Annotated in this window: 48 protein-coding genes (2 of these 48 cut by a window edge); 29 read left to right on the top strand and 19 right to left on the bottom strand. The window is 47.0% G+C overall.

Annotated elements, in window-relative coordinates; translation table 11 throughout:
- Both Q4Q57_RS00510 and Q4Q57_RS00505 read left to right on the top strand, forming a co-directional pair.
- Nucleotides 1-382, top strand: the 3' portion of a protein-coding gene (locus Q4Q57_RS00510; protein WP_311889479.1) for an ElyC/SanA/YdcF family protein. 320 nt of this gene lie to the left of the window's left edge; only the last 382 of its 702 coding nucleotides appear in the window; the start codon falls outside the window, past its left edge; it ends in the stop codon at nucleotides 380-382.
- A 70-nt stretch (nucleotides 383-452) separates the two neighbouring features.
- The gene (locus Q4Q57_RS00505) at nucleotides 453-1,136 is read left to right on the top strand and encodes a DUF2982 domain-containing protein (protein ID WP_311889242.1); all 684 of its coding nucleotides are present in this window, start codon (nucleotides 453-455) and stop codon (nucleotides 1,134-1,136) included.
- 149 nt (nucleotides 1,137-1,285) lie between these two features.
- Here Q4Q57_RS00505 and Q4Q57_RS00500 read toward each other — a convergent pair whose 3' ends face one another.
- The 6 genes from Q4Q57_RS00500 to galU all read right to left on the bottom strand — a co-directional run bounded on the left by Q4Q57_RS00500 (nucleotide 1,286) and on the right by galU (nucleotide 8,441).
- Nucleotides 1,286-3,580 (bottom strand): OmcA/MtrC family decaheme c-type cytochrome, encoded by a 2,295-nt coding sequence (locus Q4Q57_RS00500; protein ID WP_311889241.1) that lies wholly within the window; start codon nucleotides 3,578-3,580, stop codon nucleotides 1,286-1,288.
- 512 nt (nucleotides 3,581-4,092) lie between these two features.
- Nucleotides 4,093-5,067 (bottom strand): LysR family transcriptional regulator, encoded by a 975-nt coding sequence (locus Q4Q57_RS00495; RefSeq protein WP_311889240.1) that lies wholly within the window; start codon nucleotides 5,065-5,067, stop codon nucleotides 4,093-4,095.
- A gap of 313 nt (nucleotides 5,068-5,380) precedes the next feature.
- Nucleotides 5,381-5,830, bottom strand: a complete 450-nt coding sequence (locus Q4Q57_RS00490) for a polymer-forming cytoskeletal protein (protein ID WP_311889238.1) — start codon at nucleotides 5,828-5,830, stop codon at nucleotides 5,381-5,383.
- A gap of 111 nt (nucleotides 5,831-5,941) precedes the next feature.
- Entirely contained in the window at nucleotides 5,942-6,424 is a 483-nt protein-coding gene (gene napF / locus Q4Q57_RS00485) for a ferredoxin-type protein NapF (RefSeq protein ID WP_107946976.1), read from the bottom strand.
- Between the two features lie 95 nt (nucleotides 6,425-6,519).
- Nucleotides 6,520-7,533 carry a UDP-glucose 4-epimerase GalE gene (galE, locus tag Q4Q57_RS00480; protein WP_259526832.1) on the bottom strand — a complete coding sequence of 338 codons (1,014 nt, stop codon included), beginning with the start codon at nucleotides 7,531-7,533 and terminating at the stop codon, nucleotides 6,520-6,522.
- The gene (gene galU / locus Q4Q57_RS00475) at nucleotides 7,533-8,441 is read right to left on the bottom strand and encodes a UTP--glucose-1-phosphate uridylyltransferase GalU (RefSeq protein ID WP_006081012.1); all 909 of its coding nucleotides are present in this window, start codon (nucleotides 8,439-8,441) and stop codon (nucleotides 7,533-7,535) included. Before galU ends, galE begins: the two co-directional genes overlap by 1 nt.
- Nucleotides 8,442-8,764: 323 nt before the next feature.
- Between galU and phhA the strand changes: the two genes are divergently transcribed.
- From phhA to maiA, 5 genes are all read left to right on the top strand, one after another.
- Nucleotides 8,765-9,565: a phenylalanine 4-monooxygenase gene (phhA, locus tag Q4Q57_RS00470; RefSeq protein ID WP_220592490.1), complete on the top strand. Its 801-nt coding sequence runs from the start codon at nucleotides 8,765-8,767 to the stop codon at nucleotides 9,563-9,565.
- A gap of 146 nt (nucleotides 9,566-9,711) precedes the next feature.
- Nucleotides 9,712-10,050, top strand: coding sequence for a 4a-hydroxytetrahydrobiopterin dehydratase (locus Q4Q57_RS00465; RefSeq protein WP_006081014.1), 339 nt, complete (start codon nucleotides 9,712-9,714; stop codon nucleotides 10,048-10,050).
- A 267-nt stretch (nucleotides 10,051-10,317) separates the two neighbouring features.
- Complete coding sequence (gene tyrR, locus Q4Q57_RS00460; protein WP_006085271.1) at nucleotides 10,318-11,856, top strand: transcriptional regulator TyrR; 1,539 nt, start codon at nucleotides 10,318-10,320, stop codon at nucleotides 11,854-11,856.
- Nucleotides 11,857-12,242: 386 nt separating this feature from the next.
- Nucleotides 12,243-13,229, top strand: coding sequence for a fumarylacetoacetate hydrolase family protein (locus tag Q4Q57_RS00455; RefSeq protein WP_006085272.1), 987 nt, complete (start codon nucleotides 12,243-12,245; stop codon nucleotides 13,227-13,229).
- Nucleotides 13,230-13,316: 87 nt separating this feature from the next.
- Complete coding sequence (gene maiA, locus Q4Q57_RS00450; protein WP_012196845.1) at nucleotides 13,317-13,967, top strand: maleylacetoacetate isomerase; 651 nt, start codon at nucleotides 13,317-13,319, stop codon at nucleotides 13,965-13,967.
- 92 nt (nucleotides 13,968-14,059) lie between these two features.
- On the opposite strand, the gene Q4Q57_RS00445 is transcribed toward maiA, so the two are convergent.
- Complete coding sequence (locus Q4Q57_RS00445) at nucleotides 14,060-14,203, bottom strand: hypothetical protein (protein WP_259563244.1); 144 nt, start codon at nucleotides 14,201-14,203, stop codon at nucleotides 14,060-14,062.
- A gap of 214 nt (nucleotides 14,204-14,417) precedes the next feature.
- Between Q4Q57_RS00445 and Q4Q57_RS00440 the strand changes: the two genes are divergently transcribed.
- Both Q4Q57_RS00440 and ompW read left to right on the top strand, forming a co-directional pair.
- Nucleotides 14,418-15,089 carry a nucleotidyltransferase family protein gene (locus Q4Q57_RS00440; protein WP_311889231.1) on the top strand — a complete coding sequence of 224 codons (672 nt, stop codon included), beginning with the start codon at nucleotides 14,418-14,420 and terminating at the stop codon, nucleotides 15,087-15,089.
- A 518-nt stretch (nucleotides 15,090-15,607) separates the two neighbouring features.
- Complete coding sequence (gene ompW / locus Q4Q57_RS00435) at nucleotides 15,608-16,255, top strand: outer membrane protein OmpW (RefSeq protein ID WP_306682539.1); 648 nt, start codon at nucleotides 15,608-15,610, stop codon at nucleotides 16,253-16,255.
- Between the two features lie 99 nt (nucleotides 16,256-16,354).
- On the opposite strand, the gene Q4Q57_RS00430 is transcribed toward ompW, so the two are convergent.
- On the bottom strand, nucleotides 16,355-17,098 hold the full coding sequence (locus Q4Q57_RS00430) for an SDR family NAD(P)-dependent oxidoreductase (RefSeq protein WP_311889230.1): 744 nt from the start codon (nucleotides 17,096-17,098) through the stop codon (nucleotides 16,355-16,357).
- A 117-nt stretch (nucleotides 17,099-17,215) separates the two neighbouring features.
- Here Q4Q57_RS00430 and Q4Q57_RS00425 point away from each other — a divergent pair, with 117 nt between their 5' ends.
- Both Q4Q57_RS00425 and metA read left to right on the top strand, forming a co-directional pair.
- Nucleotides 17,216-17,635, top strand: a complete 420-nt coding sequence (locus Q4Q57_RS00425) for a YbaY family lipoprotein (protein WP_173245790.1) — start codon at nucleotides 17,216-17,218, stop codon at nucleotides 17,633-17,635.
- Nucleotides 17,636-17,705: 70 nt separating this feature from the next.
- On the top strand, nucleotides 17,706-18,647 hold the full coding sequence (metA, locus tag Q4Q57_RS00420) for a homoserine O-succinyltransferase (RefSeq protein WP_226058694.1): 942 nt from the start codon (nucleotides 17,706-17,708) through the stop codon (nucleotides 18,645-18,647).
- Nucleotides 18,648-18,847: 200 nt separating this feature from the next.
- Here metA and Q4Q57_RS00415 read toward each other — a convergent pair whose 3' ends face one another.
- The gene (locus tag Q4Q57_RS00415; RefSeq protein ID WP_311889227.1) at nucleotides 18,848-20,494 is read right to left on the bottom strand and encodes a methyl-accepting chemotaxis protein; all 1,647 of its coding nucleotides are present in this window, start codon (nucleotides 20,492-20,494) and stop codon (nucleotides 18,848-18,850) included.
- Nucleotides 20,495-21,208: 714 nt separating this feature from the next.
- On the opposite strand from Q4Q57_RS00415, the gene Q4Q57_RS00410 reads away from it, so the two are divergent.
- The 9 genes from Q4Q57_RS00410 to Q4Q57_RS00370 all read left to right on the top strand — a co-directional run bounded on the left by Q4Q57_RS00410 (nucleotide 21,209) and on the right by Q4Q57_RS00370 (nucleotide 31,702).
- A complete protein-coding gene (locus Q4Q57_RS00410; protein WP_311889225.1) occupies nucleotides 21,209-22,399 on the top strand; it encodes an acetyl-CoA C-acyltransferase in 1,191 nt (396 codons plus the stop codon).
- 115 nt (nucleotides 22,400-22,514) lie between these two features.
- Nucleotides 22,515-24,014, top strand: coding sequence for a CoA-acylating methylmalonate-semialdehyde dehydrogenase (locus Q4Q57_RS00405; protein WP_012088747.1), 1,500 nt, complete (start codon nucleotides 22,515-22,517; stop codon nucleotides 24,012-24,014).
- Nucleotides 24,015-24,128: 114 nt separating this feature from the next.
- Complete coding sequence (locus Q4Q57_RS00400) at nucleotides 24,129-25,286, top strand: acyl-CoA dehydrogenase family protein (RefSeq protein WP_011846382.1); 1,158 nt, start codon at nucleotides 24,129-24,131, stop codon at nucleotides 25,284-25,286.
- Between the two features lie 59 nt (nucleotides 25,287-25,345).
- Nucleotides 25,346-26,119: an enoyl-CoA hydratase gene (locus Q4Q57_RS00395; RefSeq protein WP_006081029.1), complete on the top strand. Its 774-nt coding sequence runs from the start codon at nucleotides 25,346-25,348 to the stop codon at nucleotides 26,117-26,119.
- On the top strand, nucleotides 26,119-27,270 hold the full coding sequence (locus Q4Q57_RS00390; protein ID WP_012588100.1) for an enoyl-CoA hydratase/isomerase family protein: 1,152 nt from the start codon (nucleotides 26,119-26,121) through the stop codon (nucleotides 27,268-27,270). The genes Q4Q57_RS00395 and Q4Q57_RS00390 overlap by 1 nt, the downstream gene beginning before the upstream one ends.
- Before the next feature lie 176 nt (nucleotides 27,271-27,446).
- Nucleotides 27,447-28,349 (top strand): 3-hydroxyisobutyrate dehydrogenase, encoded by a 903-nt coding sequence (gene mmsB, locus Q4Q57_RS00385; protein ID WP_006085281.1) that lies wholly within the window; start codon nucleotides 27,447-27,449, stop codon nucleotides 28,347-28,349.
- Between the two features lie 24 nt (nucleotides 28,350-28,373).
- A complete protein-coding gene (locus tag Q4Q57_RS00380; protein ID WP_006081032.1) occupies nucleotides 28,374-29,132 on the top strand; it encodes an SDR family oxidoreductase in 759 nt (252 codons plus the stop codon).
- Nucleotides 29,133-29,347: 215 nt separating this feature from the next.
- Complete coding sequence (locus Q4Q57_RS00375; RefSeq protein WP_006081033.1) at nucleotides 29,348-29,590, top strand: hypothetical protein; 243 nt, start codon at nucleotides 29,348-29,350, stop codon at nucleotides 29,588-29,590.
- 63 nt (nucleotides 29,591-29,653) lie between these two features.
- Complete coding sequence (locus Q4Q57_RS00370; protein ID WP_311889222.1) at nucleotides 29,654-31,702, top strand: prolyl oligopeptidase family serine peptidase; 2,049 nt, start codon at nucleotides 29,654-29,656, stop codon at nucleotides 31,700-31,702.
- A 14-nt stretch (nucleotides 31,703-31,716) separates the two neighbouring features.
- Here the strand turns inward: Q4Q57_RS00370 and Q4Q57_RS00365 are convergent, their stop codons facing one another.
- The gene (locus tag Q4Q57_RS00365; protein WP_311889221.1) at nucleotides 31,717-32,226 is read right to left on the bottom strand and encodes a MerR family DNA-binding protein; all 510 of its coding nucleotides are present in this window, start codon (nucleotides 32,224-32,226) and stop codon (nucleotides 31,717-31,719) included.
- A gap of 148 nt (nucleotides 32,227-32,374) precedes the next feature.
- Between Q4Q57_RS00365 and Q4Q57_RS00360 the strand changes: the two genes are divergently transcribed.
- Nucleotides 32,375-34,609: a heavy metal translocating P-type ATPase gene (locus tag Q4Q57_RS00360; protein ID WP_311889220.1), complete on the top strand. Its 2,235-nt coding sequence runs from the start codon at nucleotides 32,375-32,377 to the stop codon at nucleotides 34,607-34,609.
- Nucleotides 34,610-34,976: 367 nt separating this feature from the next.
- Nucleotides 34,977-36,569, top strand: a complete 1,593-nt coding sequence (locus tag Q4Q57_RS00355; protein ID WP_311889219.1) for an ABC-F family ATPase — start codon at nucleotides 34,977-34,979, stop codon at nucleotides 36,567-36,569.
- Between the two features lie 158 nt (nucleotides 36,570-36,727).
- On the opposite strand, the gene Q4Q57_RS00350 is transcribed toward Q4Q57_RS00355, so the two are convergent.
- The 9 genes from Q4Q57_RS00350 to Q4Q57_RS00305 all read right to left on the bottom strand — a co-directional run bounded on the left by Q4Q57_RS00350 (nucleotide 36,728) and on the right by Q4Q57_RS00305 (nucleotide 50,655).
- Entirely contained in the window at nucleotides 36,728-37,252 is a 525-nt protein-coding gene (locus Q4Q57_RS00350) for a lipocalin family protein (RefSeq protein ID WP_311889218.1), read from the bottom strand.
- Between the two features lie 344 nt (nucleotides 37,253-37,596).
- Nucleotides 37,597-40,191 (bottom strand): FAD-binding protein, encoded by a 2,595-nt coding sequence (locus Q4Q57_RS00345; protein WP_311889217.1) that lies wholly within the window; start codon nucleotides 40,189-40,191, stop codon nucleotides 37,597-37,599.
- A 147-nt stretch (nucleotides 40,192-40,338) separates the two neighbouring features.
- Nucleotides 40,339-41,367, bottom strand: coding sequence for a diguanylate cyclase (locus tag Q4Q57_RS00340; RefSeq protein WP_006081041.1), 1,029 nt, complete (start codon nucleotides 41,365-41,367; stop codon nucleotides 40,339-40,341).
- A gap of 301 nt (nucleotides 41,368-41,668) precedes the next feature.
- On the bottom strand, nucleotides 41,669-42,715 hold the full coding sequence (locus Q4Q57_RS00335) for a transposase (RefSeq protein ID WP_311889216.1): 1,047 nt from the start codon (nucleotides 42,713-42,715) through the stop codon (nucleotides 41,669-41,671).
- A gap of 681 nt (nucleotides 42,716-43,396) precedes the next feature.
- Nucleotides 43,397-43,954, bottom strand: a complete 558-nt coding sequence (locus Q4Q57_RS00325) for a hypothetical protein (RefSeq protein WP_311889215.1) — start codon at nucleotides 43,952-43,954, stop codon at nucleotides 43,397-43,399.
- 260 nt (nucleotides 43,955-44,214) lie between these two features.
- On the bottom strand, nucleotides 44,215-44,586 hold the full coding sequence (locus tag Q4Q57_RS00320) for a DP-EP family protein (RefSeq protein WP_107402229.1): 372 nt from the start codon (nucleotides 44,584-44,586) through the stop codon (nucleotides 44,215-44,217).
- 89 nt (nucleotides 44,587-44,675) lie between these two features.
- The gene (locus tag Q4Q57_RS00315) at nucleotides 44,676-47,942 is read right to left on the bottom strand and encodes a winged helix-turn-helix domain-containing protein (RefSeq protein ID WP_311889214.1); all 3,267 of its coding nucleotides are present in this window, start codon (nucleotides 47,940-47,942) and stop codon (nucleotides 44,676-44,678) included.
- A 515-nt stretch (nucleotides 47,943-48,457) separates the two neighbouring features.
- A complete protein-coding gene (locus tag Q4Q57_RS00310) occupies nucleotides 48,458-49,786 on the bottom strand; it encodes a DUF4785 domain-containing protein (protein ID WP_311889212.1) in 1,329 nt (442 codons plus the stop codon).
- A gap of 11 nt (nucleotides 49,787-49,797) precedes the next feature.
- Nucleotides 49,798-50,655 carry a hypothetical protein gene (locus tag Q4Q57_RS00305; RefSeq protein WP_006085294.1) on the bottom strand — a complete coding sequence of 286 codons (858 nt, stop codon included), beginning with the start codon at nucleotides 50,653-50,655 and terminating at the stop codon, nucleotides 49,798-49,800.
- Between the two features lie 837 nt (nucleotides 50,656-51,492).
- Between Q4Q57_RS00305 and Q4Q57_RS00300 the strand changes: the two genes are divergently transcribed.
- The 7 genes from Q4Q57_RS00300 to Q4Q57_RS00270 form a co-directional block, all read left to right on the top strand.
- Complete coding sequence (locus Q4Q57_RS00300) at nucleotides 51,493-51,840, top strand: hypothetical protein (RefSeq protein ID WP_011846399.1); 348 nt, start codon at nucleotides 51,493-51,495, stop codon at nucleotides 51,838-51,840.
- A 124-nt stretch (nucleotides 51,841-51,964) separates the two neighbouring features.
- Nucleotides 51,965-52,666, top strand: coding sequence for a TetR/AcrR family transcriptional regulator (locus tag Q4Q57_RS00295; RefSeq protein WP_006085296.1), 702 nt, complete (start codon nucleotides 51,965-51,967; stop codon nucleotides 52,664-52,666).
- Nucleotides 52,663-53,766 (top strand): HlyD family efflux transporter periplasmic adaptor subunit, encoded by a 1,104-nt coding sequence (locus Q4Q57_RS00290; protein WP_311889211.1) that lies wholly within the window; start codon nucleotides 52,663-52,665, stop codon nucleotides 53,764-53,766. Before Q4Q57_RS00295 ends, Q4Q57_RS00290 begins: the two co-directional genes overlap by 4 nt.
- Complete coding sequence (locus tag Q4Q57_RS00285) at nucleotides 53,763-54,719, top strand: ABC transporter ATP-binding protein (protein ID WP_311889210.1); 957 nt, start codon at nucleotides 53,763-53,765, stop codon at nucleotides 54,717-54,719. Before Q4Q57_RS00290 ends, Q4Q57_RS00285 begins: the two co-directional genes overlap by 4 nt.
- On the top strand, nucleotides 54,709-55,845 hold the full coding sequence (locus Q4Q57_RS00280) for an ABC transporter permease (RefSeq protein WP_311889208.1): 1,137 nt from the start codon (nucleotides 54,709-54,711) through the stop codon (nucleotides 55,843-55,845). Before Q4Q57_RS00285 ends, Q4Q57_RS00280 begins: the two co-directional genes overlap by 11 nt.
- 304 nt (nucleotides 55,846-56,149) lie before the next feature.
- On the top strand, nucleotides 56,150-56,926 hold the full coding sequence (gene lepB / locus Q4Q57_RS00275) for a signal peptidase I (RefSeq protein ID WP_311889206.1): 777 nt from the start codon (nucleotides 56,150-56,152) through the stop codon (nucleotides 56,924-56,926).
- Between the two features lie 279 nt (nucleotides 56,927-57,205).
- A protein-coding gene (locus tag Q4Q57_RS00270; RefSeq protein WP_311889205.1) for an acetyl-CoA hydrolase/transferase C-terminal domain-containing protein crosses the window boundary here: on the top strand, nucleotides 57,206-57,671 show its start. The gene runs 821 nt beyond the window's last position; only the first 466 of its 1,287 coding nucleotides appear in the window; it begins with the start codon at nucleotides 57,206-57,208; its stop codon lies beyond the right edge, outside the window.

Below are 57,671 nucleotides of genomic sequence, written 5' to 3'. Positions count from 1 at the left end.
TAAATTGATTGTCAGCGGTTGGGGCGGCGAACTCACGCAGGTTTCCCATGCTGAAATGATGGCGAATGCCGCAGTTGAACTGGGCGTCGATAAACGTCGGATCATCCAATTCCCCTTGGCGCGCGATACGATAGAAGAAGCGCAATACTTAAAGTGGGAATTAGGGGAGGAGCCCTTTCGCTTAGTCACATCGGCTACTCATATGCCACGGGCTATGGCTATCTTCACCGCTAAAGTTTTACATCCTGAAGCCGCACCAACGGATTTTATTGGGAGAGATGATTTTTGGTGGCGTTTGACGGCGGATAATCTAGTGGCTTCTCAGCGGGCGATTCATGAATACATTGGCCGTTTGTGGTTATGGTTAAAGACCGTAAGTTAAAAATGGCAAGTTAAGGGGGTGGTTTCCGACTTCAATCTAAAGATAGTGAGTGTTAACAGGAAGATGAACAATGACAATTGAGTCAGAAATAGTATCAGTGCGTCCTTTATCGAAACGAAATGGGTTAACCTTAACTTGGCTGGGAGGCTTAAGTCTGGTGCTGGGTTTGGGACTTTTTCTAACGTGGCCAGCCTTGTTTGCCGTGGGGTTGATGTTTTTTAGTTTGGGCGCGATTTCATTAATTCTCGGTTTAGCCAAGGTGTATGAGCCGGAAACGACTCTAGCACTAGATGACAAGGGGCTGACCTATTTTCATCGCCGCGGCAAAGTGTCTATCGCTTGGGATAATATTCAAAGGGTCGATATCCCGCGAGTGACCAATGGATTAGATACCATAGAGTTATCTTATTTAGGCATTAAACTAAAACACTTAAATCCTATTTTGGACAATATCTCCCTGCGCTTAGCCACCGGCTTATTAACAGAGCAGCGGCCTTTATTGGTGACTGCAGCCTCGCAAGATGAAGACTTAGCGACTTTAGAAACTTATCTCGGCGCAGAGTTTGGTCCTTTGGTGATAGAAGGGGATCGCTATCGCGGTGTATTGGCAATGTTTGGGCATCGCTGCGTGATGTTAGATACGCGTTTAGGTTATCACTTGTATATTCCCCACGACAGTTTGGACAGAGAAGCTAAGGACTTTATCAAGCTGCTTAGACAACGTATTGCACAAGCCAGTCGCTTAGCGGATTAAGCTTTACCGCAGTTATTAATACGATTGATATTTCATTTTTACGTGAAGATAATCGGTAATAAAAAAGGGGACCCTAAGGGTCCCCAATGAGTTGCAGAGATGAAGTTTGGGTTGTGCAGGGGCAACCCAAAGGTACTAGTACTGCTGTGCTACTCTGCGTGTACCTTATCTACGCCGTAGGTTTTTCCTTCAGCATGACAGGTCGCGCAAGATTCTACTGGTAGGTTAGGATCTGTCATTGCATCCGCTTCTACTACCGCACCGTTACTTCTAAAGTGAGCGACAGCTGCCGCATCAGAGTGAGCGTGACAAGTACGGCATGATTCAGCGACTGGGCTAATGTAGTAAGCACCTACTTTGATTGAGCGTTTGCCTGAAGTTAAACCACCGTCAGTTGCAAACAGTTTGGCATTGTCTTTATGACAAGCCGCACAATCTGTTTCAACAGCTGGATAACCGAACAAACCACCTTTCGCATCGCGGAAGATACCTTCTACTACACCGAAGTTACCGCTGTGGAAACGGTGAGCAACTGTGAATAGGTCTTTGTTATTGAAAGTCACTTCAGGATTAACAACTAACTTACCATCATCGCCTTTATAGCCAGTTGCACCGTGGCCAGAAGCGCCAGTGGTGTCGTTATGGCAGTGCATACATTGGTCGAAGGTGTAAGCGCCGTGTCTTGAACCTTTTGCATAATCTAAAGTGCCATGACAAGCATTACACTTAGTTTCTGCGACTGTGATACGAGTAGGATCAGTCATACGGGCTTTAGTGACTACGCTACCATCTGGGCTATAGAATTTCACTGCAGCTTCGTTACCGATAGGGCTAGTTGGACCAAACTCTAAGTTTGTAGTATTACAGCTAACCACTTTACCCGCTTTAGCACAGAAGTTGGCTTCTGAACCTACGTAGAGAGTGCCCACAGCTTGCGCATCTGGGATATCTTTAACGATAGTTAACACGCCACCAGCAAGTGTTCCACTGTCTAGCTTAATACTGATTGCAGCAGGTTTAACATCTCTCCAAGAGTACACAGTACCGTCAGTGGCCACATTACCGATCAATAGACCATTAGCGACAAACATCGCTGTTGGGTTACTGGTCGCGTTGTAGGCTTTTAACGATGTACCATCAGCAATTGGCGCACCATTTAAGGTGACATTGGCTGTTAAGGTTAAGGTTTTCATGCCTAGAGTCGCTGATGGAACTGTTGTAGCACTGGTGAAGTCAACTTTGAACAGAGATGCATACTCTGCACGTTTACCAACACTATGTACCATCGCAGGTGACAAGTTACCTGTGCCGTGGCAAGAGCTACATTGAGTATCATCTGCTTGAGCTAGGGCAAATTCAGAGTGGTTTTCACCGGTCGCAAAGTTGACTGTCATATGGCAGCCTACACAAGCTTGGGCGTAAATAGTGTTATAGCTAGGTTGGTCTGTAGTATGACAGGTCGTACATTCTTTCAGATCAGATGGGAAGCCAATTTCACTCCATTCTTTAGCGGTATTATTGCTAGTATCGAAGTTTGCTGCGTTTTCTGCGCCAGAGTGGATCCTGTGGATCATAGGTGCAAAGTCAAATATCAAACCTGCGGCTAGATCTGCATCACTTGGGATTTGATCTGGGTTATGGCAGGTCACACAATTTTTAACGCCTTGGTAGTTATGGTGGGCTGAAATATTGGCGATATGGCCATCTGCTTCACCGTGACATTTTTCACAGGCTGCGCTACTGACGGTATCTTTACCTGATGATGCAAGTTCATCAGTGGCAGGGATAAAGTCAACGGGTACAGATAAAATCTTGTCAGATAAGGCTACGCCTGCACTGTCAGTGACGTTGTAAGCACGTAGAAATATTCTGTGTACTGCATTTGGATTATCATTGGGATTAATGATTGGCGCTGCGCCATCATGTGCCCAAGTTGCAGTGTAAGTGCCTGGTGTTGCTGTATCTTCGGTTAAAGTACAAGCATTTTTAGTACCGTTAAGACCATCTAAGGTACAAGTTAGCGAAGTACCTGCGGCGTTCGCCATGGCATTGTTTTGCCATTGAATAGGGGCGCCAGTACCTGAGGTATTTTCATTTGCCGTTAAAGAATAAAGCGCAACTTTATCGAGTCCTGTAAAAGGAACATCTTTGTTAGCATTTTTTCCGGTAACAGTAAATTTAACGCTGAAGCCTTCACTGCTGGTCACTTTAATGTCAGCTGGACTTAAAGTGAAAGCCAGATCAGTAATAGATTGAGCTGTCGTTGCGAAGGATCCCGCAGGGGTTCCCGGTGTACCTGGTGTTCCGGGAGTGCCTGGTGTTCCGGGTGTACCTGGTGTGCCAGGTGCCCCATCTTGACCATCGCTTCCGTCCCCGCAGGCGGTAAGGCTTAAGGTACTGACGAGAGCCAGTGCCAGTAGAGATTTATTGTAGTTTTTCATCATCGCGTCCCTTTTTCTTTCTATAAGACTGCGTGTGCAGTGCCTCTAATATAGGAGGATTCACCTACTTATAAAGTGGTATTTGCAAGTTTGTATCTGATATGTGAACGATGATTTAACAAACGCGAATGGGAATTCTAAAATTTGCATTTTGATATTTTAAATAATGAAATTCAGCTGGAAAGCCATGATGGGCATCACAATTTATATTTTTCAACTTGGGCTTTAGTGAAGAATTCATTTTCGGTTAAGCAAAATGCTTGAGGCTAAGATAGCCTAAATCTCAGTGATGGAATTGACGTTTTAAGCATTAAAGCGACGGGAAAAATAAGCGGTACTGTCGTCTGAGGATGAGGATAAGCCTTGTTAAGAGAGAAAATATCGATGAAATTTTGCTGTGTTAAACTTCGGTCTTTTACTACCTAAACCCCGTTTAACATCGACACATCGCAATGGTGTAAACAAGGTTTAGTGAATGATATATCCACGAGCTTGGCTGAGCTTATTGTCTCGCGTTAGCGTGCGGGGTCGAGCGCGGCAAGTAAGGAACGCACGACAAGCGCGCTTTGACTCTGGCTGTATCGCCGATGAATTGCAGGCTTTTCAATGAGATAATATTGTGGCGCCATCATAGTATCGTGGAGTCGATTGAGCTCTATATCGCTTAGGCGTTCTAAGTGTAATCCGGGCATGTGTTTTACTGTGTGCATATCAATGCTGGAACAAAAAGCCACACTCTTCATGGTGAGTAAATGGGCGTACCACTCCTCCCAGTCGATGACTTTATCCACCGCTGGTAGCAAGAGGCCTTGGCGCTGGCAAAATAATTCTAAGGGGTCAATTTTGCTATTAAAGCCCTTCACTTCTTGGTACAGGAATGGATGGCGACAGATTTGCTCTAAGGTAATATCGGTCTCAATCTGCCACAGAGGATGTTGTTTGGCGGCAACGATGTAAACGCCATTGACTGAGCCCAGTTTGGTATAGCTTAATTCTTTATTTTCAGCACTTTCTAAGGTAATACCAAAATCCAGCGCACCTGCGTGGATTAACTCAGCGCTATTCTCTTGCCATTTATGTAAACGTATTTGCCCTAGCGCTTGGGCGACGTCCGGCGTGCTTAATTGTGGCGCTAAAAAGCTCAATAGCCCATTACAGGCGGCAATATGCAGCGGTAAATCGGCATTAATGGCTGCATTTTGTATCTGAGTTGCAGATTGTTCGAGGTGATAAACTGATTCAGTAAACTGGCAAATAGCCACATACAGGCTTTCTGCTAGGGGAGTGGGCTTTAGCCCCTGTTGACGGCGATAAAACAGTTCATCGTTAAAGGTCAGGCGTAATGCGTTGAGGCAGCGGCTAATTTTCGGTGCAGAAACATCCAGCGCTTTGGCGGCACTGTTCGCGTGCCCTGTGTCGAAAATACTTTTAAATACCAGCAAGGTAAAAACATCGAGTTCACAGATTTGTTTGAGTAATAAGTTGCTCATTTTGTATTTTGCCCTGTATGAGTCTTAACTATTTTTTGCGGGGTTATTAAGGGCATTCTGTGGCTCTGACTCTGCTCCTTGCTATTACCCGAACCGCCGCGATTAGCCGCTAAGATTAACAGCAGTCGTGCGGATTAACTGTGATCACTCTCGGTAAAGTAACAATTATTTAACCATTGTAAAGAGTGTTATTTCGCAGGCAGTTATTTGGCTGGTCAGTGAAGGGCTTTGAGTCGGGGTATTAAAAAAGATCGAGCTAAAAATACAAGCTCGCCTAAGTGGGTGAGCTTGCGAGTGTCATTTATTCGCCGTTTTAGCGAGATTCTATAACATCGTTTTGTACGTGCGATAAGTTACCATTGGCTGTTGCAGGAGTGTGGCCTATTGCATGGGAATAAATGGTTGGCGCATCTTCTTTAATCCGCATGCCGATAAATTGGCCGCCCTCAAGAATTTGCATTGAAGTACTCGCCACTTCGCCATCGACAACGCCATTACGCTGGATCACTAAACGCTCACAAATGAGTCTGCCTTTGAAGTGTCCGTCAACGATAAATTCATGGCACTTTACTTCGCCTTGAATCGTACCGTCCTGTTCTATAGTGATATTAGCCTCAGAAAGCAGTTGACCTTGGATATCACCGCCAATAAGCACATCGCCCGTTAATTCAATATTCCCCGTGAGTTTAGTGCCTCGAGAAATAAAACTAAAAGAGGGACTTTTTTTAGGGGGGAAGAACAGTTTTTTTACAAACATCATCATAAATTAACTTAATTCGAGAAGGGATTAACAGAGTTCAATAGAGGCGCGATACTAGCGTAAAATCGATGATATGCACAGCTCTGTATGGGTTAATGTGATGGCTTTGCTGCATTAAGTCGGTCGGGTTATTTCAATGGCCTTGCTAGGGCAGGGAGCCACACAGGCGCCGCATCCGGTACAAAGTTCAAGGTCTATTTGCGGACGTGGAGCCTGGCCAATATTGAACTCAAAACTGATGGCTCTAGGCTCACAGGCATCCTTACAACTTTGACACCAGATCCCTTGAAAAGTTAAACAGCTTTCTTGAATATGGGCTTGATACGACCAAGGTATTTGGGCTAAATCGAAGATATTCTCAGGGCATGCCTTAGCGCACAGCGTACAAAAAGTACACTCATTGTCCTTAAAGGACACTTCAGGAAATCCACCATCGCCTTTGATGATGATCTGCGTTTCACACACCTCAATACAGGCTGAACAGCGCGTGCACACATCGGTGAACTCGATATCATCGCGCACCCAAGGGGGCCTCAAGGCATTATCTTTACGACGGCGAAAGAGGTTACGACGACTGTGATTAATACTTTGAGTCATGTTGCTCCTCGAACGGTTAGTTATTTAAAGTGATGGGTGTATTCACAGTGATAAAGAAAAATGGCTTGGGATATTTCCACAAGCCATTCAATTTGTTAGCCGTTGTAACCATTGGGATTGGTCGATTGCCAATGCCAGCTACTGTTGGCCATATCTGCTAGCGTATGTGTTGCTTGCCAGCCAAGATCTTCCCTTGCGTGGGTTGGATCGGCGTAGCAGGCGGCAATATCACCCGGACGACGTGGCGCAATTTGGTAGGCAATGGTGTTACCACAGGCTTTTTCAAAGGCATGAACCATGTCTAAAACACTATATCCTTGGCCTGTGCCTAAGTTATAGGTGACCAGACCCGGTTTAGTGGCCAATTTTGCCAGTGCTTTTAAATGGCCATTGGCTAAATCCACCACATGGATATAGTCACGCACGCCAGTCCCATCATGAGTCGGATAATCATCACCAAACACACTTAAGGCGGCACGTTTTCCCACGGCAACCTGCGCAATAAAGGGCATTAAGTTGTTAGGGATATCGTTAGGATCTTCGCCGATTAAGCCACTGGCATGGGCGCCGACCGGATTAAAATAACGCAGACGAGCGATATTCCAGCTCGGATCGGCATTGTGTACATCTGCCAATATATGTTCAACCATCAATTTAGACTGACCATAGGGATTGGTCGCTCCAGTGGGAAAGTCTTCGGTGATAGGCAAACTGGCTGGATCGCCATATACAGTGGCCGATGAGCTGAAAACGAGATTTTTCACCTTAAACTCCGCCATAACTTGGCAGAGGATCAGGGTTCCTGTGACGTTATTCTCATAATACTTAAGGGGATTCGCGACAGATTCACCCACAGCTTTTAATCCCGCAAAGTGAATAACCGAATTGATAGCATGATCGTTAAACACTTTCTGTAATAAGGCTTTATTGAGAATATCGCCTTGATAGAAAATGACCGATTTACCAGTGATCCGCTCGACTCGATTTAAGGCCTCTATGCTCGAATTAGACAAGTTGTCTAACACAATCACGTCATTGCCTGCATTGAGCAGTTCTACCAAAGTGTGAGTGCCAATATAGCCAGCACCGCCAGTCACTAAAATCGTCATTACTTCATCCCTTTTACAACGGTTTTTAAATATTGTGCAAAATCTTCACCGATTTCGCTGTGGCGCAGAGCATATTCAACGTTCGCGCGCATATACCCTTGTTTGTTACCACAGTCGTGACTCTTGCCTTCCATATAATAAGCGTTCACGGTTTCTTGTTTCATTAACATGGCAATCGCATCCGTTAATTGAATTTCATCGCCCGCGCCCGCAGGGGTTTTAGCCAGTAGTGGCCAAATGCTGGCAGGTAATACATAACGGCCTACAACGGCTAAGTTAGATGGCGCTTCATCCACGGCGGGTTTCTCAACCAATTCAACTAATGGCTCAGATTCACCAGGTTGTAAATCATGGCCATTCACATCAGCAATACCGTACTGATTGACGACGTTGTGCGGCACGCCTTCAACCATGATTTGACCCACTTGGGTTTCATCAAACAGCGCAACCATAGCGGCTAAGTTATCGCGACGCAGATCACAGCTGGCTTCATCGATGATCACATCCGGCAGTAATACTGCAAATGGTGCATCGCCGACGACTGATTTTGCGCACAAAATGGCGTGGCCTAATCCTTTCGCCTGAGATTGACGCACGCTGATCACCGTCACGTCTTTAGGGCAGATAGATTGTACGGCTTCAAGTAACTGACGTTTAACACGGCGCTCGAGTTGGGCTTCTAATTCGAAACTGGTATCGAAGTGGTTTTCGATAGAGTTTTTACTGGCGTGAGTCACTAAGACAATTTCTTTGATCCCAGCAGCGATAGCTTCACTGACCACGTATTGGATCAATGGCTTATCGACAACCGGTAACATTTCCTTTGGAATCGCTTTGGTCGCTGGAAGCATACGAGTGCCTAGGCCTGCGACAGGAATAACGGCTTTACGAATTTGATGTTGTTTCATTGCGAACCTTTTAGGTCAAGGAGATGCGATTAATAGCCAATATTGTAAATGACCTACACAGAAAAGCTATTTACAAACACTAAAAAATTGAGGAAATCTAAGTATTTTAACGGCAAATTCGGGCATAAGTTTTAGCAAAGGTAGCACAGTGGATCTAATCCAGCACCCATGGCGTGCAGCAACAGGGTGATTTTAATGACCTTGTAATATTTGCTTTACGTTTACGTCACAGTGGCGGCACAAGAATAAAGTGTGAGGGAGTTAACAAATTTAAAGCCTTAGATCACTATGGAGCCATGAGTGTTAGCCACCGAGTGAAGATTATGACGAAAGGAACAGAGTACATCGCTCGCAGAGCCGATGACACTGGGTTTATCCATTACCCACAAGAAGAACACGATATTTGGCGTCAGCTTTATGCCCGTCAAGCCGTTAATCTCCCTGGTCGTGCCTGCAAGGAATATCTGCAAGGGCTCGATGCCTTAGGGATGCCAAAGGATCGCATTCCGCAACTTGCCGAAATTGATGCGGTATTACAAGCGACCACTGGTTGGAAAACGGCGGCGGTCCCTGCGCTGATATCCTTCGGCCGTTTTTTTGAACTGCTGGCAAATAAAGAGTTTCCAGTGGCCACTTTTATTCGCCGCAAGGAAGAGTTTGATTACTTGCAAGAGCCAGATATCTTCCACGAGATTTTTGGTCACTGCCCTTTGCTCACCAACCCCTCATTTGCCAATTTCTCTCATATGTATGGCCAGTTAGGTTTACATGCCAGCAAAGAGGAAAGGGTATTTTTAGCGCGTTTGTACTGGTTTACAGTTGAGTTTGGTTTACTACAGCCTAAAGACGGTCCCTTATGTATTTATGGCGGCGGCATTTTAAGCTCACCCGGTGAAACCTTGTATGCAATGGAAAGTGACGCGCCAGAGCGTCAACCTTTTGATTTATTGAATGTGCTGCGAACCCCATATCGCATCGACATTATGCAGCCGATTTATTATGTGATTGAGCATATTGATATGCTGGATGAAATTGCCAAGATGGATATTATGGCTTATGTCACTAAGGCGCGTCAGTTAGGTTTATTTGCCCCTAAGTTTCCGCCAAAAGCTAAGGCGAGTTAAGTCACGATTCGGTTGATGAGTTGACTCGTTATTTGGCTGGCATCTAATTTAGCCATCTGATATTGAGTCATGCGATTTAAGTTATTAATAGAAAATGAGTAAAGTGCAACAGAATATCCCTACCAATGTTGCCAACAGGAGTATGTATGACTGCGTTATCGAATATGAAATGTGAAGCGTGCCAAGCCGACGCACCTAAAGTGACCGATGAAGAATTGGCCGAACTTATTCGTATGATCCCCGACTGGGGCGTGCAAGTACGTGACGGCGTAATGCAGCTTGAGCGTGTCTACAAGTTTAAAAACTTTAAACTGGCGATGGCATTCACGAATAAGCTGGCGGATTTAGCGGAAGAAGAATTCCATCACCCAGGCATTTTCACTGAATGGGGCAAAGTAACCGTCACTTGGTGGTCACATTCTATTAAGGGCCTACATAAGAATGACTTCATCATGGCCGCCAAGACAGACCAGTTATTGGTTTAGTTAATTCACCAATATAATCAGCATCTTAACCTGTTTTTTGATGCTGATTTTTTCTTCCTGTTACAATTCAACTGTAAACTAGGCTTGCCACTTTCTGTTTAACCTTCTAACGTATACAGGCTCTGCTATTTCCCCTCATCGCTGACGTTTTCGTTAAGGTAACGACTTGCCTAGCAAGCGTCATTTTTGTTGTAAAGCTCAAGGCGAAAAATAGCTCTGCACGGTTTATCCCCAAAATTCGAATCAAAAAAGGGAATATCAGTCATTATGCGCTTGGAAGTCAGCTGTCAGGATCGTGTTGGTTTAGCCAAAGATATCTTAGTCGTGTTAGAGCGTTATGGTATTAATTTAATTGCCATTGATGCCAGTAACCAAGGATTCCTGTACTTACAATTTGCCGAAATCAGTTTTGAAACCTTAAGTGCCTTGATGCCGCAGATCCGCAAAGTGGAAAGTGTCCACGATGTGCGTACTGTGTCGTTTATGCCCTCAGAGCAGGAACATTACGCCCTTAAAACCTTGCTCAAAACCTTACCCGACTCCGTTTTCTCCATCGATGCTAAAGCACGTATTCGTATCGTTAACGAGTCCGCCTTGCTCAATATCGGCATGGGCGAGCACGAAGTGCTCGAAGAGTCGCTCAATCATTGGGTGCAAGGTTTTAATTTCAGCCGTTGGTTGAGTGAAAGCCAAGTCTTACCGCAAGCGGCGAGGGTACAAATCGGCCCAAACGAATATCTAGCCGAAATGCTGCCGATTTACCTGCCAGATGAAGATGAAAAAACCATCTTAGTTGGCGCAGTGGTGTCGCTAAAATCCCCCGCGCGGGTTGGAAAGCAGTTTAACGCGCTGCAGAATCAAACCACTGGCTTTGAAAATGTATTAGCCAGCAGTGACAAAATGAAGGAAGTGCTAAAGCAAGCGCGGCGTATGGCCCAGCTCGATGCGCCTTTATTGATCACGGGTGAAACGGGTACTGGCAAAGAATTAATGGCCAGAGCCAGCCACGATGCCAGCATGCGCCGTGAGAAACCCTTTATCGCCATCAACTGCGCCGCTCTGCCCGACAGCGCCGCCGAAGAAGAATTATTCGGTTATGTCAGCCAAGGTAAAGTCGTTAAAAGGGGATTCTTTGAAGAAGCCAAGGGCGGCACAGTATTTCTCGATGAAGTGGCTGAGATGTCCAAGGCCGCCCAAGTTAAGCTGCTTCGGCTATTGCAAGATGGCACCTTTAGACGTATTGGCGGCGATGAGGAAGTCCGTGCCGATGTGCGGATCATTTGCTCAACCCAGAAGAATTTAGCCGAACTGTGCCAAACTGGTGAGTTTAGGGAAGATTTGTACTATCGCATCCATGTGCTGAGTTATCACATACCGTCACTGCGCGAGCGTAAAGTCGATATCATTCCACTGACGGAAATGTTCCTCGAACATTACAGCCAACAGTTGTCTAGCCCAGTGCGGCGGATTTCGGCCCAGTGCCGCGATCATTTGCTCACCTACGCTTGGCCAGGTAACGTACGCCAATTAAAGAACGCGGTATTTAGGGCAGTGTCTATGTGGGATGGTTCGGCTGAGTTGACGGTCGAACAATTAAAATTACCGTCCTACGCCGAAGGTTTTGGTTACTTTGACAATGAGTTTGAAGGCAATCTCGACGATGCAATGAAGCAGTTTGAGGCGAGTCTATTGCGCCGATTATATCCTGCCTATCCGAGCACTCGACAGTTAGCGAAAAAGCTCGGGGTGTCGCACACTGCCATTGCCAATAAGCTGCGTGAGTACAAGATAGCCAAGCGTCGTTAAGCCGTGTCCTGCTGGCTTGACGCGATAGATGTAACAGTATCGTTCCACTTAGTTGCCGACTTTTCAGGCATATTGCTTACCGAGATATTGATAAGCGGCAACTAGGTTATAAACGTAATGATTAGTTTACGAAATGTGAAATAATTGACCTAAATGTGATTTGGGTCACGCTATAGGAATCTGCGCCAGCTTCGGGTATTTCTACGCGCAACAAATACGTTAAAGCAAGCAAAAGGGCGTGCCTCTGTTGGCGCGGAGTGCGTAACGTGTGCGCCCTTAATGAGTCAAAGAGCTCGATTAAAATCGCCGAATATAAGCTGAATGACGCCGCGCGTTTTCCAGCACAATAAAATTGTACGCCTAGCCTTAGAAGCACTGGAGCCAATATGAAACTTGCAAGTTATAACAATGGTCGCCGCGATGGTCAGTTGATGTTAGTTAGCCGCGATCTCACTAAAACGGTTGCCGTTCCTGCTATTGCCCACACAATGCAGCAATTACTCGACGGTTGGGATTTACTGAAACCGCAATTGCAAGAATTGTACGACGCGTTAAATGAAGGCATGTTAGATAACGCCCAAGCGTTTGACGAAGCTAAGTGCTTGTCGCCACTACCGCGTGCTTATCAATGGGCCGATGGCAGCGCTTATGTGAATCACGTTGAGCTAGTCCGTAAGGCTCGCGGCGCAGAAATGCCAGAAACATTCTGGACAGATCCGCTGTTTTATCAAGGTGGGTCAGACAGTTTTATTGCCCCTAAAGCCGATATTCCACTGGCGAGTGAAGACTGGGGTATCGATTTCGAATCTGAAATCGCGATCATTACCGATGATGTGCCTATGGGCGTGAGCAGCGACAATGCGGCTAAGCACATTAAATTGTTGATGTTAGTGAACGATGTGTCACTGCGTAACTTAATCCCTGGTGAGTTGGCGAAAGGGTTTGGTTTCTTCCAATCTAAGCCATCGAGCAGTTTTTCACCTGTGGCAGTGACGCCGGATGAACTGGGCGCACGTTGGGAAGATTCTAAAGTGCATTTACCGTTGATCACCCATTTAAACGGTGAGTTATTTGGTCGTCCGAATGCGGGCGTCGATATGACCTTTAATTTCAGCCAGTTAGTTTCACATGTTGCAAAAACCCGTCCATTGGGTGCAGGCGCGATTATTGGCTCAGGTACTATTTCTAACTATGACCGTAGCGCAGGCTCTAGCTGTTTAGCGGAAAAACGTATGTTAGAAGTGATTGCTGAAGGCAAAGCTACTACGCCATTTATGCGTTTTGGCGATACTGTGCGCATCGAAATGCTCGATGACAACGATGTAACGATTTTCGGTTCTATCGATCAAAAAGTGGTTGAATACAAAGCCTAAGGCTTTCCCTTAAAGGGCTACATCGACTCAAACTAACGGGGCTTAATTGCCCCGTTTTTATACAGACTTTTATAAGGACATGAAAATATGAAACTTTATGGTTATTGGCGCTCAAGCGCGGCGTACAGAGTTCGCATCGCCCTCAATCTTAAGGGGATTTCAGCCGAGCAGTTGTCTGTGCATCTTGTACGTGATGGCGGCGAGCAACATAAAGCGGCCTACAGTGCGCTTAATCCGCTGGAGTTAGTGCCAACCTTAACGTTGGATGATGAGCTGGATGCGGATGCATTGTCGCAATCCTTAGCCATTATCGAATATCTTGATGAGATACACCCTCAGTCACCATTATTGCCTGCATCGGCTCTTGAGCGTGCCCATGTGCGCGCCATGGCACTCACGGTAGCCTGTGAAATTCACCCATTAAACAATTTGCGGGTATTGCAGTATTTAACCCAAACCTTAGGGGTCGATGAAGCGGCTAAAAATACTTGGTATCACCACTGGGTCGCGAGTGGCTTTGCAGCCCTAGAAACCTTGTTGGTAAGGCACAGCGGTCGTTATTGCTTTGGGGATACAGTGACATTAGCCGACTTATGTTTAGTGCCGCAGGTGTATAACGCCCAGCGTTTTAATGTGGATTTAACGCCTTATCCCAATATCATGCGCGTGTGGACTGAGTGTAATCAGCTAGAAGCCTTTGCCGATGCGGCCCCAGAGCGCCAAGCGGATGCGGTGTGATGCTTTGTAACGAATAGTGCGGATATAGTGTTTACCAATTGAAAGAATGGATGATGAGGCTTGTTTTGCGAGTCTTATCTCAGCGATGGAGTTTAAATGCTTTTCAGTAAAAAATGTCCGTATTGCAAAGGTAAACTCGGCGCTAAGGATGTGCCGATTAAGGAAGGACGCTGCTGCCACTGTGAACAGCCGATACGGTACAAACTCAATGTAATAAAATGGATGCTACTGTTCATGCCCATCTTTACTGTTAGCGTTAATCTGCTAGACAAAGATGTCTATGGGTTTTGGATTTGTTTTGCGGTAATGGTACCTATTTATAGTCTCGTTTATCTACTCTGTCATGAGGTCGTAAAGTGCTCAGAAACCGATGGCGAAGTGGAGTAAGCCGAATGTCATTCCCGTGGTGTTATCTGACATTGAAGCCAACGATACTGTTATGAGTAATGTATGAGTCATGTTCTGAATGGTGCTATGAATAATGTTATGGATGAGGCTATGTGTGAAGCAGAGCTAAAGCATCGATTACTCGAATGGATCGTTCAGGATTGCGAGCGGGTGAGGGCGCTTGAACTTGCGCTCCAATGCGCCAAAGTACACTCAATGCCGCAGTGGTGCCTTGCGGCGGGATTTGTCCGTAATCTAGTCTGGGATCGCTTGCACGGATTTGAGTTGAGTCCACTGAACGATATCGATCTGATCTATTTTTGCCCGTTAGATATCAGTCCCGAGCGGGATCTGGCAATTGAAACCTATCTTAATCAGCTTGCCCCTGAGTTACCTTGGTCGGTGAAGAATCAGGCGCGCATGCATGTTCGAAATCAAGACACGGCTTACACATCTTGTGTTGATGCTATGGCCTATTGGCCAGAGCTTGAAACCGCAATCGGGGTAAGCTATCAAGTTGTTGATACAGAATCTGATACTCAGACTTGTGTTGGGATGAAAAATCATCCCGCGTCTTACGATATTGAGCTGGTGGCTCCTTTTGGGCTGAACTCTTTGTTTGCACTCAAACTGAGCGCCAATCCAAAGCGGGGATTATCCGTGTTTGATCACAGAGTCGCGACTAAGGGTTGGCTCACTCGGTACCCTTTGCTTGAGTGTTACCGCACAAGCTGATCTGCTCACTCATTCTTAATTCGAACCATGCTGCTCACTCAATTGCCCCAAGCAATTTAGCGACACAATAAAGCTATTCAATTTAGCAACTCAATTGAGTTACTCACTAATTAAGACCGCTAACAGTATGGGTATCATCCTTAAGCCGTTTGGGTTCGGCCGTTTTCTGCTTCTATTCTTCCTCATTTAGTCCCATCAATTTGAACTTAATGGCCAAATCCCCCTCAGCTAAGTGCTTTTTATTGTTACTTAAATGTTTATTTTACTAGTGTTCTCTACCTCTTGCTGTAGTCATTAGTGATGACTAATACAGAACTGATCTCACAGAAAACAAAGGTGTACTGTCGATAAATGTTTGAATTTCGTGATTTAGATCCCATGGGTTGTACCTAGAAATGAGTATTGGCCCTTCACTTTGATTTGGATCAATAAAGTGGTCGCGCTTCTCTGGCAGTGTAGGCGTCAATTGTTAAGGATGTAATTTAAAACAAAAACCTATGTTGTACATATGGAGTATGATGATGAATAAAAACACTGTTTCTACACTGGTCGCTGCCACCCTTTTAGCCGCTGGTTTTTCTGCCTCTGTATCGGCTCATCAAGCGGGTGACATTATCGTTCGTGCGGGTGCTGTGGTTGTTGCGCCAAATGAATCAAGTGATGATGTTGCGGGTAACGGCGAGTTCCAAATCAGCAATAACACTCAAGTGGGTTTAAACTTTGGCTACATGCTGACAGATAACTTTGGGGTTGAGTTATTAGCTGCCACACCTTTTAGCCACGATGTTTCTTTGGCTGGCGTAGGTAAGATTGCTGAAACTAAACATTTACCACCCACTTTAGTGGCGCAGTACTACTTTGGTGATGCGCAATCTAAATTACGTCCATACGTGGGTGTCGGTGTTAACTATACTAATTTCTTCGACAATGAGTTCACCAACGATTTAAATGGTGCGTTAACTGACTTGAGCATGAGCACTTCGTGGGGCTTAGCGGCACAAGCAGGTGTTGACTATCAGGTTAACAAAAACTGGTTAGTGAACGCTTCCGTTTGGTACGCCAAAATTGATAGTGACGTTAAATTTAAATACCAAGGTACCCCAGTTACCATCGAAACCGATATTGATCCATGGGTTTATATGGTCAGCGTGGGTTACACTTTCTAATCCACTGATTAGATAAGCGTAAAAAAGGAGCCTTAGGCTCCTTTTTCGTTTCTGCACTTTTTATCGCGCTATGTTCTGTTCCACTTAGGCTAAGCTGATTTAGCGCTTTGGCTTTTTAGCTTTCCAGTGGCGAGTGTTATAGATAAATTCGGGTAATAACACAGTAAGCCAAGCGACGAGGCGCCAGCGTTTGGTCACATAGACGCGGCGTTTGCCTTGTTTCATTGCCTTGATGATTTGCGCTGCGACTTGTGGCAATGGTGCAAGCCACATCGCACTTTGCTGCATAGCGGCTTTATCGAGCAAACCAAGTTGGATATCGGTAATCGTAATCGGTAACTTAAGGCGCTGAGCATGCATACTTAAGCCCTCAAGGTAATTTTGCCCAAAGGCTTTTGAGGCGTGATAGGCCACACTCGGCCCGCCGCGCAGGCCCGCAATCGAGTTGATTGCCGCCAGTTGTCCATAACCTTGCTCGCGAAATAGTCTAAATGCCGTATTGCAGATGGCAGCAAAACCTCGCACATTGACATCGATAATGTCTTGCTCCGGTAGCCAAGGCAACTCGGGGTCATAGCTATTGAGGCCTGTATTAACTAAGACTAAGTGCGCGCCGCCAAGAGTTTGCCAGACTGATTCAAGTTGGTTGATGATGGCTTTAGGTTGTTCAATTTGAAGTGCAAAAACTTGTACTTTTGTTGGCAAGGATAAGGCAAAATCGCGCAGTGATTCTGGATCTTGGGCGAATAAGACTAATTCAACCTGTTGATCTGCCAATTGCTTTGCAAGTTCACGACTTAATTGTGAGCTAGCTCCCACAATGATTGCAGTTGCTTGGGTCATAGATTTTTCGGCAACGAAATGGTGGCTTATGATAGAAAGTTATGTTCACCAAGACAAGATTTATAGCTTGGGCGTATGGACATCTAGAAGTCTTTATGTATGATTAGGAGATACAAAATGAACAAATGGTTGCGTTTAAGCGCGTTGAGATTAACAGCCTTAGCATTAATGGCCGTAATGGGGGTGTTATCGGGTTGTGCGACACCGAATGCTATCGTTGAGATAAAAGGCGAGACCTTATATCGCGAACGGATAGCCTTACCTGCCGATGCTAAGGTCATAGTGCAACTGCTTGATGTCTCAAAAATGGATGTGCCAGCCATAGTGATGGCGGAGCGCGTGCAACAAGGTGCTGCGACACCCGCGCCATTCAGTTTTGCGATTGGTAGCGATCAGTTCCAACCCGGTCACACTTATGCCATAGGTGCCCGGATTATGTTGGGTGATAAGTTATTGTTTATTAATACTCAAGCCTATCACATTGATCTCAATTCCACTGAGCCAATGACGATACTGCTAGAGAAAGTCGGTGGCTAGTTAGCCCGCTCAGAAGTGAGCTGACATACGCGCCGAATCCGTTGGTATTTACGAACAGAAGAGGCGCGGTATGCCGGTTAGAATTCCAGATCATCTGCCCGCAGCAGAAGTGTTAGAGTCAGAAAATATTTTCGTTATGTCCGAGACGCGGGCGGCTAATCAAGATATCAGACCGATGAAGGTGCTGATTTTGAACTTGATGCCGAACAAAATCGAGACAGAAACCCAGTTACTGCGTTTACTGGGCAACACGCCTTTACAAGTCGATGTGGATTTACTGCGTATTCACGACAAAGAATCCAAGCATACTTCCATCGATCACATGAATACTTTCTACCGTGACTTTGAAGCCGTGCGCCATAAAAATTACGACGGCCTTATCATCACAGGTGCGCCGCTTGGGCAAATCGATTTCGAAGATGTGGTTTATTGGGATCATATCCGTGAAATCATCGACTGGTCGCAAGAGCATGTCACCTCAGTGTTGTTTTTATGCTGGGCAGCCCATGCGGGCTTGTATCATCTCTATGGTTTAAATCGAAAAATATTGCCGCAAAAGCGTTCTGGCGTATTTGTGCATCGCCGTACTTCTCAGCATTTCCCGCTACTGCGCGGTTTTGATGATGAATTTTTTGCACCCCATTCCCGTTTTGCCGAAATGGATGTCGAAGAAATTAGACAACATCCACAGCTGCAGCTATTGGCCGAGTCCGATGAGGCAGGGGCTTATTTGGTGTTAAGTCGGAATAATCGTAACTTGTTTGTGATGGGTCATCCTGAATATCAAAAGTCGACCTTAAACGAGGAATATCAGCGAGACTTAAGCCAAGGCTTAGACCCGAATGTGCCGCAGAATTATTATCGCAATGATGATCCTAAAGCCGACGCCATTGCCCGCTGGCACAGCCACGGTAGCCTGCTGGTGAGTAATTGGCTCAACTATTACGTCTATCAGTTAACCCCTTACGACTTAAGCGATATGACGGCGATGACACCGTGGGAGTCGCGTTAATTCACGCAGTTATTTCTGTGAGTTCCTGTCAAGATAGCGTTTAGTGCTTCAGTGCCTTATTGATTTAAGGCACTGTTTTTAAAGCTCTGTGTTTTTAAGTAACTGTTTTAAGACACTGTTTTTTAAAGTCACTATGTTTTTGAAGCATTATGTTGATTGAATGCACTAAGCGTCCTGCGGTATATGATGACTTTTACCGCTTATAACTTAAATTGGGTCACTAATTTATCTAAGTGAACCGATAGTTTTTGTAAGTTTGCGCTGGATGCCGTTAACTCGTCGGCAATCTCAGAGGTCTCGGTGGTTAATTGATTTATCTCTTCGACGTTACGGCTTATCTCCGCTACCACCATAGACTGCTCTTCTGTCGCGGTGGCGACTTGAATGTTCATGTCGCTGATTTGGCTAATATGCGAAGTAATCAGGGTTAAGGAGTCATTGGCATCATCAGCCTGCTTGACGACCATACCGCTTTGTTCGTGACCCCGCTTGATGGCAGTAACTGTTTTGGACGATTGCTCCTGCAGCTTGTTAATCATTGTTTGAATTTCATCTGTCGATGACGCTGAACGACTGGCAAGGTTTCGGACTTCGTCGGCGACGACGGCAAAACCTCGACCTGTCTCGCCAGCACGTGCAGCTTCAATGGCTGCGTTGAGTGCCAGCAAGTTAGTTTGTTCTGAAATGCTGCGTATGGTGTCCAAAATACTGCCGATCGAATTGGTTTGCGTCGCGAGCGAAGTAATGTCAGTGCTGATGTGTTGAATTTCGATGGATAACGAGCTGACACCCTGGCGAGCTTTGGCGACCACACTCGCGCCATTATGCGCTTGATTATCTGCTTCTTTGGCTGCATTAGCCGCTTGGGTTGCGTTGCCAGCAATATTGTCCACTGTGGTGCCCATCTCATGGATTGCCGTTGCGATTTGCGTGGTGCGATCGCGCTCGTTAATACAATTTCTATGGGTTGCTTGGGCTTTGCTGGCGACATCGTTTGCCGTATGGGCGAGTTGGCGTGAGTTGTCAGCTACGGCTTCAATCGCATTACGTATCTTCAGTACAAACTGATTAAAGTGCAGGGCAATATCACTGAGTTCATCTTGGCCTTTTAACTCGATCATATTATGCAAATCAAGTTTGTCACTTGCAGAAGAAATATGCTGTTGTAACGATGCCACGCGAAGTCGTAGACGACGCAGCATAATAAAACCTAGAAATATTGAAATAATCAAAGCGATGGTTAAAACAACAAACATTTCCATGCGTGTTTCTTGGTAGTTTTTTTGACTGTCAACGAAGCTGGCGTTGCCTTGTTGTAGCAATGAGTCAAGAATGGCATCGGTACTCTTTCTCATTATGTTGTAGCTAGCTGCGAACTGGTTACGATAGATTTCTTGCGATTTTGCCACTTCCCCCTTTTCCATCGCTGTAAGCATAGGCGCGAGTTCGTCACTTTTGACTTTATCAAAGAGGTCGATCAACTTTTGTACTTCGGCACGGGTAATGGGGTTTACCTGAGCGTCACGGGCAGCTTTTAATGCCGCATCCATTTCTGGAATGTCCTCAGCACGGGTTTCTGTTACTCGGGTTAATACGCCTTTTTGATCCTTCATCGTCGGGATTTCTTGTAAGATAATAATATCAATGCCCACTCGCATACGAGGAATACGGGACGCAACTTCCGCCATCGACCTTAATGGCGCGCTGGTATTTTCGGCGAGTGTTTTAGTTTGATCTTGCATACCAGATAAGCCTTGAATGGCTGTTAAGCTGATTAAGATAAGAGCAATACAGGGAATAGCGATGACCCCGATAAACTGGGTCTTAAGCGTTATCTGATTTAGCATGTCTTTCCTTCCTACTTTTATTTAGGGTTATCTGGTTGGGATGTTTATGGTTAGATAATTTGGCATTATTAAATAGGAACAATAGCTTGAATTTTTATTCTTAAATTTCAGTACCCAGTTAAGGTATCCCACTTTGCACACTATGGATTTATGTAAGCGGGTCAATAACATGCTAACTGTGTAGTTGAGCATAGCGATTTTATAGATAACAACCAAATCCTTATGTCGATGTTATAACAGGTCTGTCCACTTGAACTGGTTTGGTCGTCAAGCTCATGCGTTCATTTCTTGATGGCGAGCATAAATCATTCGCTGCTAGGACGTTAAGTGACAACACGCCCTAGATATCACTCACTGATATTAAATTAACTTAGCAAGGTTGGCTCAGTGCAATAAAAGCGCATGAGCTGGATAGGCTCTATCGTTTATGTTGAGTCAACATCCTCTTTTTACTTCAACGGATTCGCTATGATTGAGCATGCCTATATATCTTAGTCACCACTCTTACCGCCTTATCGATACCGCCACTTGTTGTTCTTCATCCCATTTTTACTGTAAATCCTTACTGACATTTTCCACTGATAAAATCTGCACATTAGACCAAGGAATACTTGCTTTACGTTCGCGTAAACGTCAGAGTGGTTTTATTGTCGATTTTATTAAACGTCCCGAGGCTGGTACTAGGCTTCGTGGTCAATTTAGGTTGGAGCCTTCATGAGTACTGAACAGATAAATCAAGATATCGTTATCGTTGCCGCTAAACGCACCCCAATGGGTGGGTTTCAAGGCAACTTATCATCCGTAGCATCACCCATGTTAGCCGCGACGGCCATTAGAGGCTTGTTAGCGGAAACTCAATTGGCGGGTGAGCATGTCGATGAAGTCTTGATGGGCTGCGTATTACCCGCAGGTTTAGGCCAAGCGCCTGCACGTCAGGCAACCTTAGGTGCGGGATTACCCTTATCCGTTGGTGCGACTACAGTGAACAAGGTCTGTGGCTCAGGCATGAAGACGGTCATGTTAGCCCACGATTTGATTAAAGCGGGCAGTGCAAAAGTGGTGATCGCAGGCGGCATGGAAAGCATGAGCCAAGCGCCGTATTTACTCGATAAAGCCCGCAGCGGCATGCGCATGGGCCATGGCAAAGTGTTAGATCACATGTTTTTAGATGGTCTTGAAGATGCCTACACGGGCGGTGCTATGGGAACGTTTGCCCAGAAAACGGCCGATGAATTTGGTATTACTCGCGAGCAGATGGACGCTTTTGCCTTAAGCTCGCTTGAAAAAGCCAATGCCGCGATTAACTCGGGTGCCTTTAAAACCGAAATCACGCCCGTCACAGTCAGTGATCGTCGTGGTGATGTGACTATCGATACCGACGAGCAACCCGGTAATGCCCGCCCTGAAAAAATTCCTACGCTGCGCCCAGCCTTTACCAAAGATGGCACTATCACAGCGGCAAACTCTAGCTCGATTTCCGATGGTGCAGCGGCATTGATGCTGACCTCACGCGGCGAAGCTGACCGTTTAGGTTTAACTGTATTAGCCACCATTAAAGGTCATACAACCCACGCCCAAGAGCCTTCATTGTTCACCACTGCACCGGTTGGCGCTATGGCGAAATTGCTGGCTAATGTCGGTTGGTCAACGGACGAGGTGGATTTATTCGAAATCAACGAAGCCTTCGCGATGGTGACTATGCTTGCCGTGTCTGAGCTAGGTTTAGATATCGCTAAGGTAAACGTTAATGGCGGCGCCTGCGCCTTAGGTCATCCGATTGGTTGCTCGGGTTCACGTTTACTGGTGACCTTAATTCATGCATTGAAAGCCCGCGGCTTGAAGCGCGGTGTCGCCTCGCTGTGTATCGGCGGTGGTGAGGCGACGGCGATGGCCATCGAGGTTTAATCGCAACAGTTTAGTTAAATCAACAAGACGGGGCTGGCAAGGGCAATCACTTCCCTTGAGGATAATCATAATATCGCACCGCCAGCCTATCACTCTACAAGGAAAGGATTGCAATATGACCACACAAGTAAAGCATTACATTGACGGTGAGTTTACCCAAGGTACGGGCACATCGCAGATTATTGTCACCAATCCCGCGAATAACTCGCCGATTGCCGTGATTAATGCTGCTACGAGCGAAGAAGTTCACGCAGCCATTGCTAGCGCCAAAGCCGCCTTCAAAACGTGGAAAGAAGTGCCAGTTTCTGAACGTGCGCGCGTCATGTTGCGTTATCAACATCTGCTAAAAGAACATCACGACGAACTTGCGACCATTCTCGCCCATGAAACGGGTAAAACCTTCGAAGATGCCAAGGGCGATGTATGGCGCGGTATCGAAGTCGCTGAACACGCTTGTAACGTGGCATCATTATTGATGGGCGAAACCGTTGAGAACGTCGCGCGTTCGATCGACACCTACAGCTACACCCAACCACTGGGTGTGTGTGCGGGTATTACGCCATTTAACTTCCCTGCGATGATCCCGTTATGGATGTTCCCACTGGCAATTGCTTGCGGTAACACCTTCATTTTAAAGCCTTCAGAACAAGATCCAATGACGCCGCAGCGCCTTGTTGAACTATTTGTTGAAGCGGGCGCACCTAAGGGCGTATTGCAATTAGTGCATGGCGACAAAACTGCCGTGGATATTCTGCTGGCAGACCCTGCAATTAAAGCCATTTCCTTCGTCGGTTCTGTGGCTGTGGGCCAGTATATTTATAAAACCGGTACCGATAACTTAAAACGCGTACAAGCCTTTGCGGGCGCGAAAAACCACTGCGTTATCATGCCTGATGCGAACAAACAGCAAGTGATCAATAACTTAGTTGGCGCCTCTGTAGGCGCTGCGGGTCAGCGCTGTATGGCGATTTCGGTTGCCGTGTTTGTTGGCGCCGCGAAAGAGTGGATCCCAGAACTCAAAGAAGCCTTAGCCAAGGTTCGCCCAGGTTTATGGGACGATAAAGAAGCCGGTTATGGCCCTGTCATAAGCCCTGCAGCCAAGGCACGCGTGCTGAAACTTATCAAGCAGGGGATTGATGAAGGCGCCGAGTGTTTACTCGATGGCAGCGACTTTACCGTGGAAGGTTATGAGTCAGGCAACTGGATTGGCCCAACCATGTTCAATAAAGTCTCCACAGAGATGAGCATCTATAAGGAAGAAATCTTCGGCCCTGTACTGTGCTGTATGGAATCTGACTCATTAGAGGCGGCCATCGAATTAGTCAATGCTAGCCCTTACGGTAACGGCACTTCTATCTTTACTGCCAGCGGCGCGGCGGCCCGTAAATATCAACACGAAATAGAAGTCGGCCAAGTGGGGATTAACGTGCCTATTCCTGTGCCATTACCTTTCTTCTCATTTACTGGTTGGAAGGGCAGTTTCTACGGCGATCAACATGCTTACGGTAAGCAAGCTGTACGTTTCTATACCGAGACTAAGACCATCACTTCACGCTGGTTTGAGTCTGATATCGCCGTGGCGTCTACGCCAAACATGAGCATTAACTTGCGCTAAGCTCGTTCGCTAAGCTTAGTGATTAAACTCAGTGATTAATCGATAAACCGCGGCGTCTTTACGGCGCCCAATTTATTAAATAAAAAAGTGACCACAGAGTCATAGGAGAGCCAAATGGATTTTAATTTCAACGATGACCAACGCCAGTTTGCCGATCTTGCGCGCCAGTTTGCCGCGGAAGAATTAACTCCTTTTGCCGCCAAATGGGATGAAGAGCATCATTTCCCCAAAGACGTGATCCAAAAAGCCGGTGAGCTGGGTTTTTGCTCTCTGTATTCGCCTGAATCTGAAGGTGGCATGGGCTTATCGCGCCTCGATGCGTCGATTATTTTTGAAGAGCTCGCTAAGGGCTGCACTGCGACCACGGCCATGCTGACCATTCACAATATGGCCACTTGGATGGTGACGACTTGGGGAACAGAAACGTTGCGTCAGACTTGGTCTGAGCCGTTAACCACAGGGCAAATGTTAGCGTCCTATTGTTTAACTGAGCCGGGCGCGGGTTCAGACGCCGCATCTTTGCAAACCAAAGCGGTGCGCGACGGTGATGAGTATGTGATTTCAGGTTCTAAGATGTTTATCTCAGGTGCGGGCGCCACTGAGCTATTAGTGGTGATGTGCCGCACGGGTCAAGCTGGGCCTAAGGGGATTTCTGCCATTGCCATTCCGGCAGATGCCGCTGGTGTTATCTACGGTAAGGCCGAAGATAAAATGGGCTGGAATGCCCAGCCGACCCGTCAAATCACCTTTGAAAACGTGCGTGTGCCAGTGGCCAACTTGCTCGGTGAAGAAGGCCAAGGTTTTGCCTTCGCGATGAAAGGCTTAGACGGTGGTCGTATCAATATTGCGACCTGTTCAGTAGGCACTGCGCAAGCGGCGCTAGAGCGTGCAACTCAGTATATGAATGAGCGTCAGCAATTTGGTAAACCGTTAGCAGCGTTCCAAGCATTGCAATTTAAACTCGCCGATATGGCGACTGAGTTAGTTGCAGCCCGCCAAATGGTGCGCCTTGCGGCCTTTAAACTCGATAGTCATGATCCTGAAGCCACTGCCTATTGTGCCATGGCAAAACGTTTTGCCACCGATGTGGGCTTTCAAGTCTGTGATGCGGCGCTGCAAATTCATGGCGGATATGGTTATATAAGGGAGTACCCGCTGGAACGTCATTTCCGTGATGTGCGTGTGCACCAGATTTTAGAAGGCACCAACGAAATTATGCGCTTAATTATCGCCCGTCGTTTACTCGATGAAAATGCAGGACAAATCCTCTAAGTCCACTCGTAAGAAGTGTGACTTATCGGTTGGCGATAACATAAAAGGAGTCTATACAGATGGAATATTTAGTAGAACGTATCGAAGGCCATACGGCCATTCTGACGATGAATAATCCACCGGCAAACACTTGGACCGCCGAGAGTTTGCAGGCGCTTAAAGCCAAAGTGCTTGAGCTTAACGCGAATAAAGAAATTTACGCCTTAGTGTTAACGGGCCAAGGGCAAAAGTTCTTCTCCGCCGGTGCCGATTTGAAGCTGTTTAGTGACGGCGACAAAGGCAATGCGGCGACGATGGCAAAGCATTTCGGTGAAGCCTTTGAAACCCTAAGTCAATTTCGCGGTGTATCGATTGCCGCGATTAACGGTTATGCCATGGGCGGCGGCTTAGAAGTCGCACTGGCCTGTGATATTCGCATCGCCGAAATTCAAGCTGTGATGGCATTGCCTGAAGCGACCGTGGGTTTATTACCTTGCGCGGGTGGCACCCAGAATCTGACCGCATTAGTCGGTGAAGGTTGGGCTAAGCGGATGATTTTATGCGGCGAGCGCGTCGATGCGACTCAGGCTTTGAATCTGCGTTTAGTTGAAGAAGTGGTCGAAACGGGCGAAGCGCTCAATGCGGCAATCGCGTTGGCCGTAAAAGTCGCTAACCAAAGCCCAAGTAGCGTCACAGCGTGCAAGACACTCATTCAAGCGGGCCGCACTATGGCTCGTAGCCAAGCGCTGCCGATTGAGCGTGAATTATTTGTCGGGTTATTTGATACCGAAGATCAGGCCGAAGGCGTGAATGCGTTTTTGGGCAAACGTAAAGCTGATTGGAAGAACCGCTAATGACTAATGTAGTAGATAACGTAAATCAGGCCACGACCACGCAAAACGTGGTTTTTCAAACCTTAGCCACCGCGTCCGGTAAGTTGATTGGGGTGGTGACACTCAATGTGGAAAAAGCCCTCAACGCCTTAGATTTAGACATGGTGCGCGCTATGACGGCCCAGCTCAATCTATGGAAGAAAGACTCGCTTGTCGCTTGTATCGTGTTAGATGGCAGCGGTGAGAAGGCTTTTTGTGCGGGTGGTGATGTGCGCGCTTTATACCATGCATCCATTGCCGCTAAAGGACAAGTGACTGAGGAGGCAAAGGTTTTCTTCGAAGAGGAATATCGCCTCGATTATCTACTGCATACCTATGGCAAACCTGTGTTGGTGTGGGGCGACGGGATTGTGATGGGCGGCGGGCTCGGTTTGATGGCGGGCGCGAGCCACAGAGTCGTCACTGAAACCTCGCGCATTGCTATGCCTGAAGTGACGATTGGCCTGTATCCCGATGTAGGCGGCAGCTATTTCCTTAATCGTATGCAGGGCAAAATGGGACTGTTTTTAGGGCTCACGGCCTATCAACTCAATGCCGCCGATGCCTGTTATGTGGGCCTTGCGGATCATTACCTGAACCGTGACGACAAAGAACTGATGTTCGATGCCATGGCCACCTTAGATTGGAGCGATACACCGGCGCTTAATCATCAACGCTTAGATAGCATGATCAACGAGTTATCTAATCAAGTGGATATCCCTAAGGGCGAAAGTGTATTGGCGGACAGCCAAGATAATATCGACCGACTGATGGCGGGGAGTTTAGAGGATATTGTCACCCGTATGTCGACGTTAGCGTCGGAGGATGCTTGGTTAATGAAGGCGCGCGACACCTTCCTTGCTGGCAGTCCTATCAGCTGGCATCTGGTTAATATCCAATCACAACTTGGTACTAAGTTAAGCTTAGCTGAATGTTTTAAATGGGAATTAACCGCCAGCGTTAACGTGTGTGCCCATGGTGATTTCTGCGAAGGGGTTCGCGCACTCTTGATTGATAAAGACAGGCAACCACAGTGGCGCTTTAAGGATGTGAACTCAGTGCCTACCACTGTACTTGAGCAAATATTGACTTCTCCTTGGGGCGAGTCGCATCCCTTTAGCCAACTGAGCTAAGCGTTGAGTTGATTATGCATAGACTTGGCTAAGCGTTGAGTTGATTCGCGCAGACTTGATTAGTGCTGAGTGTATAGGCTCAGCCAAGCTCGCTTTACTCTGTGATAACGACAGCATAATCAATGGACTAGCAGTATCACTACATTAAAAAGAGATCAGCACACAGGAGTGACAGCATGAGTACAGTAGCATTTATCGGTTTAGGTAATATGGGCGGCCCAATGGCAGCCAATTTATTAAAAGCGGGCATGACGGTTCGTGTATTTGATTTAGTCCCAGAAGCCATGCACAGCCTTGCCGAGCAAGGGGCTTTTGTTTCTAGCACGGCCTGCGGCGCGGCGGCGGGTGCCAATGTGGTGATCACTATGCTGCCTGCGGGCAAGCATGTGAAAAGTTTATATTTAGGCAATGGCACAGACAAAGGACTGCTCGAAGTGGTTGCGGGTGATACCTTACTGATCGATTGCTCGACCATCGATGCGCAAAGCGCGCAATTGGTAGCGGCCGAAGCGGCTAAAAGCGGCATAGAGTTTATGGATGCACCGGTTTCTGGCGGCACAGCAGGCGCGGCGGCGGGTACTTTAACCTTTATTTGTGGTGGTTCCGATAGCGCTTTTGAGCGGGGTCAGCCAGTGCTTAAAGCAATGGGGGTGAACATATTCCACGCCGGTGGCCCAGGTGCGGGACAAGTCGCTAAAATCTGCAATAACATGCTGTTATCTGTGTTGATGGTCGGCACTTCTGAGGCGTTGCAAATGGGCATTGACCATGGTCTCGATCCTAAAGTCTTGTCCGACATTATGAAGGTTAGCAGTGGTGGTAACTGGACCCTCGAAAAGTATAATCCATGCCCAGGTGTGATGGAGACTGTACCTTCTTCTAAGGGCTATCAGGGCGGCTTTATGGTAGATTTGATGGTTAAAGATCTCGGTCTGTCCCAAGAAGCCGCATTATTGAGCAACTCCAGCACGCCAATGGGCGCTTTAGCCCGCAGCTTGTATGTGAATCATGCAAGACAAGGCAACGGCCGCCGAGATTTTTCCAGTATTTTTGAACAATTTGCACAACTTAAAAAATAGACATAGTTAACAAGGGATAACCAGATGGATTTAAAAGATAAGGTTGTCGTCATTACTGGCGGCGCGGGTGGCTTAGGTCTGGCAATGGCGCAAAATTTTGCGCAGGCGGGTGCTAAGATAGCGCTTATCGACGTGGACCAAGAAAAACTCGAGCGAGCCTGTGCTGAGCTTGGATCGGACACTGAAGTCCAAGGTTATGCCTTAGACATTACCGACGAAGAAGACGTCGTGGCAGGTTTTGCCTATATTCTCGAAGATTTTGGCCAAGTGAACGTGTTAGTGAACAACGCCGGTATTCTGCGTGATGGCCTGTTAGTCAAAGCCAAAGACGGCAAAGTCACCGACCGTATGTCTTATGAGCAATTCCAATCTGTGATCAATGTGAACTTGACGGGCAGCTTCCTCTGCGGTCGTGAAGCGGCAGCGGCCATGATTGAATCCGGTCAAGCGGGCGTGATTGTCAACATCTCTAGCCTAGCGAAAGCGGGTAACATGGGTCAGTCAAACTACGCCGCCTCCAAAGCGGGCGTTGCGGCCATGTCTGTAGGCTGGGCGAAGGAATTAGCACGTTACAATATCCGTAGCGCAGCGGTTGCACCGGGCGTTATCGCTACTGAGATGACGGCGGCAATGAAACCTGAGGCGCTGGAGCGTTTAGAGAAGCTAGTGCCAGTAGGACGCCTTGGTCATGCCGACGAGATAGCTTCCACCGTACGCTTTATTATTGAGAACGACTATGTAAATGGTCGCGTGTTCGAAATCGATGGTGGTATTCGTCTGTAATGACGATATCTTATTGATATTCATAAAAACCGAGCTGAGGCTCGGTTTTTTATTGCGTAAAGAAACATAATGGCATTTTGAACTCAGTCTTTGGATTTATTTAGATTTCACTGTTGGAGTTGACATTTAGTTGTTAACCTTCAACAATCGCTCTCCAGTTTTTTTACATAACTTTACATACATGTTTGTCGCATGTAATGGAGCTTAACATCCGGATGTCTTGGCAGGATAAAGCCCTCTGGCTTGAGAAAATCACTAAACGCATGATGTTAATCGTGGGTGTCCTAGGGTTGATTGTGATCTATTGCGGGTTCTTTTTTCTGCTCTTCAGTGGTCGCTCTGTGGCCGTGATCCCGTGGTTTTTCCTTATCTCACCTTGGGTGTGTATTTATTTTGGCTTAACGCAAGTACAGCAAGTGCAAGTGGTAAATTGGTTCTTAAAAAAATTTAAAAAATAACCAATTTCTGCAAGTTCCTATTTTGTTTCGGTTTGTGCAGTTGGCAAACATTGGGGAGAAACAATGAAGTTACATGGATATTTATGGGTGCTAGGGAGTTTGTTTTGTTTGGGGGCTTGCGAGCGCTCGAACAAAGAAACACCGCATCTTAGTGATAATGGTGGGCGTATTGTTGCGCCCTATGGCAGTTGGCTGTCTCCCTTATCGGCGAATGATGTATTTGAACAGGCCGATAATGTCGCCGAGTTACAAAGCGTAGATGGGGCGATTTATTTCTCTGAATCTGATGGTGATAAGCAAGGCCAAGTAGGGATTAAGCGTCTCGATAAAAAGGGCAATATCGCCGACGTCGTGCCGCCAAGCTTTAATGTTAAATCCGCCGTCCATGAATACGGCGGTGCCGCCTTTTTAGGGATAGGCCAGAGTTTGTTTGCCACTAAGGCACAGGATCAACTGTTTTATCGTTTCGCCCCTAATCAACCACCCCTGCCGTTAACGCCTAATGGCACCCGTCATGCTGACTGTATCGCTTATCCTAAAGGGTCCCGGATTATCTGTGTGCGCGAGGATCATCGCCAGCCCGGTGAGCCCAAGGCGAGTCTAGTAACAATCAATCTTAACTTTGCTGGTGAAGGCGATACCTTTGTCTCGGGGCATGACTTTATTTCTTCGCCTGCCATCTCGCCCGATAACAGCCAACTGGCGTGGATCACGTGGGAACATCCCTATATGCCATGGGATAACAGTATTCTCTGGCTTGGCGATCTCGACCGCAAAGGGCAACTGCACAATATTCGTAAGGTCAACACGCCTACGGATTCTTCCGTGACACAGCCATTATTCAGCCCTGATGGACAATTGTATGTCGTGTCGGATATCAGTAACTGGTGGAATATCTATCGAGTCACAGCACAAAATACCTTAGCCCCAGTACTGAACAAAAAAGCCGAGTTTGCCGTGGCCGATTGGTATTTAGGCAATCACAACTACGCCTTCGAATCCGAAAAAACCATCATTGCCAGTTATATGCTTGGCAGTCAGGCGGCGCTAATTCGGTTGCATTTGGATTCGGGTTTGACCGAGTCCTTAGCCGTCGATTTCGGCGAAATCACCCAAGTGATCAGGGGCGAAGATGCTGTTTATTTTGTTGGCGCTAAGGCAACGCCAGAGAAGGGCATTTATAAAGTCATCGGCCGTGGCACTGAGTTGGTGTATACGCCTAACTTGCCAAAGCTTGATCCCAATTATATTTCTCGGGCAAAAAATATCACCTTTAAAACCGGCGTTAACCAGCAAGCCTACGGTTATTTTTATGGGCCAGTTAACCCCAACTATACTGCGCCCCATGATACCTGCCCGCCGCTGATAGTAATGTTGCACGGCGGCCCAACAGCGCGGGCGAGTCTGGCTTATCGCAGTGACATTCAATTTTGGACCAGCCGTGGCTTTGCGGTGCTCGATGTTAACTTTCGCGGTAGCAGTGGTTTTGGCCGTGCCTATCGTCAGAGTATTTACGGCAAATGGGGCCAAGCTGATGTGGAAGATGCGGTCAATGCGGCCCGTTATTTAGTCGATAAAGGTTGGGTTGATGGACAAAAGCTGGCGATTCGAGGCGTAAGCGCAGGTGGGTTGACTGTGATGTCGTCCTTGGCTTTTTATGATGTGTTTCAAGCGGGTGTCAGTTACGCGGGGATCAGTGATTTTGAACAGCTGGCCAAGAGTACCCATAAGTTTGAGACTGGGTATTTAGATCAGCTCATTGGTCCCTATGCGAACAATCAAGCCCGCTATAGGGAGTTGTCGCCGTTGTATCATCTTGAAGGCTTGAATGAGCCCTTGTTAATTTTTCAAGGCTTGCGGGATCAAATTGTGCCGCCACAGCAGTCGCGACAAATTTATGAGGCATTAAAAGTCAGAGGTGTGCCAACGGCTTATATTGCCTATCAAGATGAGCCACACGGCGGTTGGAAGCCCGAACACAGGGCCGCAGGATTAGAGACCGAACTCGCATTTTATGGGCAAGTGTTTAACTTCACCCCTGCGGGTAAGCTAGCAACATTGGTACTGGATAATGCTGCGGCGTTAAAGCCGACCTTAGTCCGCAATCAATAACGCAGTATTTACCGTTATGACTCTTGGCCGTCGCTAGTGCGACTGGCTTTACGACAACACTCAGAGCCTGCATCGTGCAGGCTTTGGTCTTTTTGGGATTTGTCTTCGTCAGTCTCATGACTCCCATGACTCTCGTTGTCCTCATGGCTTAGGCTATCGATAATCGCGCAGTGAGGCTGATCGCCGCCTTGGCATTGGGTCACCATGTGTTGTAATTGCGCCCTAAGCTGTTGCAACTTATTGATTTGCTCTTCGACATAGGCAAGGTGAGTGCGGGTAAGTTGTTTAACATCTTCGGCATTCCGGCTTTCATTGCCCTTAAGGCCAAGCAAGGATTTGCAATCCTCTAGGCTAAAACCTAAGTCGCGACATTGATGCACAAACTTAAGCGCTTCAATATCTTGATGGCGATAAACCCGATAACCCGCCTCATTGCGCTCGCCGCACACTAAGCCAATATCATGGTAATAACGGATACTCTTAACACTTAAGCCCGTTTGTTTTGCCACTTCGCCTATCTTCATCTTGACCTCTATTTTTCCAACTGAATGGTTTTTCGCCCAGCAATTAATTGTCGATGTGATCACATTGAGCAAATTCATCCTTGACTCTCCCGCAATGGGAGACTTTATCTTAGACCTATAGTGTAAAACATCAAGTGAGGGATCTCCCATGTCTATGACCAGACTCTATGTCGCCAATATGAATTGCGCTGGCTGCGTCGCGAAAATTGAAAAGGCGTTTGCCGCCCAAGCGGGCGTCGAAGCGCGTGTGAATCTCGCCGATAAACAAGTGACGGTAGAAGGCAAGATGAGCGCCGATGCTGTCTTAATTGTGATGGAAAAAGCAGGTTATCCGGCTCAGGTAGTGGTGGATGCAAAAGTCGCCGCCGAAGAAAAACGCCTAGAAGATGCCACTGAGTATCGGCTGCGGATGCGCCAAGCCATAGCGGCGCTCGTTGTGGGCGTGCCTATGATGCTGTGGGGATTATTGGGCGGCGAGATGATGATCAACAGTCCAGCTATGCAGCTTGGCTGGGGCATTATGGGACTGGTCACCTTGGCCTTGCTTGTCACCACGGGCGGACATTTCTATCAAGGCATGTGGCGGGCGCTAAAAGCCAAAACCACTAACATGGATACGCTGATTGTGCTGGGCACCAGTACGGCATGGGCTTATTCCATGCTGGTGGTCATTATGCCGAGCGCATTCCCTATGGATACCCGCCATGTGTACTTTGAGGCGAGTGTGATGATTCTAGGTTTGATTAACTTAGGTCACGGACTCGAACTTAAAGCGCGGGGCAAAACCAGTGAAGCGGTGCAGCGATTACTTGGATTGCAATCCACCACTGCGATTCGGATCACAGATAAGGGCGATGAAAAGGTTGAGATAAGTCAGCTGAAACTGGGCGATAAGCTGCGTTTGCGCCCCGGTGACCGAGTTGCCCTCGATGGTGAGGTTGAAACGGGGCAATCCCTACTCGATGAAGCCATGCTCACAGGTGAGCCCATTCCCGTGCTTAAAAATCGCGGCGACAGTGTGAGTGCGGGTACAGTCAATGGCAACGGCAGCTTAGTTTACCGAGTAACGGCGGGGCAAGAAGATACCAAACTCGCCAAAATCATCGCACTGGTGCAGCAAGCGCAAACCTCGAAATTACCCATAGGTCGATTGGCTGACAGAATCTCAGCGGTATTTGTCCCGACTGTGGTGGCTATAGCGCTGTTGGCGGCGGCAATTTGGTATTTTGTGGGGCCAGCACCCGCCTTAAGCCATGCGTTAGTGGTGCTGACGAGCGTGCTCATCATAGCGTGCCCCTGTGCGCTGGGGCTGGCGACACCTATGTCTATTATGGTGGCCGTTGGCCGCGCCGCCCAAATGGGCGTGTTAGTCAAAAATGGTGAGGCCTTGCAAACCGCCAGTAAAGTCGATTGTGTGGTACTGGATAAAACCGGCACTGTCACCTTAGGCAAGCCGCAAGTCACTGATTTTAATTTAGTGCAAACGCTGAGTGATGCCGACAAAGAGACTTTGCTGGGCGAGATTGCGAGTCTTGAGCAGCACTCTGAGCATCCGTTAGCGGGGGCGATTGTTAGTTATGCCAAGGAATCCTTGTCGCAATTGCCCGACACACAGGCATTTACGAACCATCAAGGTAAGGGGATTGAGGGCAAGGTCGATGGTGTATCGCTGGCGATTGGTAATCTCGCCTTGATGACGGCATTGGATATTGTCAATTCCGATGGCAGTGCCTTAGATCCAAAAGCGACATTAAGCTTTGCAAATCAAGGTAAAACTCCGATTTATGTCGCCAAAGCGGGCAAGTTAGTGGCCACTATCGCGCTTGCCGATCCGATTAAACCCGATGCTAAAGACGCCATCGCGGCCATGCTGCAAAGGGGGATTCGCGTTGTGCTGTTAACGGGGGATAACCCACAAACGGCGCAGGCGGTGGCCGACCAAGTGGGCATCACTGAAGTGATTGCCGGGGTACTCCCCGAGCAAAAACAACAGCATGTGCTGGATTTGCAAAAGCAAGGACATGTGGTGGCTATGGTAGGGGATGGCATTAACGATGCGCCTGCTCTGATGAGCGCCGATGTGGGGATTGCTATGGGATCGGGCACTGAGGTGGCGATTGAAAGTGCGGATATTACCTTGCTGTCGCAGCAGTTGATAGTGATTGCTAACTTATTGGCATTATCGCGGGCGACAATTACCAATATTAAGCAGAATCTGTTTGGCGCCTTTGTGTATAACAGCTTAGGCATTCCGGTTGCGGCAGGCGTGCTTTATCCACTCACGGGCATGTTATTAAGCCCTGTGATCGCGGGTGCCGCCATGGCTTTGTCTTCACTCACTGTCGTCACGAACGCCAACCGCTTAAGACGGCAGAAGTTATAAGCTGTCGATACCTAAGCTAACTCAAAATGTTGAAACGGGTATCTTGAGTTAGCTTAGGGCTATGTCCACATTAGCCCTTTGCGTCGGCAAGCTTTGCGACGCTAAAGGTCATCAGATTGTCATTCTGCTCGAATACATTGAAAGCTAAGCCAATAGGGTAAAATTAATTACGCTTCTCACGCAGGCATTGTGCGGCGATTTCGGCATTCCCTCTGGCTTTTGATCAGCCTTGGTAGTTGATAATTTAGCCCAAACTGCTATAGTGCCACGTTTATTTTTACCCCTTCGGCATAGCGTTATTTGGTTTATGCTTATTTAAAGCGGCGCCAGCTGGCTCGGCCAACATTACTCGATTTGGAAGTTCATTTTGATCACAACAGCAAATATCACCATGCAGTTCGGCGCTAAGCCACTGTTTGAAAACATCTCAGTTAAATTTGGCGGTGGTAACCGTTACGGTCTTATCGGCGCAAATGGCTGTGGTAAATCGACCTTCATGAAGATCCTGTGTGGTGATCTAGACCCTAGCAGCGGTAACGTCTCGTTAGATGTGAATGAGCGTCTGGGTAAACTAAGCCAGAACCAGTTCGGTTATGAAGAATTCAACCTGATCGATACCGTGATCATGGGCCACCGCGAACTGTGGAAGGTAAAGCAAGAGCGTGACCGTATTTATTCTTTACCTGAAATGAGTGAAGAAGACGGCATTACTGTAGCCAACCTAGAGATGGATTTTGCTGAGATGGACGGTTATACCGCCGAATCTCGCGCCGGTGAATTGCTGTTAGGTGTGGGTATCGGTATCGACAGCCATTTTGGTTTGATGTCTGAAATCGCTCCGGGTTTAAAACTGCGTGTACTGTTAGCGCAAGCCCTGTTCTCTGATCCAGACGTGCTGCTGCTCGACGAACCTACCAACAACTTGGACATCGACACTATCCGTTGGTTACAAGACATGTTGAACCAACGTAGCAGTACTATGGTTATTATTTCGCATGATAGATATTTCTTAAACTCAGTTTGTACTCACATGGCTGACTTAGACTACGGCGAATTGCGCGTTTACCCAGGTAACTACGACGAATACATGCAAGCGGCTACCCAAGCTCGCGAGCGTTTATTGTCTGATAATGCGAAGAAAAAAGCCCAGATCTCTGAGCTGCAAACCTTCGTAGCACGCTTCTCGGCTAACGCGTCTAAGGCGAAACAAGCCACCTCTCGTGCCCGTCAAATCGACAAGATTAAGTTAGACGAAGTCAAAGCCTCTAGCCGTGTGAACCCCTTCATTCGTTTCGAGCAAGAGAAGAAATTGTTCCGTAATGCTTTAGTGATTGAAAATCTGACTAAAGGTTACGATAAGCCACTATTTAAAGACTTAGACTTGATTGTTGAAGTGGGCGAGCGCATTGCGGTACTGGGTGAAAACGGTATCGGTAAAACGACCCTGTTACGTACCCTGATCCACGATATCCCGCAGGATGCAGGTACTATCCAATGGTCTGAAAACGCCAACATTGGTTACTATGCACAGGATCATGAGTCTGATTTCGCTAACGATATGACCTTGTTCGAGTGGATGAGCCAATGGCGCAAACCAGAAGATGACGACCAATCGGTACGTGGCATTTTAGGCCGTATGTTGTTTGGCTCTGACGACATTAAAAAGTCAGTCAAAGTGCTGTCTGGTGGTGAGAAAGGCCGTATGTTATTCGGCAAGCTCATCATGCAAAAAGCCAACATTTTAGTGCTCGACGAACCGACCAACCACATGGATATGGAATCGATCGAATCATTGAACAACGCACTGGAAATGTACGAAGGCACCTTGATTTTCGTGAGTCATGACCGTGCATTCGTATCGTCGCTGGCAAACCGTATCCTTGAAGTGACTCACACAGGCGTGAATGACTTCAGAGGCACTTACGATGAGTTCCTTGCCAGTAAAGGCATCGAAGTCTAAGGTTATTCTTGATTTAGCTGCATGTGTAAATGCATGCATCTAAATGCAGCATCAATAAAAACGCCGCAATGCATTGCGGCGTTTTTGTATCTGTTATCTGTCTATTATCTAGCGATTAGTTTTTTATGCACTTGATTCTAGCGCATTAGCGACGCTCGTTATTGCGCAGACTCTTGCTGCACATAAATCAAACTGTCGGTATCAAATCCGCGGGCTTTAGACATTTCAACAAACTTTTGCAGCACCTCGGGTGGCACAGTCGGAGTTTTAGCCAGTAGCCACAAATAATCCGTGTCGGGCCCTGATATAAAAGCGTATTGATAGTTTTCATGATCTAATTCGAAGACCACATACGATCCATAAAATGGCCCAAAGAAGGAGACTTTCAAATAGCCTTCTGAATCCCCATTGACAAAATAGGCCTTACCTTCGGCTTCTTTCCATTCGTTTTTAGCCGCTGAAAATCCACGGTTAATAACCATCACACCGCCATCGTCTTTCAGGCTGTATTCTGCACTAACTTGGCTTAACCCCTTTTCAAATGAATGATCTAAGCGCGCAATTTCGTACCATTTACCTAAGTATTTATTCAGCTCAAAATCATTAACGGGTTTAACCAATTTAGGCATGCCTAAACAACCGCTGAGCAAAAATATACTGATGACTAACAGTAGCTTTCTCAATTTGACCTCCTGATCTTAAGTCTTAGTTGCACATCTTAAGTTAAATGTTCAATCAATCCTCTGTCGAGCTTACACTATTTTCTTCATATTATTTCAGCAACTTGGCTTCTGTTGGTTAAAGTTCTGTTGTCTAAAGTCGTCTCGGCGAAGCCTTGTGGCTTACTCGCTTGCAATCTGAACTTTGCGTTGACTGATAAAGCCCATCAGCGCGACGACCACGCTTGCTATGCTTAAGCGGGTGAGTTTCTCGGCAAAGAAATAATGGGCGAAAATAGCCGACACCGTCCTGTGGACGGCGTCGATTTTGCCTTAAAAACTCACCCTAGGCTATGCCGATATATTAACTAAATAATGCTTTTACGTGAGCGGAAATGGTTAAAGCTATCTTGGCTGTAGGCCGCCTTAATCCGTTTTAACGCGGCGTAGTTATGGTCGAAGTACACATCAGTGGGGATGGCCTTATCTTTGAAGCTGATAAAGGCGCCCGAGGTGTTGGGGATGTCATAATTTCGGCTGGCATCAATCCAATCGAGTGCGCGATTAATGCGAGTAAACACTTGGCTATCCTGCAATTGTTGTTTCTCTTGCAGCGCGTTATTCCACCAAGTTTGATATTGAATCGTGTATTGTCTGTCCTTGTAGGGGAAGGCGCTGCGGCTCTTTTGCTCTTCGCCCATAGTGCGATAATAATCGCCCGCAATGGCGCCAAGGGTAACATAGGTAAATAGCCCCAATTGGCGATTACCTTCAAGCACATAGCGAGAAGTTAAGCTTTCAAGCAGTGGCTTATAACCGTCCCTTAGCCCCGTTTGATTGACTAAGCGCGAGGTAACTTTATGGGGCGCGGGCTCATCCAAATCGGGTGGCGTCGGTGAGCGGTTTATGCCTTGCAAGTCCGCTTGCAGATGATGAAAAGATTCCCTTTCCCAATTGGCCATTAAGTTTTCACCGTAGGCTTTGGTGAGTCCGCCCATACCCTCGATGCGAATATCATTGGGGACTAGGTCAAACTCATTAAATTGTGTCTGGATAAAGTGATTCAGACTGGCGGAATTGCCTTCCCAAAAGCCATACATCAAGCAGTTATGCTTAATCGACTCTGTGTCTATGTCAGGCGTTTTGTGTTGTTCTGCGGGGAAATGTCTGGCATTTATCTTGAGATTGGTACCAATCAAACAGCCTGTGCTGTCGGCATTAATGATGGCTTCCCAGCGCTGTAAAATGTCTTTGGTTGGGGTGTGCTCAATGAGTTCATGGGTTTGTTTATCATAGCAATTCCACTCTAATTCAAACTTGAGCAGGCAAGGCGGTAGTGGAAAGGTTTGCACAAAAAAGCGGGTCACTATGCCGTAACTTAATCCGCCGCCACCCTTGAGCGCCCAGAGTAACTCAGGTTTATTGGCAACCGAGACGACTTGGGTTTCACCAATGCCAAGGACAATTTCTGCCTGTAATAGGGATTCGCAGCACATGCCGTATTTGCGGGTCCAAGGTCCTGAGCCGCCGCCCATAATAAATCCCGCTAAGGCAACGCTGCCACTGGTGCCATGGGGGATCATCACGCCTTTTTTCGCAAGGGCTGTGGTGAGATTGATAAAGCGATTGCCTGGGCCAATGGCCGCAATACCTGTGATGGGATCTAAAGTGAGGCTATCCATCTTCAGCAGATCCAACACTATGGTATTGGTCTCAGAGCTTTCACCTTCGTGATCATTCCCACCCGAGCGCACGCTGATCGGCAAGTTATAATCGATAGCCGCTTTATAGGCGATTTTAACTTCTTCAGTGGAAGTGCATTTGATGATCGCCAGAGGCTTTTTTTGTAACCTGCGGTTGAACAGCTGGCAAGCCTGTTGGTAGGCAATCATTTGCTTACCCGTGCTGACCGAGAATTGTTGCTCACTATAATAATGGCCAGCGGTAATAATATTGTCGGCCGGAATGTGTGCGCGAACTTCATTGATGAAATTAACAAAGTTTTTGGCTTGGGTGATCACTAAGTTTTCACTGATCCGCACTTCTGCACTTAATTCTTCTTCGGTCGATTGCATAATCAAACAATCCCGTTCGAGTTCATTCGCGACGGTCACTTTAATGTTCGAACGATAGGCCGTCAGCGATTTAAATACTTCGATATTGAGGGTGGTATCCGCTTGATTGCTCGCCGCGTAATTAACGACATAATTAAAATTAGGCCAAGTGTTATAGTCACACTCAATAATATAGGCCCGGCGTTCGTGGGGCGGAATAATCTTAGGCAGTTGTTGATTATAGGCGTTGCTATCCGCGGTGGTTTTTATGAATTGATATTCAGTATCATTAAATATGACCAGCAGCACTTTTTGTCTTTGAAGTGGGATAACGTTTTCATCACGAAAATTATATACATCATGATGCTGATAAATGTAAAGGTTATTTTCGGTAATCGATTTTTGTTGCGCCGGATTACGATAATAGTCGACGATTTCGGTTCGGGTTAATAATCGATTAAGTAAAGTTATGCCAAATATTTCACCATCGAAATGAGTGTCGCGGTGATTGGGTAATGACACGTTTTCAATTAAAAACTCATTGTCAGCAACCAGTGACAGATTATTGAGTTGTGTATGGGTAATTTCACCATCCACATAACAATTGATTTCATGGTATTCATGGCAGATAGACAATAAGTGCCACTGGCTGTCGTTAAGTCCACCTAAGGTTGAAATTGCCTCAACCCGCAGCAAGGTGGTATTAATCACGCATTCAATATGCCCCAGTGAATTAATATCCACCGCGAAATAGGTATCTTCTCGATCGGTTTTATAATGGAACACACGCCCACCTGCGCTGGTTTTTACCCAACACTGGCAAGTAAATATGGCAAGGGGTGACGTGCTCACGGGTAAGCTTTTTTCAATCACTGCCCGTATATTTCTTGATGCCTCAAGCTTATTCATATTCGTGCGTCCTTTCGTGTGCTTTGCGTGTTTTACCTCAGTGCGCTAAAGCGCAACTGGGGTAATTCATCCCGTGGTTAATCCATCGCGGGTAACTAAGTCGCGGGTAAATCAGTTTTGGTTTAATAAGTCGCCAATTAATGGGGATTAAAGCGACGTATTGATCCTGTCACGGCCATCGGCTTTGGCGCGATACAATGCGGTATCGGCGGCGCACAGCATGGCGAGTGAGGTACGGAATTGGCCATTGATTTCACTCGCAATCCCTTGGCTCGCGCTCACAGATACATAGTCGCGCAGGCCTTGCTCAGTAAAGCGCAGGTCATTAATCCCTTGCTGCACTTTTTGGGCAATCGTCAGTGCCATTTTGGCATTGTGGCTTGGTAGAATTAGCGCGAATTCTTCACCGCCGTAACGCGCTGCCAGGCCAATGTCTATCGGCACTATGTCAGCAATCACTTTGGCAATCTTACGTAGGCATTCGTCGCCTTGGATATGGCCGAATTGGTCGTTGAACACTTTGAAATAATCCACATCGATAATCACCACGCTGATAGGGCGCAGCTTACCTGTGCATTCTTCCCAATAGTGATGCAGCATTTCGTCGAAGTATCGGCGGTTCGCCAGCCCAGTCAGTGAATCTGTGGCGGCCAATTTACGTAGCTTTTGATTCTCCGCTTTGTGCTGCGTTAAATCGTGCATCATCATCACGAACAGAGGTTCATGGCTGGGGATGTAGGAAATGGAAAGTTCGACATCTTTTGCTTTGCCTGAGGCGGTAATGAGGGTGATTTCTTCGGCGCAGTGCTGCACTGGAATGCCGCAGTTTTTGCCTAGTTTAATATCATTGCTCAGCAGATTGTCGTAGCGAGCTTGATGGTGCTCGGTCAAAAAGTTACGCCAATCTTGTCCCTTCAAACTGGCCTGAGGGCATGTCAGTAAGTCAGCACCTTTGCTATTGCTAAAGTAAATGTAACCTTGGGCATTGACGATAATCACCGGCTCGGTCAGATGCTGAATAAACTGTTGAATCGTTTCAATCGAGGCATGCTCGAAGAAGGTTAACGGCAATGCGGGCTCGACCAAGCCTTGCTGCGCAGTACACTGTAAGCCATTGTCTTCACCCACAAGTGATAATGGATGTTGTGAGCGAGTCTGTTTAGGTGAGCTTGTCATTGTTATCATTCTCCGTGAACCTAATGTCATCTGCGCTAAGCGCTTTTCTGATGATGACTTTATTCTCTGCAAAGAAAAGATACCTTCTGCTTACCTTCCGATTTAATCTATTGTTTATAAAGATTTTAAATTTACTCTTCTCACGGTGAATTCTCAGGTTTAGCTGAAACGTGCGAGGTTTTTGGGCATGGCTAAGTTGAAAGAGTGGCACTCATGAGTGGCTTTTTGGCTATTAAGCGGCAAGCGCAAAGGATGTTAGTGTCGAAATTTAACCGCAGATAAACAGTGGAAAACGGCTCGTTCACCCTAAAGGTTGATTTGGATGCAGAGCTTCGCTACTCGATTTTCCTCTACACCATTTACCACCTTGCTGAAGTTTAAAAGCGCACATCGCATCCCAACGACCACTGATGCCACTGTACTGGCGGCGAAAATCTTTAGCAGAGCTGAGCCAAGCATCTGATGTAATCCCTAACTCATTGAGCAGTTTTGGTCGCTGATTATCGATAAAGCCTTTTTTATCATGGCGAATGGCGCGGCCAGTCCAATCGATAAGTTCCAGATAATCCGCAAAATGAAAAGGGATGCCCGTTTGTTGACTAGAGTGTGTCGCCGCATCGAACTTGGCGAGAGATTTGTTTATCGTTTGAGGCTTATTTTTTGCGGATTGGACTGGTGCTTGCGGTGAGATGATGATGTTATTTACCTGCTTGAGTGCACTAATTCTTTCTTGAATAGAGGTGAAATCAGAAGATTGTAAAGAGTCGGCAATCCCTGCTCGAATAGGGTTTAAATCCACGTACATCATGCAGGCTAGTAAGGCTTGCTCATCTAGCAAAGCTTGGGATTTGAAACGGCCTTCCCAGAACGCGCCTTTACACTCATCTTCACGATTCGCTTTACGGGCAATTTCTTCGTTCAGGCAGCGCATAAACCAAGATATGCTGGATAAACGTTCATGCCATTCGGTAATTAACCCATCGAGCAGCATGCGTTCACCGTCAATTAAAGCTTCACCATTCATATACTTAGTTGCGACAGTATGGCCTTTAGTTATTTGACACCACCGGCTGATAACCTCTTTTGGGCTTAAGGTTTTTGCTTCCTCAACATCAATTTTAAGTACTAGATGGTAATGGTTGTTCATCACTGCATAGGCGCAAATGTCGATACAAAAGATAGCAGATAATGCTTTGATTTTATCGACAATCCAGCCACGTCTATGTTCATAACTGCGGCCTGTGAGTTTATCTTCACCGCACAGAAAAGCCCTTCTGACACAGCGATTTATCACATGATAGAAGGGCGTTGTATTAGCATCGATAAGCATTCTTCTGGCCGAGGTCATGACTCGCTCCAAACAGACAAGGTGAAGATAATCTAAAGACTAGTAGAAGAGGGGACAAAGCACAAAAAGACATGGCTGTCCCGGCTTTTCTCCTTTAGAGCTCATTTCAGGAGTCACTTATCTCGAAAAGATATGGCTGTCCCCGCTTTTTCTTTTTATCGACAATCCAGCCACGTCGATGCTCATAACTGCGCCCAGTGAGTTTATCTTCACCACACAAAAAAGCCTTTCTGACACAGCGATTAATCACATGATAGAAGGGGGTTGTATTAGCATCGATAAGCATTCTTCTGGCCGAGGTCATCACTCGCTCCAAACAGACAAGGTGAAGATAATTTAAAGACTAGTAGAAGAGGGGACAAAGCACAAAAAGATATGGCTGTCCCCACTTATTCGAAGAGGGGACAAAGCATAAAAGACATGGCTGTCCCCACTTATTTGTTCTTCGCAAAGAAAAGATACCTTCTGCTTACCTTCCGATTTAATCTATTGTTTATAAAGGTTTTAAATTTACTCTTCTCGCGATAAATTCTTTGATTTAGCAGAACTGAGCGAGGTTTTTGGGCATGGCTAAGTTAAAAGAGTGGCACCCATGAGTGGATTTTTGGCTATTAAGCGGCAAGCGCAAAGGATGTTAGTATCGAAATTTAACCGCAGATAAAGAGTGGGGAAATGGCTCGTTCACCCTAAAGGTTGATTTGGATGCAGAGCTTCGCTACTCGATTTTCCCCTACACCATTTACCTCCTTGCTGAAGTTTAAAAGCGCACATCGCATCCCAACGACCACTGATGCCACTGTACTGGCGGCAAAACTCTTTGGCTGAAAGCAGCCATGCATCGGATGCAATCCCTAACTCATTGAGCACTTTTGGTCGCTGATTATCGATAAAGCCTTTTTTATCATGGCGAATCGCGCGGCCAGTCCAATCGATAAGTTCCAGATAATCCGCAAAATGAAAAGGGATGCCCGTTTGTTGACTAGAGTGTGTCGCCGCATCGAACTTGGCGAGAGATTTGTTTATCGTTTGAGGCTTATTTTTTGCGGATTGGACTGGTGCTTGCGGTGAGATGATGATGTTATTTACCTGCTTGAGTGCATTAATTCTTCGTCTATGCTCATAACTGCGCCCCGTGAGTTTATCTTCACCGCACAAAAAAGCCCTTCTGACACAGCGATTTATCATATGATAGAAGGGCGTAGCACTGGTATCAATTAACAGTCTTCTGGCCGAAGTCATGACAAACTCCACACAGACAAAATCAAGATAATTAAAAGCCTAGTAAAGGAGGGAACAATGCATAATAAGACATGGCTGTTCCCCGCTTTTTCAGCGTCACTAGCAACCAAAGACAGTGCTGTTATGGGAAAACGGAGGATAAGCGGATGTCTTGTGAGAAATGCTCTGCCGCAGCGACAGAGCATTTAGAGCTCATTTCAGGAGGCACTTATCTCGAAAAGATATGGCGGTCCCCGCTTTTCCCAGTATTTCAGAAAGATCTAATCTTCTCGGTCAATAATTTGTGGATCTGGACTTATAAGCCATACAGAGTGATCAGCATATTTTAGAATTAATTGGAATTTGATAATTCCAGCTGTTTTATGCAAATCATTAATGGTTACTACTCTTCCCCCCTCTTCAATCAACACACTATTTATGTTGCCATTAAAAGGATTTAGAAAACCAACACCAACAAACTGAACTAAGTCAGGGGTATCGATTAATTGGTAGCGGATAGCTTCTGCTTTATAAACCTCGACATTTCCATGGCAGGGCTCGCCATCTTTGGAATAACTAAATACAGCTTGACCGTCATTAATTTGTATAGAAAGATTAATCAAAGGATCTCGGGTTGCCTGAAATTGGCTCATAAACTTTTCCTTATGTTTGTGTTTAATTATTACGACTTTCAGTTATTTTTATTTACGATAACAAAGATACTTATTACTTATAAATCAGGTTAAAAATTGAAGTTGGTTATCCCCATAGTCTTTAAACTACTTAGCAGCGTTTGATTTTTCTCCAATGTTCCGAGGCAATCTAGCGCTTTAGCGTAGGGTTGTAGGTACTGAGGATCTCTATCTTTTTGTTGGATCGGTTCTAGCATTTCTTTGACTTGAATGCAGGATTTTTGAACTGCAGGCATATCTTGTCGTTGTTTAGATAATTTGGCGCTAAGTAGCTCAACTTCAGCAAAGCTGGCAAGATACTTAAAATCATCGGGTGCGTCTTTTATTATTTCATTTAATATGAGTGAGGCCTCCTCAAGTGATTCTTTGCATTGTTGATTTTTTCCCATTATAAAATAGTACTGTGCCGAATTTTTGAGGAATATTGCTTTGAGTGCACTATAGCGTCGGCTGTTAATGAAAGCCTTATTCTCTTGTTCAAGCTCAGCTCGCAAATATTCAGGTGTATAATAACTTCGTGGATCTTTGAGTGTTGCGTTAAGTGACATTAATTGGAATTTGAGATAATAAAGCTGGGTTTTCCAAGCGGTATTTTTAGGATCTAATATTACTGCTTGTTGCATCAGTTTTTCACCCTGCAAGGCGTTATTGAATGCTTCAAGCATTGAGCCTTGGTATTCAAACAAAGTAGAGCTGGTCCTCAAACTGCTGGCATATCGATCAAGTAGATAGCCATCCGTATTATTTGTTTTTGTAATAGACTTCAACTCTGTTTGAAGCTGATTATGTATAGATATAGCAGAGTTTAGTTGACCTCTAGAACGCCACGTTCGTGCAAGCCAAGAACGAGTATCTGCTATATCTGCCTGCAGTTGCTTATTGTTAGGATCCTGAGTCAGAGCTAATAATTTTAGTCTGAGTGACTCATCGAAGTAGCTTGTAGCTTTATCAAATTGCTGTTGCTTCATTGCTAGTGAACCTAGCGTATTGTTAGCGTAGGATAGTTCCATGAGAGCATTTTTATCGTCGGAAGCTAGCTTATACATGACCTGGCTATAACTTAGATACTGCTCAAAGTAGGGCTTAGCGCTTTCCCAATCACTCATATCGTATTTTATCTGCCCAAGCCAAAATGCATTTGCGCCTAAGGTTTTTAATAACTCTAGGTTTGTCGGTTGCTCAGTATAGAGATTGGTTAGCTTAGTTTGAGCGGCGAGAAGCGCTGTCTTGGCCTCATCTAGCTTATCGCGTGAATACGCGACTTCACCCATTGCCTCTAGTGTTTGTCCATGTTGTAGGCGAGCTTCAAGGCTCAGATGTTGATCGCCGTTGTCATTGGAAAAATCACTGAAATATTCCAGTGCTTTATTGCTGATCCCGTCGAGTAAGTCCATTCGGCCGATGCCGCGCATCTTGTCGGCGAAGTCGCCCACCATGAAACCGAGCAAATCTTCGGCGGCGAGGCGTTTTTGCAGGGCGAGTTTTTCAGCTTCTATGCTGCGCACACTCATGATAATGGAGGTGAGGGTGAGGACGCATAACAGGGTAACGGTTAAACGCCTCGTCCAGCGCAACATATTGGCGCGTTTGGTGGAGGCTGCGATAAAGGCGGTTTCGGGATCGTCTAAATCGAATAACGGATTTTGGCTGAGGCTTTGGGCTTCTTTTAAAGGTTTACCTTCAGCGAGTAGATAGGCGCTGTGTTTGGCTTCGCTGAGCCAGCGTGTTGAAAGATGCTGCAGGCGACTCTTAATGCTCAAACTGTCACTATGTTCGCTAATCCAAGCCGTCGCCCGTGGCCAACGGCGCAGCAGGGCTTCGTGGGCGATGCTAAAACAGGGTTCACCATTTTGCAGATGCGACACGAATAAGCGGCTATCGACCATGGCTTGCACTAGGGCGGTTTCGGCGGTGCTTTGCAGCTGCGACCAGCGGGCGGTGCGGCTGGTGATGGACTTTTCATCTTCGCGCAAGGTGACTAGCAGGGATAAAATCCGTGGCAGACTGGCTTTTTCGGCATCGCTTAAATGGGAAATCGCTTGCTCGGCATTTTTACCAATCGCCCCTTCAATACCGCCAAGGGCATGATAAACCGAGACTAATAACTTATCGTCGGCGCTGCGCTGCAAATACAAGGCCTGCAGCGTGTATTGCAACATGGGCAGTGCATCTGGGTTACTGGCGGCGTCGCTGCAGAGCATTTCATCGAGCGGCATCGCGGTTTCGCTGTCAACTTCCCAGCTTAAGTTGGCGGCCACCGCAGGCAGGCGGATCATTTGCAACAGTTCAGTGCGTGTCGGCGGCGCTAAGTCAAAGTGGGCGCCGCGAGATTTACCGGCCATTAAGCTTGGGTAGCCCACAAGTAAAGGATAAAAATCGTTGCGACAGGCACTGATAATAATCACGGCCTTAGAGGTAGCGAGTTGTTCCAGCAGTTCAACAAATACCGTGCGCTCGGTGTCGCTAAATAGCGGTGATGAGAGCAACACTTCTAATCGGTCGATAAACAAGGCAAAAAACGGCTGAGTAAAGGGCTGAACCTTGAGAGCTTGGGTGCACTGGTTGATTACGCCTTGGATATCTTCGATGAGTTGAACCGCCAGAGTATCGGCACTCATGCCTTCGAATACTGGCGTGTCATTGATTTCCCAGTCGAGCATAGCGCTGGCAAGATCGGTTAGCAGTTGCCCTTTACTCACATCGGCAAAATCTAAGCTGCTGAATGACGCGACGCCAATGCCGTTATAGCCACCGCCCTTCATTAAATTGGGGACGACACCGGCATTTATCAGGGAGGATTTACCGCTGCCACTTGGGCCTAAAACCAGACAGAAGGCACGGCCATAGATGATTTGCTGGCTGATACGGTTAAGCAAAGTGCTGATTTGTTCACTGCGACCAAAAAACACCTCGGCATAGTTAGCGCTATAGGCTTGCAGACCCGGAAAGGGCGAGCCGCCTTGCCAACTTTGCGGGCTGGCGGTGGCTTCGTGGCCGATAGGAAAACGCACTTCGGCTAAGGTGCGATAGCCGCGTTTGCGTATGGTTTCTATATAGGTGGGATCGGTGGCGCTATCGCCTAATGCTCTACGTAACTGATTGATAATTTTATGTAGTGGGTTGTCGCCAGTATCAACACCCGGCCAGCAGTGGCTGACTATTTCATCACTGCTGATGACTTCGCCCGCCCGTTGGCAGAGAAATAACAGCACATCCATCGCCTTGGGCTCAAGTTGTTTGACTTGTTTGCCAAGGAGCAGACTATTGGCGCTGGGATTGATTTGCCACTCACCAAAGAAAAATGTGCTGTCACTCATAACGATATCCATTTATTGAGTATTGGCTAGCGTACTGTGGGAAAACGTATCGTTAGTTACCACTCTTATAGTTATATTTTTGTTATTTTTTATTGTAAGTGCTCGGCTGTTGTCAGCCTAAGGTTTGATGTCAAAGCCTTGACATTATGCCTATTACATTTGTTATTTAAAAGGAATAACCCTTGATAATCAATGTAAATTTTATTCATGGCAGCTATGGGTAATCATCTGCAGCTTGTCATTTTTCTGTCAACAGTTTGTGCTTTACGTAGCATGTTAAATAACGCGGCGGCTTTTGGCTGTTTATTAGCAAAACATCAATAATGGAAAAGTGCCCACTATGGGCACTTTTCAATGAGAGAGAAAACTCGGGCGGATTAACTTTATCGGGCTAACTTTGTCGTGTTAGCTTGGGGCGGTTAACTTGAGCCTCGCCTCTGGTTTAACATTGGCATTTAAAGCCCGCGTCTTCTATCAGCTCGTTAATATCAGCCCCTTAACATGAGCCTCTAATGTCAGCGGGTTAAGATCAATGCCGTGGCTTGATAGCTTAATCTGGCCATTTGACCTTGATCTTGCAGTTCTAACTCATTGAGTTCGAATGGCGGCTGTAAACCCGAGGCTTGGATGAGCTTAGGATCTAACATCAGCTTTAACTTTGGCGAATCTGGGGTTAGCCAATTAGCCGCTTGGGTACGTAGAATCGCCACCTTTTGACCTTCGGCATTGGTGCCGGTTAACGTGCCACTTAAGCCAAAACGTCCCGCCTCGGCGACCGATAACTCAAAGTTGATTTGGTTAGGCAGGCCTTTATCCCAAACCGTAAGCACTTCGGGCTTGATGCTCGCCGAATTGACATAGGACTTAAAGACAGATTTGACCGTGCGCTGCACTGGGCGGCCATCGACTTGGGTTTGCACTGTAATTTCAACTTCACTGAAACCCGCATTGCTGCTCGAAAGTGCCACGCCTGCGGGGATCACCGCTTGCCATGTCTCACCTTGTTTTACCATCAAGAGTGGTTGCATATCGCCATCGGCTTGCTTGAGTGTTGCCTGCGGCACGAAGGTGTTATCACTTTGGCTGAGTGCGAGTTCAAGCCCAAGGGTTTGCGCATCAGCCGCGATAGCGGAGGAGGCTTTGACACTCAGTTGATAGGGCGAGCCTTTTTCCTTCACATTGACTAAGTAGTTTGCGCTTGGCGTTAACGGCTGACTGACCTGCAGGCGATATTGGCCCGGTGTGGCTTTCGCCGACATTTGCAGTGCGCTGGAATCATCGGTTAATCCTGCGCTAGCAAGGGCATCGGCGTTGGCCATCGATTTGACCAATGACTCATTAGTGTTTATCCCACTGCTGTTGGCCGCTTTGCCTTGGGGTGACTGATTAGGGCTAACGCGCTGAATTTGTACGCGCTCAGGGGCAATAGCCTCTGCATGCATTAAGGCGCCAGAACTGGTATCGCCCCGAGGCGCAATGCGCACTAGGCTCGACGCTTGGCTCATGGTGAGGCCCACGCCCGCATTAAGCTGAGCGCCGGTTACATTGACCCAATACTCGTCACTTTGGCTGGCTTGTTCAAGCTGCGGCGCGCTTGCCTGATACTCGCCATACAAAGGGGTGATAAAGCTAATGTAATCCGTACTGGTGTTAATGGGCGCCAGTGTTGGACTGGCAATATTGCTATCGACAAGATCGGTATTGCTCGGCGCGGCTAGGGTTAACCCTTTGGCGTACATAGGGCTGGCATTGGTTTTGGGATCTATGGGTGTGGCTTCGTCTTGGCAGGCTGTGAGCAGTCCGCTTAGCGCCAAGACACTGGCAAGTTTGCTGAGTGTATGCATCTTAGTGCTCCTTAAATGTGGTTGCGGATCAGCGTGTCTAAATTGAAACACGCACGGCGGCTCTGCTGATGGCTTAGGGGTTCTTGGCCACGGGTCTTTTGTTTATCGGTAAACCAGACTGTGCCAGCTGCCTTTTGCGAGCTGCAATTTAAGAAGCCGTCGGAGCAGCTATCGAGCCAGTTTTGAGTGGTTTCGAGCGCGACTTGGTATTGGTAACCCGCGCAGTAACTGTCGCTGTCCCAAATGGCGGAATCAACATCTGAGCCCACCACGACCTCGAAGGGTTTACCCAGCGATGGGCGACCTGCAGTGCCGTAGAGCATAGTGTTGTTGTAGTTTGCCATCCAACCCACTTGCTGTTGTTTCACCGCATTGCTGCCATAGCCTAAGAGCCAGCCTAAGCTGGTTTCGAACACATTACCTTGGTTCACCGCATCGGCCAGCGGCGTACCAGCACTGGATGGGGCGAGGGCGATAACCTTTGAGGTGGCGTTGATCACCGCAGGATAACGACTGTCCCACGTGGGGTTAGATAAAATCCACCGCACTACGTTGCCACCATTGGAGTGGGTCAGCAGAATTAAGTCGTCGATATTTTTGGCTTGGATAAAGCTATTGAGCTGGGTCGCCAGACAACCTGCGGCGCTTTCTTCCCACATATATTGGTCAAAGTCGCAGTTGATCACTGTGTAATTGTTTGGCACTGGGATGCCTTGGCGCACTGAGTTAACAAATTCGGGCGTCCAGTAATCGGCTAAGGCATTGGTCTGGTGACCCGTACCGTGGATAAAGGCAACTCCGGTTGCAGCTAATGTCGCTGGGCTGACAGCTAACAGACCCAAGAGCATGAGGGCTTTTTTGATCTTCATGGGTATATCTCGTGTTGTTGGTCTTGTTGATAGTGGCCGCGCAGTCCGTTGCGACTGTTTAGGGCAAATCGGTTAATGCTAAGGATTTGCCGTAATTTAGCGTTAAATCGGCTGACATGGCTCGGGTTATATGCGCCATAGGCGCGGGTTACTCACTTTGGGTAGAACATGATTTAAGGCCTGAATACGACGGGATAGGGTGAATGCGCTAGTTTAGGATGGCTGCCGATGTGATTGCCGTAACTTAGCCATTATCAACAGGACTTAACTCAAGCTTCTTAACCTAGACGCAACATTTTGAGCTGGCAAGTAAAAAAATCACCATACAATTGAATAGCATGGCAGTATTTTAAAGCATACGTTTTAATGTCAATATCGAGGGCGATAAGGTGATGATAAGCAATGACTAATAAATGGTACTGTGTTTTATGGTGTTTGAAATCATGGCTCGATTACGCAAAAGAATTTTCTGTGACATTGGCTTTGCGTTTGAGTTAATAGGTTTATCGTTCTGTATATAAAGGTTTTTTGGATAAATCTGTAAAACTTGCTTGTTCACTTTTGGGAGATCGACATCAGCTTAGTGCATTTACAGCGTAAACCGATTAGGCTGAGCTGAGTTAACGTAGTATCAACGTGATAAATACCCATACTGCCAAGAATGCACGCATTTATGATAAGTCAGCTATCAAGTCATTGATTGAACCATTGGTTGAATCACCAATAGAAACAACGATTCAAACAATGATTGAGCGATGCTGAAATACGAGATGTAATGCGACTTGGGCAGGATTAAAGAGATCAGGGAGAATAAGTTTGGCGATAGAACATAATGAGATGGTGAGCTGCTTAAGTGGATTGCAATGCCGCACTAATTTCACCATAAAAAACATTACCGAATACATGCTCCCAGACACTAAAGAGGCGTTCTATTTACACCTCGACGGTAAATCCCCGAACTTGATTATTCGGCCCGCATTTGAGGTTTTTTCTGGCGAACTCGCCACCATTGCAGGCGTGCATGCCAAATACGATTATTTCCACAATGCGGAGATGACTCGTTTTCCAAAGCGTTTGCATAAGAGTCTCACCGAAACCCACTATGGACTTGCCTTTAGCTTTGACACAGTCGAAGCCGTGCAGCAATTTGTCAGCCGTTTAGGTGCCATAGTCAAAGGTGCATAAATTTTAGTCTTGACGCTTTAGGGTTAAATTCCTCAATACCAATGAAAATGAGGAATTTAACTGCTGCCTTTTTACGCGGCGTTTCAGTATATTCATCAATAGATGAATTTTGCTGGAGCCTGCCATGTCGCTTATTCCCGGTCGTCCTAGGGGCGTCGTTCCATTTAGCGCCCAACCTGAATCACCGCCCATTCTCGGTCGTCCAAAGGGGAACTCAGACGCGCGTCAACGCTTAATAACCGCTGCCTTAAGTCTCTTTAGTCATCGTAGTTATCCTACTGTGTCTACCCGTGAAATCGCCCGCGAAGCCGAGGTCGATGCCGCACTTATCCGTTACTATTTTGGTTCGAAAGCGGGTTTGTTCGAACAAATGGTACGGGAAACCCTTGAGCCCGTATTAACCCGCTTACGCGAAATATCCGCGGCTGAAGCGCCGAATAATGTCGGCGAAATCATGCAGACCTACTATCGCGTTATGGCGCCCAACCCTGGCTTGCCACGGCTGATTATACGGGTATTGCAGGAGGGCGATGGCTCGGAACCCTATCGGATTATCTTGTCTGTATTTGAGCAAGTGTTAACTCTGTCGCGGCAATGGCTCGAATCCACCTTAGTTAATTCGGGATTATTAAAAGAGGGCGTCGACCCCGATTTAGCACGGCTAAGTTTTGTGAGTCTTATGGTATTTCCGCTTATTGCCCCGCCCGTATTAATGCGTCAGTTCGGCTTTTTTGATGCCGATGCTGCGCTTTTGCAGCGCTTAGCTCTGCACAATATGCAGGTTTTTACGCAGGGACTGTTATGTGAACCAAGGAGCCAATCATGAGCTCAACGAAAGGTTTAACGATGTTGAATGACCAAGATTTTAGTCGCAATCGTTTCAGTAAAAACAACTCAAGTAACAAAAGTTTAAGTAACAACAGTTTAAGTAGCAGCAAGTTAAGTAACAATAAGTTAACTAATCAAACCGCATTAGCTAAAAGAGTCGCGACAGGTGTCGTTTTAGGCTGTTTGCTGCTGCAGTTAGCGGCTTGCAGCCAAGAGTCGCCGAGCGTCCTTGGCACAGTCGAGCGTGACAGACTGACACTGACCGCGCCCGTGGGTGAGTTGATTACTCAGGTAAATGTGGTTGAAGGTCAGCAGGTTAAGGCGGGCGAAGTGCTACTCACGCTCGATTCGACCTCGGCCAATGCGCGCCTTGCCCTGCGTCAAGCCGAGCTTGAACAAGCCAAGGCTAAGCTGTCTGAGGCTGTGACTGGTGCGCGTTTAGAGGATATAGAACGCGCTAAGGCCGTGCTCGATGGGGCGAATGCCAGCGTGAAAGAAGCGCAGCGTGCGTTTGAGCGTACCAACCGTTTGTATGCCACTAAAGTGCTGAGCCAAGCGGATTTAGATACCGCCCGTGCGGCGCGGGATACCAGTTTAGCCAAGCAAGCCGAGGCGGAGCAAAGCCTGCGTCTATTAGAAAATGGCACCCGTAGTGAGCAGCTAGAACAAGCTAAAGCCGCGGTGGCCGCCGCCAGCGCCAGTGTCGCTATTGAACAAAAAGCCTTAGCCGACTTGAGCTTAGTGGCGGCGCGTGACGCCGTTGTCGATACGTTGCCTTGGCGAGTCGGCGATCGCATTGCCGCAGGCACTCAGTTGATTGGTTTGTTGGCGAGCGAGCATCCCTATGTGCGGGTTTATCTGCCCGCGACTTGGTTAGACAGAGTGAAGGCGGGTGATAAGGTCAATATCCGAGTGGATGGCCGCGAAATGCCGATTGCTGGCACTGTGCGTAATATCCGCAGTCAGCCCGCTTATACGCCGTTTTATGCGCTGAATGAGCGTGACCGAGCACGGTTGATGTATCTGACAGATATTACGATTTCTGCCGAGGGGCAGGATTTACCGACGGGCATGGCATTAGCCGTGGAGCTGCCATGAGCCACACCGACTTTGCTATCGAGACCCAAGGCATGACCCGCGCCTTTGGCGGCGTCAATGCGGTGGCAGACCTCGATCTCGCCATTCCTAAGGGAACCATTTATGGATTTCTTGGCCCCAATGGCTGCGGAAAGTCCACTTCAATTCGTATGTTGACTGGGCTGCTAAGTCCAACATCGGGGGAAATCCGCGTCTTGGGTGAAACCTTACCCGGCGCCGAGGAAAAACTGCGTCGCCGCATCGGCTATATGACGCAAAAATTCTCCCTGTACGACAATCTTTCTGTGCGGGAAAACTTAGAGTTTGTCGCGCAAATTTATGGTTTGAACCGCCGAGCCTCAAAGCTGCGGATAGCCGAGTTAGTCACGCTGTACGATTTAGTCGGCCGAGAAAAACAAATGGCGGGCTCCATGAGTGGCGGTCAGAAACAGCGTTTGGCATTAGCGGCGGCGACCTTGCATCACCCTGAATTGCTGTTTCTCGATGAGCCAACTTCAGCGGTCGATCCCGAGAATCGGCGCGAGTTTTGGGAGCGCTTATTCGATCTCTGCGCCCAAGGCACCACGATTCTTGTGTCGACCCACTATATGGATGAAGCCGAGCGTTGCCACGGTCTGGCGATTTTAGAGCGAGGGATAAAACGCGCCGACGGTTCACCCCAGCAGCTGATGGCGGCGATGGGCGCTCGGGTGGTTGAAATTTCAGGGGATGATTTACGCAATTTAAAGCAATCATTGATCAGCGAGTCAGCGGTTTTGTCGGCGGCGCAAATCGGCAGTCGTTTACGGGTGTTAGTGCGCAGCGATATTGAAGATCCGCTCGCTTGGCTTAAACCTCGGGTTGCCAGCCGGACGATGGAAGAAGTGCGCGCTAGCCTAGAGGATGTGTTTGTCACTTGCACCGGCGAGCGTTTGGCTGGGGTGTCCAAGGGAGCAACTAACCATGTGGCGTAGAATTTTTGCAATTGTCGTCAAAGAGTTGCGGCAATTGTCACGGGATCGTATGACCTTTGGCATGATAGTCATGATCCCGCTAGTGCAACTGATGTTGTTTGGTTATGCCATCAATACCGATGCGCGCCATCTGCCCGCGGGGCTGGTGAATTTGAGCGATTCTGCCTACAGCCGCTCATTGGTGCAGGCGGTAGAAGCGACGCAGGTGGTCGATTTCAAACAGCGTTATTTAAGTGCAGCCGAGGCAGAAGCGGCGATCACTCGCGGCGAAGTTAAAGCTGTGCTGTATTTGCCCGCCGATCTCGATGAGCGCTTAGTGCGTCACCCAAGCTTTGTGGGTCAGCAATATTTAGCTCAGCCTTATTTATCACAACCTGTCGGCCAATGGCTGGTGGACGGTTCTGATACGGTTGTCGCCTCAACCATTCGTAGCCTTAGGCAAATGCCGCTGGATGCAGTCGCAGGGAGAGTGCAAAAAGCCGTGATGCCGAGTTTTGAAGTGGTGCAATATTTCAACCCTGAGCAGCGCTCTGTGGTCAATATCGTACCCGGCCTGCTGGGCGTGATTTTGACTATGACCATGGTGATGTTCACCTCTGCCGCCATAGTGCGCGAGCGCGAGCAGGGCAATATGGAGTTTTTGATCACTACACCAGTACGGCCGCTGGAGTTGATGCTGGGTAAAATCGTGCCCTATGTGATCGTCGGCTTTGTGCAAGTGACCATTATCCTGAGCGCAGGGCATTTGTTGTTTGATGTGCCGATTCGTGGCGGGCTTGATTCCATCGCCCTTGCCGCTATGTTGTTCATTTGCGCTAGTTTAACTCTAGGATTAGTGATTTCGACCATAGCGAAAACCCAGTTGCAATCGATGCAAATGACGGTATTTATCCTGCTGCCATCGATTCTCTTGTCGGGGTTTATGTTCCCCTATGAGGCCATGCCCATCGCGGCGCAGTGGATTGCCGAAGCCTTACCCGCAACCCACTTTATGCGCATGTCACGGGCCATAGTGCTACGCGATGCTCAAGTGATGGATCTGCAATTTGATGCCCTGTGGATGATAGGTTTTACCTGTGTCGGGCTATTTATCGCCAGTATGAGATTCTCTAAGCGTCTAGATTAATATTGTTAACAGCATGCTGATAGCCGCATGACAGGCTATCAGCGACTGGGAATGAGGTTGTGCTAGCTTGGGCTGTGAATTATGATGCCGTTTTCCAAATCTAGGGTGAAACGGAGTTCAATTGGATATTCAATGGAAGCCAAAAACTTGGCTCGCAGTATTATTAGGTATATTTTTTCAGCCGTTTGTATTTTTATACGTTAATCAATTTAAATATTTTATTCGATATTGTATTGTTGCGCTGATTATAGCGGCCGTGGATGTATTTTTACACTCAAATTATTTCCCATTTAAATCGGGGAATATGGCTTGGCTTCAACATATTTACCTCTCTTGGTTATTTATTGTTATTTGTCCCATTCACGGGTTTATGATCGCCCATCGTTACGATATTACTCAACCCCGCCGCTGGTATGCTCGTTGGTGGATAGTGTTAGCAAGTTACGCTTTGATGATGTTGCCGCAGATTGTGTTACGAGGTTTTTTCTTTGAGCCTTTTAGTATTCCGGCCTCTTCCATGAAGCCGACGTTAGCGCCCGGCAATCATGTGTTGGTGAGCAAATATGGTTTTGGTAACTATCGATATCTAGGTTTTCAACTGGCTAAGTCGACGCCATCGGTCACACCCGCAAGAGGGGATATATTGGTATTTCAATACCCTGCAAACCCGAAAATTGACTATGTTAAACGTGTCATTGGTTTACCCGGCGATAGGATTATCTATCGTGATAAAACCATTTTTGTGCAGAAAGCCTGTGATGTATCGAGGGAAGCGTGTGCAGAATTGGACTCACAATACGAACGTATCGATAAAAATTTATTACCCGAGTTGAGCACTGAGACTCAAGCCGTTTACCAAGAGTCGCTGGATGACATTCACTATCAGGTATTATTACTCCGCCATCAGAAAGAACTGGTTGATCGCTATTATGTGCAGGAAAACACATTAAGGGGTGAATGGTTAGTTCCCGCTGGTCAGTATTTCGTCTTAGGTGATAACAGAGACAATAGCTTAGATAGTCGATATTTTGGGTTTATTCCTCAAGACTTGATTATTGGTAAAGTGATATATATTTGGTAAGGCTGAGTGCTGATGGGGATAACCTAATACGGGCTTATTGGTGTTATCCCTAATCAAACTGTTGCAAAGCATTTTAGCCAGAGGCTTTATTAACCTCTAGTGCCAAAATAGGTTGAATGTGTATTTTGAGATCCAATTAATAATCCAGAGTTTGATATAGCGCAAACTATAGATAAACAGTCGCGCTAAGCCATTGAAATCGATATTGCTTAATTAGGATATCCCTTACACTACCGCTAGGGCCATTGCCGCCATCATGCTTAGGGAAGGGAATTCATTATGCCTGCAATCATTTGTCATAGCGCGCTCGAAGCCGTTGCATTAATTCAAAGTGGCGAGACGCTGTGGACGCATTCCATGGGCGCCACGCCGCGTATCTTGCTCGATGCGTTGGCGCAGCACGCACTCACTAAAGACAATCTCACCTTATTACAATTACATACCGAAGGCGCTGAATCCTTAAGCCATCCGAGTTTACAGGGACATTTACGCCATCGGTGTTTTTTCGGTGGTCTGCCGACGCGGGCATTATTGCAAAGTGGTGATGCGGATTATGTGCCGATTTTCCTGTCTGAAGTGCCTAAGTTGTTTCGCTCCGGCGAGCAAAAAATTGATACTGCGATTATCCAAGTATCGCCGCCCGATAAGCACGGCATGTGTTCCTTAGGGATCTCGGTCGAAGCCACGCTTGCGGCCTGTCAAGTGGTGGGCAAGATCATCGCCCATATTAATCCACAAATGCCAC

Origin of the sequence: Shewanella sp. SP2S2-6 (assembly GCF_031931965.1) — a bacterium.
Classification (GTDB): domain Bacteria; phylum Pseudomonadota; class Gammaproteobacteria; order Enterobacterales; family Shewanellaceae; genus Shewanella; species Shewanella baltica.
Note: the sequence above shows the minus strand (reverse complement) of the source record. Positions and strands in the feature narration are given on the sequence as shown.

Bases quoted from the DNA above. Each gene is read 5' to 3' on its own strand.
- ompW (WP_306682539.1), top strand. From the start codon at position 15,608: ATGATGAATAAAAACACTGTTTCTACACTGGTCGCTGCCACCCTTTTA.
- Q4Q57_RS00405 (WP_012088747.1), top strand. From the start codon at position 22,515: ATGACCACACAAGTAAAGCATTACATTGACGGTGAGTTTACCCAAGGT.
- Q4Q57_RS00495 (WP_311889240.1), bottom strand. From the start codon at position 5,067: ATGAGCAACTTATTACTCAAACAAATCTGTGAACTCGATGTTTTTACC.
- Q4Q57_RS00325 (WP_311889215.1), bottom strand. From the start codon at position 43,954: ATGACTTCGGCCAGAAGACTGTTAATTGATACCAGTGCTACGCCCTTC.
- Q4Q57_RS00280 (WP_311889208.1), top strand. From the start codon at position 54,709: ATGTGGCGTAGAATTTTTGCAATTGTCGTCAAAGAGTTGCGGCAATTG.
- Q4Q57_RS00380 (WP_006081032.1), top strand. From the start codon at position 28,374: ATGGATTTAAAAGATAAGGTTGTCGTCATTACTGGCGGCGCGGGTGGC.
- Q4Q57_RS00310 (WP_311889212.1), bottom strand. From the start codon at position 49,786: ATGCATACACTCAGCAAACTTGCCAGTGTCTTGGCGCTAAGCGGACTG.
- Q4Q57_RS00465 (WP_006081014.1), top strand. From the start codon at position 9,712: ATGACTGCGTTATCGAATATGAAATGTGAAGCGTGCCAAGCCGACGCA.
- galE (WP_259526832.1), bottom strand. From the start codon at position 7,533: ATGACGATTTTAGTGACTGGCGGTGCTGGCTATATTGGCACTCACACT.
- Q4Q57_RS00395 (WP_006081029.1), top strand. From the start codon at position 25,346: ATGGAATATTTAGTAGAACGTATCGAAGGCCATACGGCCATTCTGACG.
- Q4Q57_RS00285 (WP_311889210.1), top strand. From the start codon at position 53,763: ATGAGCCACACCGACTTTGCTATCGAGACCCAAGGCATGACCCGCGCC.
- Q4Q57_RS00440 (WP_311889231.1), top strand. From the start codon at position 14,418: ATGAGTCATGTTCTGAATGGTGCTATGAATAATGTTATGGATGAGGCT.
- Q4Q57_RS00295 (WP_006085296.1), top strand. From the start codon at position 51,965: ATGTCGCTTATTCCCGGTCGTCCTAGGGGCGTCGTTCCATTTAGCGCC.
- phhA (WP_220592490.1), top strand. From the start codon at position 8,765: ATGACGAAAGGAACAGAGTACATCGCTCGCAGAGCCGATGACACTGGG.
- Q4Q57_RS00370 (WP_311889222.1), top strand. From the start codon at position 29,654: ATGAAGTTACATGGATATTTATGGGTGCTAGGGAGTTTGTTTTGTTTG.
- Q4Q57_RS00400 (WP_011846382.1), top strand. From the start codon at position 24,129: ATGGATTTTAATTTCAACGATGACCAACGCCAGTTTGCCGATCTTGCG.
- Q4Q57_RS00445 (WP_259563244.1), bottom strand. From the start codon at position 14,203: ATGAACAGTAGCATCCATTTTATTACATTGAGTTTGTACCGTATCGGC.
- Q4Q57_RS00500 (WP_311889241.1), bottom strand. From the start codon at position 3,580: ATGATGAAAAACTACAATAAATCTCTACTGGCACTGGCTCTCGTCAGT.
- galU (WP_006081012.1), bottom strand. From the start codon at position 8,441: ATGAAACAACATCAAATTCGTAAAGCCGTTATTCCTGTCGCAGGCCTA.
- Q4Q57_RS00305 (WP_006085294.1), bottom strand. From the start codon at position 50,655: ATGAAGATCAAAAAAGCCCTCATGCTCTTGGGTCTGTTAGCTGTCAGC.
- Q4Q57_RS00300 (WP_011846399.1), top strand. From the start codon at position 51,493: ATGGTGAGCTGCTTAAGTGGATTGCAATGCCGCACTAATTTCACCATA.
- Q4Q57_RS00345 (WP_311889217.1), bottom strand. From the start codon at position 40,191: ATGAATAAGCTTGAGGCATCAAGAAATATACGGGCAGTGATTGAAAAA.
- Q4Q57_RS00360 (WP_311889220.1), top strand. From the start codon at position 32,375: ATGTCTATGACCAGACTCTATGTCGCCAATATGAATTGCGCTGGCTGC.
- Q4Q57_RS00390 (WP_012588100.1), top strand. From the start codon at position 26,119: ATGACTAATGTAGTAGATAACGTAAATCAGGCCACGACCACGCAAAAC.
- napF (WP_107946976.1), bottom strand. From the start codon at position 6,424: ATGACTCAAAGTATTAATCACAGTCGTCGTAACCTCTTTCGCCGTCGT.
- Q4Q57_RS00290 (WP_311889211.1), top strand. From the start codon at position 52,663: ATGAGCTCAACGAAAGGTTTAACGATGTTGAATGACCAAGATTTTAGT.
- Q4Q57_RS00490 (WP_311889238.1), bottom strand. From the start codon at position 5,830: ATGATGATGTTTGTAAAAAAACTGTTCTTCCCCCCTAAAAAAAGTCCC.
- Q4Q57_RS00335 (WP_311889216.1), bottom strand. From the start codon at position 42,715: ATGACCTCGGCCAGAAGAATGCTTATCGATGCTAATACAACGCCCTTC.
- Q4Q57_RS00315 (WP_311889214.1), bottom strand. From the start codon at position 47,942: ATGAGTGACAGCACATTTTTCTTTGGTGAGTGGCAAATCAATCCCAGC.
- Q4Q57_RS00340 (WP_006081041.1), bottom strand. From the start codon at position 41,367: ATGACAAGCTCACCTAAACAGACTCGCTCACAACATCCATTATCACTT.
- Q4Q57_RS00410 (WP_311889225.1), top strand. From the start codon at position 21,209: ATGAGTACTGAACAGATAAATCAAGATATCGTTATCGTTGCCGCTAAA.
- metA (WP_226058694.1), top strand. From the start codon at position 17,706: ATGCCGGTTAGAATTCCAGATCATCTGCCCGCAGCAGAAGTGTTAGAG.
- Q4Q57_RS00430 (WP_311889230.1), bottom strand. From the start codon at position 17,098: ATGACCCAAGCAACTGCAATCATTGTGGGAGCTAGCTCACAATTAAGT.
- Q4Q57_RS00375 (WP_006081033.1), top strand. From the start codon at position 29,348: ATGTCTTGGCAGGATAAAGCCCTCTGGCTTGAGAAAATCACTAAACGC.
- Q4Q57_RS00425 (WP_173245790.1), top strand. From the start codon at position 17,216: ATGAACAAATGGTTGCGTTTAAGCGCGTTGAGATTAACAGCCTTAGCA.
- Q4Q57_RS00415 (WP_311889227.1), bottom strand. From the start codon at position 20,494: ATGCTAAATCAGATAACGCTTAAGACCCAGTTTATCGGGGTCATCGCT.
- maiA (WP_012196845.1), top strand. From the start codon at position 13,317: ATGAAACTTTATGGTTATTGGCGCTCAAGCGCGGCGTACAGAGTTCGC.
- tyrR (WP_006085271.1), top strand. From the start codon at position 10,318: ATGCGCTTGGAAGTCAGCTGTCAGGATCGTGTTGGTTTAGCCAAAGAT.
- Q4Q57_RS00320 (WP_107402229.1), bottom strand. From the start codon at position 44,586: ATGAGCCAATTTCAGGCAACCCGAGATCCTTTGATTAATCTTTCTATA.
- Q4Q57_RS00365 (WP_311889221.1), bottom strand. From the start codon at position 32,226: ATGAAGATAGGCGAAGTGGCAAAACAAACGGGCTTAAGTGTTAAGAGT.
- Q4Q57_RS00505 (WP_311889242.1), top strand. From the start codon at position 453: ATGACAATTGAGTCAGAAATAGTATCAGTGCGTCCTTTATCGAAACGA.
- lepB (WP_311889206.1), top strand. From the start codon at position 56,150: ATGGCTTGGCTTCAACATATTTACCTCTCTTGGTTATTTATTGTTATT.
- mmsB (WP_006085281.1), top strand. From the start codon at position 27,447: ATGAGTACAGTAGCATTTATCGGTTTAGGTAATATGGGCGGCCCAATG.
- Q4Q57_RS00455 (WP_006085272.1), top strand. From the start codon at position 12,243: ATGAAACTTGCAAGTTATAACAATGGTCGCCGCGATGGTCAGTTGATG.